General features: G+C 27.6%; 51 protein-coding genes and 1 pseudogene (2 of these 52 running past the window's edge). 35 read left to right on the top strand and 17 right to left on the bottom strand.

Annotation, left to right across the window (positions count from 1 at the left end):
- The 5 genes from BHYOB78_RS12080 to BHYOB78_RS12100 all read left to right on the top strand — a co-directional run.
- Window positions 1–661: the 3' portion of an ABC transporter ATP-binding protein gene (locus BHYOB78_RS12080; RefSeq protein WP_012671065.1), read on the top strand. The gene continues 869 nt to the left of window position 1, outside the view; only the last 661 of its 1530 coding nucleotides appear in the window; its start codon lies beyond the left edge, outside the window; it ends in the stop codon at window positions 659–661.
- A gap of 57 nt (window positions 662–718) precedes the next feature.
- A complete protein-coding gene (locus BHYOB78_RS12085; protein WP_012671066.1) occupies window positions 719–1579 on the top strand; it encodes an Rpn family recombination-promoting nuclease/putative transposase in 861 nt (286 codons plus the stop codon).
- A gap of 138 nt (window positions 1580–1717) precedes the next feature.
- Window positions 1718–2833, top strand: a complete 1116-nt coding sequence (locus tag BHYOB78_RS12090; protein WP_012671067.1) for an ABC transporter permease — start codon at window positions 1718–1720, stop codon at window positions 2831–2833.
- A 31-nt stretch (window positions 2834–2864) separates the two neighbouring features.
- Window positions 2865–3818, top strand: a complete 954-nt coding sequence (locus BHYOB78_RS12095; RefSeq protein WP_020064725.1) for an ABC transporter permease — start codon at window positions 2865–2867, stop codon at window positions 3816–3818.
- Window positions 3819–4135: 317 nt separating this feature from the next.
- Window positions 4136–4408 (top strand): hypothetical protein, encoded by a 273-nt coding sequence (locus BHYOB78_RS12100; protein WP_012671069.1) that lies wholly within the window; start codon window positions 4136–4138, stop codon window positions 4406–4408.
- A 2-nt stretch (window positions 4409–4410) separates the two neighbouring features.
- Here the strand turns inward: BHYOB78_RS12100 and BHYOB78_RS12105 are convergent, their stop codons facing one another.
- Both BHYOB78_RS12105 and BHYOB78_RS12110 read right to left on the bottom strand, forming a co-directional pair.
- Window positions 4411–6204 carry a glycosyltransferase family 2 protein gene (locus BHYOB78_RS12105; protein WP_012671070.1) on the bottom strand — a complete coding sequence of 598 codons (1794 nt, stop codon included), beginning with the start codon at window positions 6202–6204 and terminating at the stop codon, window positions 4411–4413.
- A gap of 101 nt (window positions 6205–6305) precedes the next feature.
- On the bottom strand, window positions 6306–6818 hold the full coding sequence (locus tag BHYOB78_RS12110; protein ID WP_012671071.1) for a PaaI family thioesterase: 513 nt from the start codon (window positions 6816–6818) through the stop codon (window positions 6306–6308).
- Between the two features lie 254 nt (window positions 6819–7072).
- Here BHYOB78_RS12110 and BHYOB78_RS12115 point away from each other — a divergent pair, with 254 nt between their 5' ends.
- Genes BHYOB78_RS12115 through BHYOB78_RS12130 form a run of 4 tightly spaced genes read left to right on the top strand, consistent with a single transcriptional unit; the run spans window position 7073 to window position 9766 of the window.
- Window positions 7073–7339: a YtxH domain-containing protein gene (locus tag BHYOB78_RS12115; protein WP_012671072.1), complete on the top strand. Its 267-nt coding sequence runs from the start codon at window positions 7073–7075 to the stop codon at window positions 7337–7339.
- A gap of 8 nt (window positions 7340–7347) precedes the next feature.
- On the top strand, window positions 7348–7755 hold the full coding sequence (locus BHYOB78_RS12120) for a DUF948 domain-containing protein (protein WP_012671073.1): 408 nt from the start codon (window positions 7348–7350) through the stop codon (window positions 7753–7755).
- Window positions 7756–7779: 24 nt separating this feature from the next.
- The gene (locus BHYOB78_RS12125) at window positions 7780–8850 is read left to right on the top strand and encodes a hypothetical protein (protein ID WP_012671074.1); all 1071 of its coding nucleotides are present in this window, start codon (window positions 7780–7782) and stop codon (window positions 8848–8850) included.
- Window positions 8851–8872: 22 nt separating this feature from the next.
- Complete coding sequence (locus BHYOB78_RS12130; RefSeq protein ID WP_012671075.1) at window positions 8873–9766, top strand: hypothetical protein; 894 nt, start codon at window positions 8873–8875, stop codon at window positions 9764–9766.
- A 3-nt stretch (window positions 9767–9769) separates the two neighbouring features.
- Here the strand turns inward: BHYOB78_RS12130 and BHYOB78_RS12135 are convergent, their stop codons facing one another.
- The 4 genes from BHYOB78_RS12135 to BHYOB78_RS12150 all read right to left on the bottom strand — a co-directional run bounded on the left by BHYOB78_RS12135 (window position 9770) and on the right by BHYOB78_RS12150 (window position 13001).
- A complete protein-coding gene (locus tag BHYOB78_RS12135) occupies window positions 9770–10507 on the bottom strand; it encodes a site-2 protease family protein (protein WP_012671076.1) in 738 nt (245 codons plus the stop codon).
- 224 nt (window positions 10508–10731) lie between these two features.
- Window positions 10732–11460, bottom strand: coding sequence for an amino acid ABC transporter ATP-binding protein (locus BHYOB78_RS12140; RefSeq protein ID WP_020064724.1), 729 nt, complete (start codon window positions 11458–11460; stop codon window positions 10732–10734).
- Window positions 11453–12166: an amino acid ABC transporter permease gene (locus BHYOB78_RS12145; protein ID WP_012671078.1), complete on the bottom strand. Its 714-nt coding sequence runs from the start codon at window positions 12164–12166 to the stop codon at window positions 11453–11455. Before BHYOB78_RS12145 ends, BHYOB78_RS12140 begins: the two co-directional genes overlap by 8 nt.
- Window positions 12167–12248: 82 nt before the next feature.
- Complete coding sequence (locus tag BHYOB78_RS12150; RefSeq protein ID WP_020064723.1) at window positions 12249–13001, bottom strand: basic amino acid ABC transporter substrate-binding protein; 753 nt, start codon at window positions 12999–13001, stop codon at window positions 12249–12251.
- Between the two features lie 208 nt (window positions 13002–13209).
- Here BHYOB78_RS12150 and BHYOB78_RS12155 point away from each other — a divergent pair, with 208 nt between their 5' ends.
- From BHYOB78_RS12155 to BHYOB78_RS12185, 7 genes are all read left to right on the top strand, one after another.
- On the top strand, window positions 13210–13818 hold the full coding sequence (locus BHYOB78_RS12155; RefSeq protein WP_012671080.1) for a LemA family protein: 609 nt from the start codon (window positions 13210–13212) through the stop codon (window positions 13816–13818).
- A gap of 87 nt (window positions 13819–13905) precedes the next feature.
- Window positions 13906–14943, top strand: a complete 1038-nt coding sequence (locus BHYOB78_RS12160) for a substrate-binding domain-containing protein (RefSeq protein WP_012671081.1) — start codon at window positions 13906–13908, stop codon at window positions 14941–14943.
- A gap of 157 nt (window positions 14944–15100) precedes the next feature.
- Window positions 15101–15538, top strand: coding sequence for a 50S ribosomal protein L19 (gene rplS, locus BHYOB78_RS12165; RefSeq protein ID WP_012671082.1), 438 nt, complete (start codon window positions 15101–15103; stop codon window positions 15536–15538).
- A 37-nt stretch (window positions 15539–15575) separates the two neighbouring features.
- A complete protein-coding gene (locus tag BHYOB78_RS12170; protein WP_012671083.1) occupies window positions 15576–16403 on the top strand; it encodes a sulfide/dihydroorotate dehydrogenase-like FAD/NAD-binding protein in 828 nt (275 codons plus the stop codon).
- Between the two features lie 72 nt (window positions 16404–16475).
- Complete coding sequence (locus BHYOB78_RS12175) at window positions 16476–16889, top strand: hypothetical protein (RefSeq protein WP_012671084.1); 414 nt, start codon at window positions 16476–16478, stop codon at window positions 16887–16889.
- A 70-nt stretch (window positions 16890–16959) separates the two neighbouring features.
- Window positions 16960–17451, top strand: a complete 492-nt coding sequence (locus BHYOB78_RS12180) for an LEA type 2 family protein (protein WP_020064722.1) — start codon at window positions 16960–16962, stop codon at window positions 17449–17451.
- A gap of 45 nt (window positions 17452–17496) precedes the next feature.
- Complete coding sequence (locus BHYOB78_RS12185; RefSeq protein WP_012671086.1) at window positions 17497–17985, top strand: hypothetical protein; 489 nt, start codon at window positions 17497–17499, stop codon at window positions 17983–17985.
- On the opposite strand, the gene BHYOB78_RS12190 is transcribed toward BHYOB78_RS12185, so the two are convergent.
- The 5 genes from BHYOB78_RS12190 to BHYOB78_RS12210 form a co-directional block, all read right to left on the bottom strand.
- Window positions 17986–18993: a guanido phosphotransferase gene (locus BHYOB78_RS12190; protein ID WP_012671087.1), complete on the bottom strand. Its 1008-nt coding sequence runs from the start codon at window positions 18991–18993 to the stop codon at window positions 17986–17988. It abuts the gene before it with no gap.
- On the bottom strand, window positions 18983–19531 hold the full coding sequence (locus BHYOB78_RS12195) for an excinuclease ABC subunit B (protein WP_020064721.1): 549 nt from the start codon (window positions 19529–19531) through the stop codon (window positions 18983–18985). The genes BHYOB78_RS12190 and BHYOB78_RS12195 overlap by 11 nt, the downstream gene beginning before the upstream one ends.
- A 74-nt stretch (window positions 19532–19605) precedes the next feature.
- Entirely contained in the window at window positions 19606–20316 is a 711-nt protein-coding gene (locus BHYOB78_RS12200; protein ID WP_020064720.1) for an IspD/TarI family cytidylyltransferase, read from the bottom strand.
- 14 nt (window positions 20317–20330) lie between these two features.
- Window positions 20331–22178 (bottom strand): MATE family efflux transporter, encoded by a 1848-nt coding sequence (locus BHYOB78_RS12205; protein ID WP_020064719.1) that lies wholly within the window; start codon window positions 22176–22178, stop codon window positions 20331–20333.
- 237 nt (window positions 22179–22415) lie between these two features.
- Complete coding sequence (locus BHYOB78_RS12210; protein ID WP_012671091.1) at window positions 22416–24788, bottom strand: transglycosylase domain-containing protein; 2373 nt, start codon at window positions 24786–24788, stop codon at window positions 22416–22418.
- A 176-nt stretch (window positions 24789–24964) separates the two neighbouring features.
- Here BHYOB78_RS12210 and BHYOB78_RS12215 point away from each other — a divergent pair, with 176 nt between their 5' ends.
- The 3 genes from BHYOB78_RS12215 to BHYOB78_RS12225 all read left to right on the top strand — a co-directional run bounded on the left by BHYOB78_RS12215 (window position 24965) and on the right by BHYOB78_RS12225 (window position 28017).
- The gene (locus BHYOB78_RS12215) at window positions 24965–25357 is read left to right on the top strand and encodes a DUF4234 domain-containing protein (RefSeq protein WP_020064718.1); all 393 of its coding nucleotides are present in this window, start codon (window positions 24965–24967) and stop codon (window positions 25355–25357) included.
- Window positions 25358–25906: 549 nt separating this feature from the next.
- On the top strand, window positions 25907–26287 hold the full coding sequence (locus BHYOB78_RS12220; protein WP_012671093.1) for a PepSY-like domain-containing protein: 381 nt from the start codon (window positions 25907–25909) through the stop codon (window positions 26285–26287).
- Window positions 26288–26778: 491 nt separating this feature from the next.
- Complete coding sequence (locus BHYOB78_RS12225; protein WP_012671094.1) at window positions 26779–28017, top strand: M14 family metallopeptidase; 1239 nt, start codon at window positions 26779–26781, stop codon at window positions 28015–28017.
- Between the two features lie 1131 nt (window positions 28018–29148).
- Here BHYOB78_RS12225 and BHYOB78_RS12230 read toward each other — a convergent pair.
- Complete coding sequence (locus tag BHYOB78_RS12230; RefSeq protein WP_012671095.1) at window positions 29149–30993, bottom strand: methyl-accepting chemotaxis protein; 1845 nt, start codon at window positions 30991–30993, stop codon at window positions 29149–29151.
- Between the two features lie 343 nt (window positions 30994–31336).
- Between BHYOB78_RS12230 and BHYOB78_RS12235 the strand changes: the two genes are divergently transcribed.
- The 4 genes from BHYOB78_RS12235 to BHYOB78_RS12250 all read left to right on the top strand — a co-directional run bounded on the left by BHYOB78_RS12235 (window position 31337) and on the right by BHYOB78_RS12250 (window position 36380).
- Window positions 31337–32035 carry a M48 family metallopeptidase gene (locus BHYOB78_RS12235; protein WP_012671096.1) on the top strand — a complete coding sequence of 233 codons (699 nt, stop codon included), beginning with the start codon at window positions 31337–31339 and terminating at the stop codon, window positions 32033–32035.
- 96 nt (window positions 32036–32131) lie between these two features.
- On the top strand, window positions 32132–33652 hold the full coding sequence (locus BHYOB78_RS12240) for a DUF4026 domain-containing protein (RefSeq protein WP_020064910.1): 1521 nt from the start codon (window positions 32132–32134) through the stop codon (window positions 33650–33652).
- A gap of 261 nt (window positions 33653–33913) precedes the next feature.
- Window positions 33914–34882 (top strand): beta-ketoacyl-ACP synthase III, encoded by a 969-nt coding sequence (locus BHYOB78_RS12245; RefSeq protein WP_012671098.1) that lies wholly within the window; start codon window positions 33914–33916, stop codon window positions 34880–34882.
- A gap of 214 nt (window positions 34883–35096) precedes the next feature.
- Complete coding sequence (locus BHYOB78_RS12250) at window positions 35097–36380, top strand: dicarboxylate/amino acid:cation symporter (RefSeq protein ID WP_012671099.1); 1284 nt, start codon at window positions 35097–35099, stop codon at window positions 36378–36380.
- A gap of 200 nt (window positions 36381–36580) precedes the next feature.
- On the opposite strand, the gene BHYOB78_RS12255 is transcribed toward BHYOB78_RS12250, so the two are convergent.
- On the bottom strand, window positions 36581–37345 hold the full coding sequence (locus BHYOB78_RS12255) for a cell division protein FtsQ/DivIB (RefSeq protein ID WP_012671100.1): 765 nt from the start codon (window positions 37343–37345) through the stop codon (window positions 36581–36583).
- A gap of 36 nt (window positions 37346–37381) precedes the next feature.
- On the bottom strand, window positions 37382–39337 hold the full coding sequence (gene metG, locus BHYOB78_RS12260) for a methionine--tRNA ligase (RefSeq protein WP_020064911.1): 1956 nt from the start codon (window positions 39335–39337) through the stop codon (window positions 37382–37384).
- Window positions 39338–39687: 350 nt separating this feature from the next.
- On the opposite strand from metG, the gene BHYOB78_RS12265 reads away from it, so the two are divergent.
- A complete protein-coding gene (locus BHYOB78_RS12265) occupies window positions 39688–41529 on the top strand; it encodes a methyl-accepting chemotaxis protein (protein ID WP_020064912.1) in 1842 nt (613 codons plus the stop codon).
- A 572-nt stretch (window positions 41530–42101) separates the two neighbouring features.
- On the opposite strand, the gene BHYOB78_RS12275 is transcribed toward BHYOB78_RS12265, so the two are convergent.
- Window positions 42102–42986 (bottom strand): MBL fold metallo-hydrolase, encoded by an 885-nt coding sequence (locus BHYOB78_RS12275; RefSeq protein ID WP_020064914.1) that lies wholly within the window; start codon window positions 42984–42986, stop codon window positions 42102–42104.
- 199 nt (window positions 42987–43185) lie between these two features.
- Here BHYOB78_RS12275 and xth point away from each other — a divergent pair, with 199 nt between their 5' ends.
- From xth to BHYOB78_RS12300, 5 genes are all read left to right on the top strand, one after another.
- On the top strand, window positions 43186–43971 hold the full coding sequence (gene xth, locus BHYOB78_RS12280; protein ID WP_012671104.1) for an exodeoxyribonuclease III: 786 nt from the start codon (window positions 43186–43188) through the stop codon (window positions 43969–43971).
- A 96-nt stretch (window positions 43972–44067) separates the two neighbouring features.
- Window positions 44068–44400 (top strand): STAS domain-containing protein, encoded by a 333-nt coding sequence (locus tag BHYOB78_RS12285; protein ID WP_012671105.1) that lies wholly within the window; start codon window positions 44068–44070, stop codon window positions 44398–44400.
- Window positions 44401–44414: 14 nt separating this feature from the next.
- The gene (locus BHYOB78_RS12290) at window positions 44415–44735 is read left to right on the top strand and encodes a YggT family protein (protein WP_012671106.1); all 321 of its coding nucleotides are present in this window, start codon (window positions 44415–44417) and stop codon (window positions 44733–44735) included.
- Between the two features lie 8 nt (window positions 44736–44743).
- Complete coding sequence (locus BHYOB78_RS12295; protein WP_020064915.1) at window positions 44744–46882, top strand: sel1 repeat family protein; 2139 nt, start codon at window positions 44744–44746, stop codon at window positions 46880–46882.
- Window positions 46883–46939: 57 nt separating this feature from the next.
- A complete protein-coding gene (locus BHYOB78_RS12300) occupies window positions 46940–47149 on the top strand; it encodes a DUF1858 domain-containing protein (RefSeq protein WP_012671108.1) in 210 nt (69 codons plus the stop codon).
- 62 nt (window positions 47150–47211) lie between these two features.
- On the opposite strand, the pseudogene BHYOB78_RS12305 reads toward BHYOB78_RS12300, so the two are convergent.
- Window positions 47212–47947: pseudogene (locus tag BHYOB78_RS12305) on the bottom strand (DUF3108 domain-containing protein).
- Between the two features lie 531 nt (window positions 47948–48478).
- Between BHYOB78_RS12305 and BHYOB78_RS12310 the strand changes: the two are divergent.
- The 6 genes from BHYOB78_RS12310 (at window position 48479) to BHYOB78_RS12335 (ending at window position 56526) form a co-directional block, all read left to right on the top strand.
- Complete coding sequence (locus tag BHYOB78_RS12310; RefSeq protein ID WP_012671110.1) at window positions 48479–49348, top strand: DMT family transporter; 870 nt, start codon at window positions 48479–48481, stop codon at window positions 49346–49348.
- A gap of 30 nt (window positions 49349–49378) precedes the next feature.
- Entirely contained in the window at window positions 49379–50497 is a 1119-nt protein-coding gene (locus BHYOB78_RS12315; protein WP_012671111.1) for an ATP-binding protein, read from the top strand.
- A 330-nt stretch (window positions 50498–50827) separates the two neighbouring features.
- Complete coding sequence (locus BHYOB78_RS12320) at window positions 50828–51988, top strand: variable surface family protein (protein ID WP_012671112.1); 1161 nt, start codon at window positions 50828–50830, stop codon at window positions 51986–51988.
- Between the two features lie 370 nt (window positions 51989–52358).
- Window positions 52359–53537 (top strand): variable surface family protein, encoded by a 1179-nt coding sequence (locus tag BHYOB78_RS12325; protein ID WP_065203229.1) that lies wholly within the window; start codon window positions 52359–52361, stop codon window positions 53535–53537.
- 204 nt (window positions 53538–53741) lie between these two features.
- Window positions 53742–54827, top strand: a complete 1086-nt coding sequence (locus BHYOB78_RS12330) for a variable surface family protein (protein WP_020065017.1) — start codon at window positions 53742–53744, stop codon at window positions 54825–54827.
- Between the two features lie 532 nt (window positions 54828–55359).
- Complete coding sequence (locus tag BHYOB78_RS12335) at window positions 55360–56526, top strand: variable surface family protein (protein WP_065203228.1); 1167 nt, start codon at window positions 55360–55362, stop codon at window positions 56524–56526.
- Window positions 56527–56703: 177 nt separating this feature from the next.
- Here the strand turns inward: BHYOB78_RS12335 and recJ are convergent, their stop codons facing one another.
- Window positions 56704–57671 carry the 3' end of a single-stranded-DNA-specific exonuclease RecJ gene (recJ, locus tag BHYOB78_RS12340; RefSeq protein ID WP_020064894.1) on the bottom strand. The gene runs 1192 nt beyond the window's last position, so 968 of the gene's 2160 nt are visible here — the last part of the coding sequence; the start codon falls outside the window, past its right edge; its stop codon occupies window positions 56704–56706.

Here is a 57671-nt window from a genome sequence, read left to right on the forward strand (position 1 = left end):
ATGTATTGCTGGTATTGACGGAAACGGACAAAGCGAACTTATATATGCACTCACAGGTTTGATTGATATGTCAAGCGGAAGCATTCATTTAAATGGCAAAGACATTACTAACCTATCTATAAGAAATAAAACTCTAAGCGGAATAGGTCATATTCCAGAAGACAGACATAAACATGGACTTGTACTTGATTATACTCTTGGAGAAAATACAATACTTCAAACTTATTTCACAGAAAGATTTCAAAATAAAGGCTTCTTAAAATTCAAAGAAATAGAAAATTATGCTAATGAACTTATAAAAAGATTTGATATAAGAAGTGCTGAAGGAGCTAAAACTATAGCCAGAAGTATGTCAGGAGGTAATCAGCAAAAGGCTATCATAGCAAGAGAAATAGACAGAAATCCGGATTTACTTATAGCAGTTCAGCCTACAAGGGGATTAGATGTTGGGGCTATAGAATATATACATAAAGAATTAATAAGACAACGTGATAATGGAAAGGCGGTTTTACTTGTTTCTTTGGAGCTTGACGAAGTTATGAATTTAAGCGACAGAATACTTGTTATATATGAAGGTGAGATTGTAGCTAATGTTAACAATAAAGATTTAACTATTAATGAATTAGGTCTTTACATGGCAGGCTCTAAAAGAAGTGCATAAGATTTTGGTTTATAGCATTATAATTGTTTTTATTATATTCTTTGGTTAATAGTTGTTATGAGAAATATAAATAGAATGAATGATTACTTTGTGCGTTACCTTCTAGGCTCTATTGGTAATGAAGATATACTTGAAAATATAGTCAATTGTGTGCTTATAGATTCAGGTTTTGAAGAAGTTCATAATTTAGAAATAATTAATCCTCATAATTTACCTGAAAATATTAATCTAAAAGAATCAGTACTTGATGTTAAGGCTATTACTAAAGATAATAAAAAAATTATTATAGAAATACAATTATCAGGGAATATAGATTTTGTTAAAAGAATATATTATTATATATCAAAAAATATAGTAAGCGAATTAAATGAAAATGAATCTTATGATATTATTAGCCAGGTTATAAGCATTAATTTTGTAAATTTCAATATGGACTTTAATGATGAAGGTAAGGAACATAGATGCTTTAAATTAATAGACACTCAAAATCATAATGTATCATTAGATATTATTCAAATGCATATAATAGAAATTCCAAGATTTACAAAAATATTAAATAATTCTAGTATAGATGATATTAAAAAAAATAAAATATTATCTTGGATTGAATTTTTTACAGTTAAAGATTTAGATAAAGTTAAAGAAAAATTAAAGGAGCTTAATAATATTATGCCAAAAGTAATAGATAAATATGAGAGATTTATATCAAGTGAAGAAGAGATGGAAGTTTATAATGCCAGAGATGCATTTTTATACGGACAAACCATAATGCTTAAAAGAGAAAGAGAAGAAGGTATAAAAGAAGGCATAGAAAAAGAAAAATATTCATTAGTAAGAAATATGAAAAAGAAAAATATGGATATAAATCTTATTAGTGAATTAACAGGTTTGAGTATAGAAGAAATAGAAAAACTATAATAAAAAATTATGAGTCTATTTTAAGTTTACTTAAAATAGACTAAAAGCGAATAATTTTTTTATAAAGGATATAATAAATAAAAATAAAAAATACTAGATAAAATTATTAATAATGTATTGTTATAAAAGGAGTGCTTAATGGATTTAAAAAACAAATTGGCTGGTATTTTGGAGAAAGAAGGATTTGTTAATATATTTTCTTCTTTTCTCGCTATTATTATAGGGCTGCTTCTGGGTCTTATAATACTTCTTATAAGTAATGTTCATGATGCTTTTCCCGCTTTTATGACAATACTTTCAGGAGGATTTTCTGGAGGCTCTAGAGGAATGGGACAGGTTATATACACTGCCACACCTTTAATACTCACAGGGCTTTCGGTTGGATTCGCTTTTAAAAACGGACTCTTTAATATAGGAGCTCCCGGACAATTTATAGTAGGTGCTTATGCTGCTGTATTAGTAGCAGTAAAATGCACATTCCTTCCGCCTGCTCTACATTGGTTTGTAGCTTTAATAGTTTCTTTTATAGCCGGAGGACTTTGGGCTTATTTACCTGGTTTTTTAAAGGCTCATTTCAATGTTAATGAAGTTATTTCAAGCATTATGATGAATTATATTGGTATGTATTTAGTTAATTATCTTGTTACGCTTACAGTTTATGATATGCTTAAAAACCAATCTCAAAATATTCCTCCTTCTTCTATGATTCCTACTATGGGACTTAATGTTATATTCAGAGGTTCAAGTGCTAACGGAGGATTCTTCATTGCTGTAATAGTAGTAATAATAGTATATATAATACTTTCAAAAACTACATTCGGTTTCGAGCTTAAAGCATGCGGACTCAATAAAGATGCAAGTAAATATGCAGGTATTAACGAAAAAAGAAATATTATTCTTTCTATGGTTATAGCAGGTGCTTTGGCAGGACTTGGCGGCGGACTTTTATATCTTTCTGGAGTTGGAAAACATATAGAAGTTGTTGATATACTTGCTGAAGAAGGTTTTATGGGTATCCCTATTGCATTACTCGGACTATCTCACCCTATAGGAATATTAATCGCCGGACTTTTTATTGCTCATATAACAGTAGGCGGTTTTTATATGCAGATATATGATTTTACTCCTGAAATTATAGAGATGATTATATCTTCTATAATATATTTCAGTGCTTTTGCTTTACTTTTTAAATCTATTGTTGGATTTATATCCAAAAAGCTAGTCAAAAAAGAAGAAAAAAATGCTAATGAGTAAAGAATAGAAAATATAAAAGGAGATTTTTTTAATGGAAACAATTTATTTTTTAGTACAGCAGACTATGTTTTTTTCTATTCCGCTTTTACTTGTAGCATTAGGCGGAATGTTTTCTGAAAGAAGCGGAGTAGTTAATATTGCTCTTGAAGGTATAATGATAATTGGGGCTTTTGCAGGAATATTTTTTATAAGCAGATTAGGAGCTAATTTCCCTCCTATGATAACATTATTTTTAGCGATGATTATATCAGCTTTATCAGGTCTTATATTTTCTCTTCTTCATGCTTATGCTGCTATTAGTATGAGTGCTGATCAGGTTATAAGCGGTACAGCTTTAAATATATTTGCTCCTGCTTTTGCTATATATGTTACAAGAGCTATTCAAACAGTTCAGCAAATAAGTTTCGTTAATAATTTTAGAATAGAATCAGTACCTATACTTGGAAGCATTCCTATAATAGGAGGATTATTCTTCAAAAACACATACATAACAACATATATAGGATTCATAATATTAGCTCTATCTTGGTTCATTCTTTATAAAACCAGATTCGGACTTAGACTAAGAAGCTGCGGAGAGCATCCTCAAGCTGCAGATTCTGTAGGTATTAATGTTTATAAGATGCGTTATATTGGTGTTGCTATATCAGGAGCATTGGGAGGTTTAGGAGGACTAGTATTTGTTATTCCTACTTCTACAAACTTTAATGCTACTGTTGCAGGTTACGGATTCTTGGCTTTAGCAGTACTTATATTCGGACAATGGAAGCCTATGAAAATACTTTATGCTGCTTTCTTCTTCGGACTTATGAAAACATTAGCTTCTGCTTATTCCGGAATACCTATACTTGCAAGTCTTCCTATATCAAACAATATATACAAAATGATTCCTTATATAACAACTATAATAGTACTTGCATTTACTTCTAAAAATTCACAGGCTCCTAAGGCATCAGGCATTCCTTATGATAAGAGTGTAAGATAATTTATAAATAAAGCTGAGGGTTTTACAGCTCTCAGCTTTTTTATTATTTATTGTTAATATGCTTTATATAATAAAATTCTATTAATTCAAAATCATATATTTATAATTTTATTATTAATGCTGTAAATAAGCAATCATAGCTTAAAAAGATAATTATATACAAACTATTTATAATATATCACATTTTCTAAATAGTTGTTTATTTTTTGTTAGCATGACAATATATTTTGTTTCATCATATTAAAAAAATATTGACTTTACATTTTATTTAAATATACTATATAATTATGTATAATTTTTATAAATAGGTATAGAATATGGCTAATTGTGAAGAATTAAATATATTAATCGAAAATATAGATCATCAAATATTATTCGATAATGCTTTAAAAATAAATGAATTATTAGAAGATGATATATTATTAGATGATATAATGAGTGAAAATTTATTTGTTTACTCTTTTGAATTATTGGACATGATAAAATCAGATCCTGAATCTTATAAAATATCAGATATAAATAATGATGAAAAAATCAATGCAATATCTAGTATTATAAGAAAAATGGAATTATCTTTTATAGAATTCTAATCTTATTTTTTTATAAATCCAGTTATAAAACCTTTTATAAAAAATACTCCATAAGTAAGATGCGACAAAAATATACCTATAGCCTTACAAAAACCCTTTATAGGAGATAATGTACTAGCCCAGCTTCCAAGCAAACATAATGCATAAAAACTATGAGGAAATAATAATAAAGCTAAGAATATATTTTTATTAATAGCTGGAATATAATTATTTAAAATTTGAGGCAAATTAAAGTATAAAGCAAAAGGCACAAAAATTGTATAAAGTAAGAATATTGAAGGAATGAAATACGATAAACTTAAAGAATTGCCGCCAAATCTTTTAACAAAATATCCCCTATGCCAAGCATAACCTTTTAACTGTTTAAAATGCCCAAAAAATAAATCTCTCCTATGATGATATACCAATGCTTCAGGAGTATATAATATTTTTTCATTTTCTTTCATTATGTTATTGCAAAGAATAGTATCTTCACCAGGCCAATACTCACTGTCAAAACCTCCTACCCTATCATAAAGCTCCCTAGTAATAATAAAATTGCAGCTTGGATAATCATTAACATACTGAACTTTATCCGGTATATATCTAGCTTTATGTTTTCCGCTCATAAGTGTAGAACTGTAAATAAGTCCGCTTATCTGCTTTGAAAAATTGTCCTTAGGCGTATTAATAGCAGGTCCTCCCAAAGCTGAAACTTTAGTACTTTCCATAGCCCTCAATGCATTATGAAGCCAATCTTTTTCAGGGTATGTATCATCATCTAAAAATGCTAATATACTTCCATTAGATTTTTTTACTCCCATTGCTCTTTTTAAAGCCGGAGGAATTTCACCTGTTTCTATTATTTTAATCCTATTATCTTTGAATAATTCTATATTAACCTCATCATCTGTATATTTATCTGGAAGTATTATCACTTCAAAATTTGTATGTATCTGTTCAAGTAAATATTCTGTTTCTTCTTTTATATAATCATTAATTTTTTTTAAAGGGATTATAATACTTACAAGAGGCTTTTCTTTTAACTCGCAAAATAAATCTTTATAAAAATTAACAATATTAAGCCTATAAAATATTGCCAATGTATCAATAAATGTTCTCCAAAGTATAGGAAATCTAATAAATCCGAAATGCCTATTAGGATTAACTATAACAGGAGCAGATACTATTTTTTTTCCATTGGAATTGCAAGCCACCAATACTTCTAAATCATAAGCAAAAGCTTTAACTAATATTCTAGGGAAAATATTTATAATGGCATCTCTTTTAAAAAGTTTTAATCCTGTTTGCGTATCCTGTATAGGAAGATGAAAGAATATTTTTACAAACATAAAATATATAAAAGATATTAACTTTCTTATATTAGAATAATTAACTATAGAATCTTTATGCCTCTTAGAACCTATAACAACATCAGCATTCTCTTTTTGCATAATCACAAAAAAATTTTCTAATTGAGAAGGATCTATTTCCATGTCCCCGTCGCAAAATATTATATATTCACCGCTTGACATTTCGCATGCTCTTTTTAAAGCATGTCCTTTGCCTTGATTTTCTCTTGCATAAATACCTATTATATTTTTTAAATTTTTATTTGTATTATTATTTTGAAAGTTAGTACATATTTTTTTTATTTCTTCTCTTGAATTATCACTGCTTCCATCATCAGAAATAATTATTTCAAAATTCATAAAAAAAGGAGAAACTTTTTCTATAAGTATATTAATATTTTTTTCTATTGTTTTTTCTATATTATATACAGGAACCAATATAGACACTAATTCATTTATTTTCATAATTTATTTTCAGTCAAAATTTTTTTATATTTTTTTATACTTAAGAATTAAAGATTATTATACAAAAAGTATTAATCAAAGTCAACATAACACTTTATAAATTAAGGTATATTTATAGTTTTAGGATCTGTTTCTTTTTTTTCTACAGACCAATCTTCCTCATTATTAGGATCCATCTCAGCTATTTTTTCAAGTCCCATACATATATATGTACCTTTAGCAGTTACAGCTACTTTATCATCATTAAGAAGTATATATCCTTCTCCTTCAAATATTCTGCCGTCTCCGGAAGTGATTTTTCCTATTATTCTTATTTCTTCATTAATAGGCACAGGTTTTTTATACTTTGTTGTAAGAGTCATAGTAACTCCCCATTTATCTTCACCTGTATAAGGCATCATAGCTCTGCCTATAGTCTCATCTAAAATAGCAGCAAGTATTCCTCCATGAACTCTTGAAGGATAGCCTTGATGCACATCTTTAAAAGTTACCAAAGCACATAATGATTTATCTTCCAACTCATAAAACTCAGCTTTTAAACTCAAATCATTTTTAAATCCGCATACAAGACACATTCTAGAATTATTTTGCTTATTCAAAACTTTCAATTCCATAATAACTCCTACGATAAATTTTACAGAATCAGTTATAATTATTGTACAATACCTGCATAACAATAAACTAAAAATTATAATATTTTTAATAACTATTATATGCATAATATATTAAAGCTTTTTATATAAAAAAACAATATTACTTATTAGTTTATTTATAGTTTTTATAACATAAAAGCATTTTTGATTAGTTGACAAAAATGTAAATTAAATTTAATATTAAAGCTAAGTTATGTAACTAGGAGGATATTATTATGTCTAGAGAAGTATCAGGTATGTTTTCATTTTTATTAGGTTTATCAGCTGGTTTAGCATTGGGCGTACTATTTGCTCCAAAAGCAGGTGAAGAAACAAGAGAAGATATCAAAGAAACTATGGACAATATCAAATATAAAGTAGATGATATTTATCATAGAAGTGTATTAAAAACTTCAGAATTAGTTGAAAAAGGAAAAGAAAAAACTAATGATTTCTTTGAAAAAAGAAAAAAGAAATCTTCTGAAGAAACAGTTGAAGAATAATAATTAATATGCAAGATATTACATTTCAAATTAATGTTATAGCTATATCTTTAGCTTTCATTGCTATTTCTATATTAATATTAGTATTAGCTATATTTTTTGTTTTACTTGCAGGTTATTTTAGATTTACTAATAGATTCGATAGAATACTTGAAAATATCGAATCTATTAGTGAAAAAATAGGAAGCATTGCCGACACAGTAAATGATGAAACTAATAAAGTAAAAGTAACATTAGATAGTATACATGAATCTTTTAACAGTTTATCTAATAGCATTAATAATTTTAGCTCTATAACTACAGATATATCTAATAATTTTAGTATTATTAATATATTTAAATCTATATTTGCCTTATTTACTGGTAAAAATAGAAAAAAAGATGATTTCACAGAAAATGATGATGAGGATTTTTGATTTAAATTTAGGAATTATTTAGTTATGATAAAAAAAATATTTTTTTCAATTTTTTGTATAGTTTTATTTTCTTCTTTTTTATATTCACAAGATACAAATTGGGTTATTAGAATAAGAGACGGAGAAGGAAATATAAAAAAGCTTATCACTGCTGAAGAATGTTTATCTGAAATATCTAATCTTACTGTTTTAAGAGGAGCTCCTGAAGAGGCTATTAATGCTCTTCTTACTAATGAGTTTCAATTATGGCAGTTTGCTTCACAAATCATAGAACAGGAAGTGGTGTACTTAAAAGCTGTTGAAGAAGGATATGATAAAGACGAAGAAATATTAAAATTAATATCTAAAGAAAGAGATAATCAATTATCACAAATTTATATGCAAAGTAAAGTGTCTGATAATTTTGCTATAGTGACAGACGCTGAAAAAAGAAAATTCTTTAATGATAATATATCCAGAATAAGAGCAGCTGTAGGTCCTAATGTAAGATATGAACAAGTTGCTATGGAAATAGAAACAACAATTCTTCAAGAGCGTATGAGAAATGAATATGACAAAATTATAGAAATTGGAAAAAGTAAATATAATTTGAAATATTCGCTTGATACTGATCCTTGCATTACTATAGAAGATCAAACTGTACCTTTGTCAGAATTTAATGATATGTTTAATGAATCTATAAAACAGGCAGGAGCTAATATACCGGCAGCTTTGAGATTACAGGCAAAAGAAGGAATGTTTAAAGCTTTCGTTGCTAGAGAAATTATGATGTATGAAGCTAAAAAGGAAGGTTTTTATGATACTCCTCAGGCTAAAGCTATAGAAAATTTCTTGACTAGAAGTGCCGTTACTTCGCATTATATAGATAAAACTATAAGATCAACTATACCCACTCCTACAGAAGAAGAAATTAATCTTGCTTATGAAAGATATGGTAAAATGTATAATATAGATTCTTTGCCTTATGCAGATGCTCAAAAAGCATTGGCTAGTTTAGTAGTTGAAGCTAAAACTCAGCAAAAATATCAAATATTAGTTACAGATCTAAGATACAGATACAATATAGAAAAAAATATTGATTTATTAAAAAAGTGAAAAGTGATTATTAACTAATATTATGAAAAATAGATTATTAATTATATACTTTATATTTTTTATATTATTCTGTTTTTCTCAAATATCTTTTGCCAGAAGAAACGATTTTGAATTGGATGTAACTCCTCTTATAGAAAAAAATAAAATGTTTTCTGTAGGTATAGGAGGAATATTTTCTGAATATAATGGCTGGTTTAGTGACGGAAAACTAAATATTTTAGACCCTTATAACCCTAATATAAGCAGAAGAGACTTATATTTCACATTTATGCCTTATTTCAAAGTAAGACCTATTAAATATTTGGAATTAGGAGTATCAACAAGTTTCACATATCAAAGACAAGATTGGAGAAACGATATAACAAGTGAAACTAATATGACTGATACTTTTAATTTTGATTCTATAAATGCCACTATGAAAGCCACTCTTTTAGATTGGTATTTATCTATAGGTGTTAAAGTAGGATTAAGCTACAGCTTTATGAAAAATACTCATATATATGCTGATATAAAAGACCCTTTTAATATATATACAACTATAATGATTGCTGGTATTCCTAAAGTAATACCGCTTAATTTTTTCTTCTGCTACACTTTCGATACAAGAGATAATTTATTAAAAGATATTCTTAATACAGGCGAAATATCCGGCGGAATAGAGGTTATCACTTCTCCATTTATAACTTTATATACAGGGGTTAATTATATATTTCCGTATACAAAAGAATCAGCTCTATCCTATTTAGATATATTTGTAAAATTCAAAGCTACAATATCTGATTTTCTATATATGACTGTATCATATCAAAAAACAGTATTAGGCTCAGGAAATGCACCAAACAGCTCAACATTTAATTTTGGTATTGAATATATGTTCTATACTCCTCAATGGGATTGGTGGAGTTTAAAAAGATAAACATTATATAGAAAATATAATATTAATACTCTTTCCTAATAAATGCTGTGATATAGTCTGTATGAATGCCAATATAGTTCTTAATATTCCAAAGAAAAGCAATGCATAAAGTATTAAAAATCCATAAGGATATATTTTATCATAAGTATCTTTACCTTTTGGAGAGAGGAAAAATCTTAATATCCAGCCTCCGTCCAATGGAGGAAAAGGCAATAAATTAAAAAACATAAGCATTATATTAATCATATAAAACATAAACAACATTGTTAATATTATAGGCAAAGCATTGATCATAAAATTTGATAAGCCATTATTATTCTGTTCTAAAAACATTATTATTTTATATATTATAAAAGTGCCGTCTGTAGTAAATGTTAATATTTTCATTATGATAAATGATACAGTTGCTATCATAAGATTAGCAAAAGGACCGGCAAATGATACTAAAGCCTGATCTCTTTCAAAATTATTAAAATTATTAGGATTAACAGGAACTGCCTTCATCCAGCCTATAACCGGAATACCTGTAACTGCTGCAATTATTGGAAGAACTACACTTCCTAATATATCAATATGTGCTAAAGGATTGAGAGTAAGTCTGCCCTCTCTCATAGCTGTTCTATCGCCGAACATAAATGCGGTTTTTGCATGAGAATATTCATGTGTGCTTGCTGATATTATAAATACAACATAAGATATGATGCCTATTGAAAGTTTGTTAGAAAATATTTCATAAACCATTATTTGTTTCCTTAAAATATATGTATTTAAATATAAAAAACTTTTATTATTATTCAGTATAAAAATTATTTTTTATTTTAAATAAAAAAATATCAATTTAAGGTTAAAACATATAAAACTGTTATATGATAAAATAATTATTTATTATTGCAATAAAAATTGTGAGACTCTAGTAAAATTTAAAGAGGCTCACAATTTTTATAATTACTTTATAGTATTTATAATTAATGATTCAATACCTTATACAAGAAGTCTTTAACTCTATCATGCTTAGGATTAGAGAAGAACTCATCAGGTTTTTCATCTTCAAGTATCTTTCCGTCATTCATAAAGAGTATTCTAGTAGCAACATTCTTAGCAAAACCCATTTCATGAGTAACAATTATCATAGTCATGCCTTCTCTTGCAAGCTCTATCATAACATCTAAAACCTCTTTAATCATCTCAGGATCCAATGCAGAAGTAGGCTCATCAAAAAGCATAATATCAGGCTCCATAGCCAAAGCTCTTGCTATAGCTATTCTCTGCTTCTGTCCCCCTGAAAGCTTGCTAGGATAAACATCTTTTTTATCAACCAATCCTACTTTATTAAGAAGTTCTATAGCTTTTTTCTCAGCATTTTCTTTTGAAACCTTTTTTACTTTCATAGGGGCTAAAGTGATATTTTGCATAACTGTTTTATGAGGAAACAAATTGAAATGCTGAAACACCATTCCAAGTTCCTGCCTCATTAAATTAATATCAGTACCCTTATCCATGATATTTTTACCATTAATAATAATATCACCCTGAGAAGGTTCTTCAAGTCTGTTTAGGCATCTTAAAAATGTTGATTTACCGCTTCCTGAAGGTCCTATTACAGCGATAATTTCTCCTTTTGCAATATCAACATCTATACCTTTAAGTACTTCCAATTTTCCGAATTGTTTATGTAAATTTCTAACCTTAATCACTTTCTCTCAAACCCTCCTCTACTTTCTTCATAATCATAGCAAATACAGAAGTAAGTATAAAATATATTATACCAACAGCAATTAAAGGCTCAACTCCTCTATATGTTTGGCTTGTAATGATATTGGCAGATCTAAGCAAATCAACTCCGCCTATAAATCCGACAACAGAAGTCTCTTTAAGCAATGCTATAAACTCGCTTACAAGAGGAGGAAGTATTTTTTTTATGGCCTGAGGTATTATGATTTCTTTCATAGACATAGAATAATTCATACCCAAAGCCCTTGCAGCTTCCATTTGTCCTTTATCCAAACTTTGTATACCAGCCCTTATAATCTCAGCTACATAAGCTCCGGAGTTTATTCCAAAGGCAATAGCTGCTATAATGAGTATAGGAGTATCTCTTAAATTATCAACGAAAATGACATTAGCCCATATCATAAGCTGTACTACAACAGGAGTACCTCTTAAAATATTTACATACCAAAATGCTAACTTTGACAAAGGATTGAAATCTCTTAATTTTTTAGAGTTTTTAAATGGATAGAATTCTGAAAGCTGAAGTAATGCAACTAATATACCTAATATAATACCTATCACTGTAGCACAAGCTGTTGTTCCTACAGAAAATAATAATCCTTTTATGACATAAATGTATCGCTCATTTGATATGAATATTAACTTTAGAAGTTCTAAATATTCAAGCATATATATAACCTTTATAGAAAATATATCTTCTTCTTATTATAATACCTAAAAAGGAAAATAAGAAGAAGATACAAAATATATATTATTCCCCAAAATACTTGCTTATTAAAGCATCATAAGTACCGTTTTCTTTAAGTGTTTTTAAAGCCTCATTCATTTGAGCAAGAAGTTCTGTATCTTCTTTTCTCATAGCAATGGCGTACTCTTCACTGCTTACTTCATCTGTAAGGCTAATAACTAATTTTAAATCATTATTTTGATTAAAATATTGTTTAGCAGGTTCAGAATCTAAAACTACAGCATCTACTTTTTGGCTTTTCAAAGCTATTACAGCTTCTGATGTAGCACTATATCTCTGAACATTTACATTAGACATCTCGCTTACAATTAAATCACCTGTATAACCTAATACAACACCAACATTTTTACCTTCTAAACTATCAAATCCATAAATATCTTTATTATCACTATGAACTAATATAGTTTGTTTAGATTCATAATAAGGATCTGTGAAATTAACAAATTTTTTTCTCTCTTCAGTAGCTGTCATACCAGCAGCAATGATATCTATTTTTTTAGCTTCTAAAGCAGGAAGAAGTCCGTCGAATTGCATATCTACTATTTCTATTTCTTTACCTATTAATTTAGCTGCTTCTGCTATTAAATCCATATCAAAACCAACGATTTTATCACCTTCTCTATATTCAAAAGGTACAAATTCAGCATTAGTGCCTACATATAGTTTGTTTTTTTCTTCTTTCTTTTGACAGCTTATAAATAGAACTAAAACTATTGATAAAGCTGCAAGTATTTTTACAATATTATTCTTAAACATAGTTAAATCCTCTAATTTTTTTACATTTTCCAAATTATTCTATATAATAATGTAAAAAAGTCAAGGTAAAATATATGCTTTTCAAATACTAATTTATCACATAAATATGGCATTAACTGTTTTATAAAAATAAATAAATTTGAATTAATAAAATATATAATATATAATTTCTAATCTGAATATATAAAAATAATGGAGATAAAAATATATGAGAGGTTCTGCGGTAGCAGTAATATTTATTATAGTGAATATAATAGCTATCAGCATATTTATGATAGTATCCACTACTTCAATAAAAGAATCTATATTAACAGAAGAAAAATTATCTAGAGAATCATTAGACTCTATAATAGATACTTATTATAAAAAAAATATAGCCTCAGAAAATTATTATAATGCAGTATCTGTAATACCAAAAATAGATATATATGTTTTGCATTCTCTAAGTAATTATATAGAAAGAATAAAATCAATAGAAGCGGATTCTACTTTGATAGAAAAACCATTGACATTTCAAGAATATCAATATGTACAGGCAAGAATAACTGAAAATATAAATAAAATTAATTATACAGCTAGAAATTATCCGGTATTAAGGACAAATCTTAATTATATATCTGCTGTAAATGAAATGCGTCCTATAATAGAAGATGAAAAAAAATATATATCTGCTTATAATGATCATGTATTAGAATATAATAGGCTTACAACAACTCCGCCTTCAAGCATAGTGGCAGGCATAATGGGTAAATTTCCATTCTTAAAATTTGAAACAGGTACTAATATTATAGCACAAACTTCACATATGTTTCAATAAATAAAAATATATCATTAATATATTTGCAAAAATTATAACTTTTACTATAATATAATAAACTAAAAATTCGGATTAATATAAAATATCATGAACGATAACGTAAAAGAATTAAAAAGCCTCAAAAGAGTAACACAAAAAGAAATAGCCAAAAGACTTGGAATAAGCAGAACAACTGTAGCAAGAGCAATAAACGGAAGCGAATTTATTAAAGAAGAAACGAAATCTAAAATATTAGAATTAGCATCTGAATTAAATTATGAAAAAAACTATATAGGAAGCTCTTTAGCAAATCAAAAAGAAAAGGTAGTGTATTGCCTTATAGCTGATTCTTTTAATGAATTTTATACAAAAGAAATAATACGAGGACTTAATACCGTTCAAAAAGAATATTCTGTATATAACTATAATCTAAAAATCATTCCTACAGAAATACATTCTCCTGATAAACAGGTAGAAACTTTAAAAAATATCTTAAAAGAAGATAATATAGATGGATTAATAATAACTCCGTTAAACAGAGATATAATACACAATATACTAAAACCTTATTTTGGTAAAATTAATATAATTTCTATAGGAACAAGATTGTCTGAAAATATACCGCATGTAGGTCCTAATCATATAAAACAAGGCTCCATAGTAGCAGGAATAGTTTCTAATCTTTTAAGAGATAATGAAAAACTTCTTATTATAGATAATGGAGATGATAATATTTCTTCAGGAATGTATTTAGAAGGTTTCTTGCAAAGAATAAAAGACACTAATATAGATACTATAGGCCCTATTTACTGCGGAAATATAGAAGACAGCATACATACTATAAAAAAAATATGCCATAAAGAAGATATTAAAGGAATTTATATTAATAGATATGCTCAGGAAATTTACGATATGATAGATAAAAACATATTAAAAGGCAAGAAAATAGTTACTCATGGTATGGCAGAAAGCATAAAAAACTTAATAAAATCAGGCATAATATCATTTACTGTTATGGAAGGCGTATTTATGGAAGGTTATAATGCCGGAAAAATAATGTTTGAAATGATATACAAAAAAAATGTGAGTGTTAATTGGGAGGTATCAGATTCTAAAATAATATTTTTAGAGAATTTACAAAATTAATATTATTGAAATTTATTTTGGAATTTTACTTGATAAAATTAACATATTATGATAGAATATTGCAACTATATTCTATAATGTTATATTTGTTTATTTTAGATTCTTACGGAAATTAAATAACATTAATATAAATAAAATTAATTAGGAGATATTACAAATGGATCAACAGATAAGATTAGTAGAAGCAAAATATAAAAAAGAAGCCATATTACCTTTTGAAATAGGTGATACAGTAAAAGTTTGGGTAAAAATTATCGAAGGCGATAGAGAAAGATTACAGGCCTATGAAGGTACTGTTATTTCTATTCGCGGAAAAGGAATTAATAAAAGTTTCATTGTTAGAAAAATATCTTACGGTGTAGGTGTTGAAAGAATATTCTTATTGAATTCTCCTAGAATAGATCATGTTGATATCATAAGAAAAGCTAAAGTAAGAAGAGCTAAACTTTACTATCTTAGAAATAAAGTTGGTAAAAAAGCTCGCTTAGTAGAAAGATTAGGCGTAAAAATACCAAAACATTCAGATTTAATTAAAAATACTACTGAAGAAAATGCTTCAGCAGCAGAAGAAAATAATTCTTCTTCAGCAGAATAATATTTTTGAAATTTTGTTATTTTAAGGAGAATTTTTTATGGGATATAAAATTGTTGCCAGAGAACAATGGTCAGAAAAAGTTTTTATGATGAAAGTAGTAGCTCCTGATATTGCTAAACATCGTAAAGCCGGCAATTTTATCATATTCAGATTAGATGAGAAAGGTGAAAGAGTACCTCTAACTATAGCTGATGCTGATCCAGAAGCTGGTACTATTACTATAGTTACTCAAAGTATAGGATATTCAACTACTAAGCTTATGGGACTTAAAGTAGGAGATGAAATAATGGACATTATAGGACCATTAGGTCAGCCTACTCATATAGAAAAAAAAGATGGAATAGTTTTAGGTGTAGGCGGTGGCGTAGGTATTGCTCCTTTACATCCTATAGTAGAAGCTCATCATAAAGCTGGAAATAAAGTTATATCTATATTGGGTGCTAGAGATAAATCACTTATCATTATGGAAGATATGATGAAAAAAATATCTGATGAAGTTCTTATCTGTACTGATAATGGAAGTTACGGAGAAAAAGGTCTCGTAACTGATATGATTACTAGAATATATGAAAGAGGCGAAAAAATTTCTGAAGTTATAGCTATAGGTCCTGCTATTATGATGAAATTTGTTGCTTTACTTACAAAAAAATATAATCTTCCTACAGTTGTTAGCTTAAACCCTATTATGATAGATGGTACAGGTATGTGCGGATGCTGCAGAGTAAAAGTAGGAGATCAAACTAAATTCGCTTGTGTTGAAGGCCCTGAATTTGACGGACATTTAATTGACTTCGATCTTCTTATGAAAAGACAGGCTATGTACAAAAAAGAAGAACATGAATGTAATTTGAAATTAGCTAACTAATATTTTGATTATAAAAAAGTTACAGTCTAATATAGATTGTAACTTTTTTTGTTTCTATATAAACATAAAATAATGAAATTACATATTGATGCTAGTATAAAAAACATAAATCTACAAAAATTTGAATGGGAAAATACGTACTTTCAAATAACATTAAATATAAAAAATAATTATCCCATAAAAATAAAATTAAATGATATAAAATTCAATCTTATTAATTCTCTAAATGAAAAATTCCTCTATGGAGAATGTGATTATTTATCAATAAAGTCAAAAGAAAATAAAGATATTACTTTTGATCTAATTTTAAACAATAAAGAATTTGCAAATCTGATAAATAACTTTATCAATTTTAAAAAATCTATATTTAAAATACATATAATAAATGGTAAAGCAAATTTATTTTCCGTAATTCCATTTAATTTAAAAAATTATGAGCATAATATTGATATACTTAATATTATAAATTATTTATACAGATCCTAAAATTATTATATATTACTATTTTTAGTTATATTTGTTATATTAAATAGATTAAAATAAAAAGGTATGATTTATGATTAAGAAAATAACTGTTATAATTTCTATATTGTCAATGCTATTTGTATTGTCTTCATGCGAAACACTTCAATCATCAGCAAGAGAAATAACAAGAAGCTACATAGAAGAACATAAACCTGATATAAAAGCAAAAAGTGCTAAAATATCAAGTGTAACATTACAAGATATCACCCTAACTACTCTTTTTGAAATAAAGAATAATTTAGATTTTGAAGTTCCTATAGATAAAGTTAAAATAGACCTTATTAATACTTCAGGAAAAACTTTTGCAACAGCTACTTCTGTAGAAACATTAAAAATACCTGCAAATCAGGCAAGAGATATTAATTTAGATTTCAAAGCAAAATATTTAGATGTATTTACAACAGCTTTCGATGCTATAAAATCAAAATCTTTTAAATGTGATGCTAAAATAACTTTAACATTCACTGTATATGGAATGAAATTTGAATTCCCTTATACTAAAGAATTGACATTTACAGAATAAATAAAAATTACTGTAATACTTTTATAGTTAAAGTAATAGAATATTATGAAATTAATTAAAATATCTGCTTTTTTAATGCTTATAATTATATCATGCTCTAGGGTAAAATCTGAGGCAGATAAAATTACAAGGGAATATATAGAGAAATATAAACCTGATATAACAGTAAAATCTGCCTCTATAAATAATATTACTTTAACAGATATTACATTAAATACATTGCTTGAAATAAAAAATAATTTACCATTTGAGCTTCCAATAGAAAAACTTGAAATAAATCTAATTAATTCTTCAGGAGATATATTTGCTAATTCAATATCATCTGAAGAATCAAATATTATAAAAATACCCGCAAATGATTCAAGAGAAATGAATATGAAATCTAAAGCAAAATATATAGATTTATTTCAAACAGCTCTAGATGCCATAAAAATGGAAGCTTTTAAATGTAATGCTGATATAATTTTAACTTTTAATGTTTATGGTATGAATTTTAATTTTAAATACAATGTAGAAATAAACTTTATGAAATAGCTATTTTTTTAATATGTCTCTTATAACATTAGCCCTTATTTCTTCAATATTTCTATAATAATTGCTTTTTTCGTACATCTGTTTTAAATGAGCATTTTTACCTACAAATCCCATATAATATATAGTATCTAAATTTATATTATCAATTATATCATAATAAAGTCCTAATCTAAGCCATAAACTATAATTGATAAGTTCTCTATATTTTAAAGTTCTTGCAGATAATAATATAGCATTGCTTCTGTAAATTCTATCTTCAGCCTTAACCCTATCAAGTTTTTTTATTCTATTTCTTATTTTCTTTTCTTTTTCAGATATTTCTTTAACCTTTTCTATAATAGTATCAAGTATAAATTTCTCAGTAACACCTATCATAATATTATTACTTAATACAAGTAATCCGTTTTGTAAATTAACTTCCAATCCCTTTTTATTGCATTCTCCAATAATATAATCTATATTATCAGGGGTTTTCCAAGTAAGACAAGGCACCGCAATACAAACTTCAGCTCTCATAGCAGTACCAATTATATTTGGAGAGCTGGTAAGAAATCCGAACTTTTTATCATAAGCAAAATCTACTTTCTGATCTAAAGCACTTTCTATTTCATATGCCTTATTAAAACAATTCTCTAATTCTAATCCTCTAGCTATAACCTGTATCTCTAAATGCTCATTTGAATTGATTAATAAAGATATATCCTCATCTTCATCTGTAAATAATGATGCATGAACTATATTCTTATTGCTTGGTATAGTAAGATTTTCTATAAGCATTCTAATATTAATTGAAGGCAAATCAATAAGTTTTTGATATGATAAATTGAGATTTAATTCTTCTATGCTGGATTTTAAAATATTTTCTGTATTTTTAAAATCTTCTTTATCCATATTGTGAAAGAATCTAATATCATCTAAATTCCTATAAATTGAAATTTTAGAATATAATACTATATTATCATCTTCACCTTTTTTGTATATCCAATTTGCTGTATTATTAACGGACATCTTTTTTTTCGCTCTTAGTTTTTTTAGATATTAAATCTTTTTTCAAATGTTCTAATTTATCTCTTATCAAAGCAGCTTCTTCATATTTTTCTATTTTTATAAGCAGCTCTATTTCTTCTCTATATTTATTAATTTTAGATTCTATATCTTTATTAGTTAAATTCTTACTTGATATTTTTCCTATATGCCTATTTTCTCTATGAATTTTTTTTATATGCTTATTGAGTTCAGATTTAAAATACTCATAGCATTTAGGACAAGATACTACATTTGTTTTTAGGAAATCATCTAAAGAATATCCGCAAACTTTGCATATTTTATTAGAATGAGGAGTTTTTTTCTTTTTCTTTTTTGATGGTAATGATTTATAATTAGGAAATATAGTATCAATATTATTAAACTCTAATTCCAAACATTTTTCTATAATATTGCCGTTTACTTCACATTCTTTGCATATATTAATTTGTCTACGCTCATTACCTATTATTTCTTGAATATATAATACAGCTTTTTCTTTGCCACAGATATTGCACTTCAAAATGATTGCCCCTAATAACTTATTATTAAAATTTTATCATTTAATAAAAAAAAAAGCAAATCATTAATATAATTTTATCTTAATTTTATAAAAATATCTAAATCTTCTCTATTTGTAATCTTGATATTATCAGAGGAACATTCAGATATTTTTACATTTCCGAAATATTTACTGTATATTTCAGCATCATCAGTAACTAAATCAGCATTTTTATCATTGATATACTTTTCAATAGCCGACATATAATTATCAAATTTAAAACCTTGAGGAGTAGCAGCCCTATAAAGATATGTTCTGTCTATTGTTTCTATTATATTATTATTTTCATCAACTTTTTTAACAGTATCAACTACTTTAGAAGCCAATATAGCAGCATCATATTTTAAAACTGTTTCATATAATAATGCAATCTCTTTTTTCTTTACTAAAGGTCTAACACCATCATGAATAAATACATAATCTGTCTTAATATCTTCTTTATGCTCATTTAAAAAACTCATAGCATTATATACAGAATATACTCTTTCACTGCCGCCTTTTATATAATGAATATTCTTCTTTATTTTTTCTTTAATAAACTCTTCTTTTTCTATATATTTTTTTATATTCTTTATCTCTTCTTCTGCACTAACCAAAACAACATTATTAAAATTAAATTTAAGCATATTTATAAGAGTATGAATAAATATAGGCTTATTATCAACCTTTATAAACTGCTTTTTTACCTTGCCTGCAAATCTTCTTGAACTTCCTGCTATTAATATTACTAAAGTTGTATTATTCATAAATATTTATTCTCTCAATTATTTTTATCATTATTATTTTTATTTCTTAAATTCATTCTTTCTTCTCTGCGTTTTTGGCTTTCTATTTTTTTCTCTTCTCTTAATCTATGTCTTGCCTCTCTTCTAGATTGAACTTCCTGCTTCATCTGTAATTTTTTAGCCTCTTTTTCTTTTTTCCTATTTTCATTATACTCTTTACGTTCTTGATTTTTCTTCTCTCTCAATTCTTTCATCTCTTCAAGCTGCATTCTCCATTCTGCTCTTTCTAATTTTCTCCTCTCTTCTTTTTGTCTTTCTCTCTCTTCCCTCTTTTGCATTTTTTCTATCTTTTCAAGTTCCTTTTCTCTAAATAAAACAAGCTTAACAGGATCTTTTATTTTACTTAATTTATCTCTCATTTTCTGAACATAATCTTTTCTCTTTCCTATATTTTTAGGAAATAATTTAGCCCCCAAAGAGTCTACAAACAATCTAGTCCTTAAAACAAGACTGTTCTGTGTTTTCAAATTAATAACAGATACCCAAGGCACTCTTAATATTATAACAAATGCTATGATTCCAGCCATAGTATTTGAAAATAAATTACCCCAGAATACTGACCAATATGATAAATACTTGCTTGTTAAAAGAATAAATATAAATCTCAAAAACCATATCCTAAGCAAGCTTATTATAAGAGGTATCCTAGTTCTTCCAAGACCAATTAAAGCCCCCTGAGAAACCATAGCAACACCAAAACCTAATACACCAAAAGCAAATATAGGAAGTGATTTATTAGCTACATATAAGTCCTCAGCCTCCCTGGTAAATAATATAGTAAGATGAGGAGTAAGAGGTATAATAATAGCTATAAGAACAACAGCCGTAATAACGGACATTATAATTCCTGTATAACAAGACTTTCTGGCTTTATCATTATACTTAGCACCTATATTCATACTAACCATTGTAGTAACAGCAGATCCGAAAGCAGCAGTAAAATTGAAACATATATTAACTATATTATTGGATATACCTTGACCATTTAATACTGAAGCTCCATATTTTTCAACTTCTGTATTGATAAGGAAAAATCCCAAATTGGTTAAAAATGTATTAAGCATAGAAGGAACACCTATAATCATAAGTTCTTTCAATACAGTAGAATCAAATTTAAACTCTTTTAAAGATAATTGATCATCTCCTTTCTTTATAAATAAATCATAATACATCCAAACTGTTACTATAGAATAAGTTGAAAATGAAGCTAGTACACTTCCTACTACACCTAAATGAAGTAAATAAACATATATAAAATTAAATAATACTTTTAAAAGCAGTAATATTATACTTCTTATAAGAGTAGCTTCCGGTTTACCATTAGCATTTTTTATACCATTATATAAAGCAGCTAAAAATGTCATAGGCATAACAAAGCTGTATAAGGATAAATATGTAAATACATTCTCTTTAATATTAGGAAGAAGATTCATTGATACTAATATGCTCACAACATATAGTGTAGGCCCCATAGCAATTCCAAACATTACACCTATAACAACTATTTGTGTGGATATTCTTTTGGCATTTTTAAAGTCACCTAGTCCATTATACTGACCAACTATTGCCATAGCAGCAACACCCAAACCTTGAGATAATGCTGTCATCATATTTATTATAGGTTCTGCAAAATGTACGCTGCTTGCTATAACAGTACCTGCAACATTATTAAGAAAAAGGCCGTCCATTAATGGTATCATAGACTGAACTATACTCATTATAAGAGTAGGAATAGATAACATTATTAATGTATTAGTAATAGGACCATGAAGTATTAAATCACGTCTTGCTTCTGTAGATTGACTTTTAAAAAAACTAATCATACTTATCCTTTCAAATTTCTCATATAAATAATATAACCGATTATTATATATTATATTTTATATTAAATAAAAAATTTTGCATAAATAAAACAAAAAAATTAATGTTTTTTGCTTATTATACAAGCAGATAATTATATCAATAATAATAATTTTTTAAATATATTTTTATCATTTTATATAAAGTGTGAAAAACTCAGAATATTTTTAAGGGAGCCTATTAAAGCTCCCTTCTTTATTTTAACTTCTTATATTTCCTAAACTAGGATCTTCTATATTATCTTCAGGCAGTAGATATATATTATTATCATTGTTATTATTTTGGATATTATCATTTTGATTACTATCATAGCTGTTACTATTTTCATCTAAAGGAGTATAATAAAAATCTCCCTCATCTTCCATCATAGCATCATTAGTTGCTTCATTTCTAGGGGTAGCTGTTCTAAGGTGATCTATAGGACATTGAGTAGATAAATCAACATTTCCTCCTACTGTAAGCGGCGATACATTTACACAAGTATGATTTCTAGGAAGTCCTGAATCCTGACAAATTTCCACTATTAATACATCATTAGGAACAGGCCAATTAAATTCTCTTTTAGATGATGGAGTTATAGAATCAAGATATTGAAATGTAGCCAAAGCAGTAGTAGCTCCTCCTGTAACATTATTTGGAAGCAAATCATTTCTATCGCTTCCTATCCAAGTAATAGTAACTATTTCATCATTATATGCAGCAAACCAGTTATCTCTATGCTCACTTGTTGTACCTGTTTTAGCTGAATATGAAGGATATTTAAATCCATAAGTACTAGCACTTCTATATGCAGTTCCGCCTGGTGCTATTACTTTCTGTAAAGTAGAATTTAAAAAATAATAAGATGATGGGGAAGTTGCACTTATTTTGTGAGGAGTTCTATCGACTAAAGCTGTAACACTAAGTTCATTACCATCTATATCAATAATTTTATCTACTATATAAGGCTCATATTTAATACCGCCATTAGCCAATGCACTATATGCTGAAGCTAAATCAAGCGGACTCATTTCCATAGTTCCTAAACCTATAGATAAAGCATTTGGTATATAAGCATTTTCTCCAAAAAATTCCCTTGAATGTTCTATAAAATAAGAAAGTCCTATATCATTTAATAATTTAACAGCTATAGTATTAATTGATTTTGATAATGCTGTTTCTAAAGTTATTTCGCCTCTATACCTTCTGTCAAAATTTCTAGGTGAATATGCAGGTTTTCCGGCTCCTTGAGGATAGCTGTAATTTGTATCAAGCATAGTAGAAAAAGGCTGCGCACCGCCTTCGAATGCATATAAATAAATAAAAGGTTTAATTACACTCCCTATTTGTCTTTTTGCCTGAACTGCTCTGTTAAACTGATTTTGCAATGTGTATCCGTCTCCACCTATCATAACAAGTATTCCACCTGTTTTTGGATCTATTGATACCATTGCACCTTGATAACTTCTATTTGAAGAACTAGACTGTAATTTTCTTATATTTTCTTTCATTACAGAATCAGCTATTCTATAATATCTTTCATTTACTGTTGTATATATTTTAAGGCCGGATAATGCAAGCTCATCTTTATTAAAATAATTTAATAATTCTTGTCTTACATACTCATTAACATAAGGTGTTCTGTTCACAGTCATCTTCCATTGAGCACCTTTAACCTGCTTATTGATATTAGTATATTCTTTATCAAATAAATCAAGCTCAGCTTCCATTGTCTGTTTATCTATAATATTATTTTTTACAAGTCTTGATAATATCTGCTCTACTTTTTTTCTGCTGTTATCCGGATTATTAACTATAGAGTAATATGTAGGGTTTGGAAGCATGCCAACCAATATAGCATACTCTAATAATCTGCATTGTCTTAAAGGCTTATTAAAATAATGATTAGCAGCGGCTTCAAATCCGTAGTTTCCATCACCAAGATAAACAGTATTAAAATACATAGCCAAAATTTCTTTCTTAGTATATTTCTGTTCTATCTCTCTTGCTGCAAACATTTCAAAAAGTTTTCTTTCTATAGTCCTTTCGCTTTTAGTAAATAGAAGTTTAGCTAACTGCTGAGTAAGTGTAGAACCGCCGCCTACTATTTTTCTAGTTAAAATTGTTTGTATGCCTAGATAAGCTGTTCTAAAATAATTTATACCTTTATGAGAATAGAATTTCTGATCCTCCATCAAAAGCAAAGTCTGCTCTAAAAGAGGGTTAATATCATCAACATTAACAACCTCATAAGCAGGAGGCATATACTCACCTATTAATATATTATTTCTATCATATATTTTTGTAGGTGGAGAATCTCCGAAAGGATTTAAAGGATTGAAATATCTTATCCTTTTTTCATTACCTCTTATAACTATTATATCATAATATTCCTCAAGCATAGCCATACTTTGATCTCTTCTGGCAACCCAATCTTTATATACTCCTCCAACGAAATATATACCTATTATACCTACTGTAACGGATATGAATAAACATACTATAAAAATAGTTAATATAAATTTCTTTAACTTTGATTTTTTCTTCTTTACTACATTGTTATTACTATTATCTTTAATTTTTTTCTTAAACATTTATCACCATATTAACATAATTATATTATACTATATGATACTATAATATATATAACATTGCAAGCGGAATTTATTTATTAACAATAAAAATCATTAACTTTACATATTAAAAAATTATAATTGACTTATTCTATTTATATATTAAACTAATTAAAACATCTTTTAAGTAAATATTTATGAATAATTTTCAGCCTAAATCATTATTAATTGTAGCAATTTTATCTGTATCAACATTCGGAATATATTTTATTTATTGGATTTATGCTACAACAAATGATATTAATAATTATATGGAACAAGAATACATTAATCCTACATTAGCTCTTGTTTTATCAATAATAACATGCGGATTATTCAGCGTATATTGGTTCTATAAATATGGAATGATAGTATTTAATGATATGAGTAAAAAGGCTGAATTAGACAGTTATGGAGAAAATGCTGCTGTTTTAGCTATATTACTATTTATACCATTCGGATATGTTTATTCTATTATAGTCCTTCAATCTAAGCTTAATATTATCTTCACTAAATATTCAAATAATGATTCAGAGAGTAATATACAATAAAAATTTTTCCTTATCTTATAACCTTCATACCGCACGGTGAATAAATTTACAAATATAATACGATTCTCAATTATTAATACAAATCATAAATAAAGTTAAGTCAATCGTGCGTTAAATAGATTTTTAAAATTAAATAAAGCTTGGGTGGGTGCTATATTTTCTAATAGCATAAAAAACAGAATAAAGTAAAAATTTCATAATAATGCCTTAAAGAATAAAGGGCGGGGTATGTAAATAATTTTTTTTAATTTATTTTTATTATATACTCTAAAAAATAATAGATTTTAATAAAAATTTCAAACTTTATTCTAATTTTCATATTAAAATATCATATTTACAGCAAATTTCAAAGTATTTGTAAATATATTTTACATTAATCCTATTTATATTTCTTATTTATGTATAATATGTATTATTATAGTATGATTTTACTTTAGTTTTGTAAATTTATTGTAAATTATTTGTAAATAAATATTGCTTAATTTTTACATTATGCTATAATTATAAATGTAAAGAGATTTTACAATATAAACTGTAAGGAGATACAATATGACTAATTCATTAAACCTTTTTATTAAAATTACACCTAGCCAATTACCTGAGAATATTAGAAGATTTATAGCTTCTAATTACAGCAAAGCTAAAATCGTTTATATTGATAAAGTGAAAGATCAATATGAAATCAAATTAAGTAACGGTATTTATATCAACTTTGACAAAAACGGTTCTTGGAACTATATAAGCAGCGATGACAAATTATCTGAAAATATACTTCCAAAAACTATAGCTAGCAAAATTAAAAACATAATGAAAAAATATAATAATGCTTATGTTTTTGAAATCAGCAAAAGAATAGAATTTTACAAAGTAAGATTAACTAATTCTTTAGAAATACGCATAAGAAATAACGGACAATTAATAATGGCATAACTTTTATCATTTTGTATCTCTTAAAGTAATTAATATATATGGCTTGAGTCTTTAATTAGATTCAAGCCTTTTATTTTTATCAGCATAATTTTTTTCAAAAAATAATAAAAAAAGAACAAATAAATTTACAACTTTATTATATTTATTATAGGTTTATTATTTAGTAAACATTACTATGTAAAAACAATTTACAAGCTGAATAATAATAAAAAATAAAGTATATATATTAAATACAATGTATATAAATTAAATTTTATATTTATAGATTATAATCATAAACTTTATAAGTATGAAGAGATGGCAGAGTACAGGCAGTATACAATAAAAAAGTAAAAGAATATCTTTAGGTGATCTCTTATTACAAAAGAAAATTGATTCATTATTTTGATACCATAAATTTATATAGATGCTTTAAATAAATTTTTTATTTAAAGCATTTTTATTTTTAAACGACAATTAAAACGATATTTTTTATTTAATGGTTGTTTATAATGAATAAATATATAATAATACTTGCTATAATGATTAGTTCTGTATTATCAGCTAATAGTTTCAAAGTGATATCAAGACAAGGGGAAGCCTCTGTAATTGTAAACGAAGAACATGCTGATATGGACATAAAAAAAAGTTTTCCAGATGATTATTTCTCTATATCTACAAAAGAAGAATCATATTTAGTAATAGATAATGGCGAAAAATCAATAATACTTATGCCAAGTTCAAAACTCACTTATGAAAATAATAAATTCACTTTAGATTCAGGATATATTTATATAAAAAGCAAACATAATGATGATATTCAAATGACTTTAACAAAAGATGGAAAAGGATATAATTTTAAAGGAAAATCATTCGCTGTTGTATCCTATGATGATGAAGTATCTGTTATAACATATAATAATGCCGTAAAAATCACTCCTGAAGCATCTTTGGGAGTAAGTTATTTTTTGGAGCCAAATCATAAAACATCTATAATACCAATGCTTAATGGTCCTTATAGAACTACAGAAAATGAAAAATCTTTAATTGAAAATGTATCAAGACAATTAGAAAATGAAGTAGCAAGCCATCTAAATCAAGATATAGACAGATATAATTTTAAAATAATGGAAGGTACAAAAAACGAAAATACTATATATAGAGTAGTTCATCCAGAAAAAGGTCCTAATATATTTTTAATAGTACCTCATGGAAGCGAAAGAGTTGGTACTGATGTGGCAATGGAAAGAATCAATATGCCTATAAAAAAAGGAAGTCTTACTATAGTACCTATTGCAGTGCCTGAAGCATACAGAAAAAATACTAGAGCTATAGAAGGACAAGATATTAATAATAGATTCTTTGATAAAAAAATAAGCAGAACAGATACCGATAAATTAGCTAGAGAATACATGAAAATGCTTGATGAGTATAATATTGATGTTGTACTTACTCTTCATGAAGGAAACGGATTTAAAGAATTCTTTGGAGATTCTATAATATATGACAGCAGAAAATTAGACGATAAAGTTATAAAAGTATTGGAGAATATAAATTCTAGAATAGAACCTATGAAATTTAAATTTAGACAAATGTATTATCCTATGCCTACAACTATCACATATTATGCTGCTAAAAAAAATATAGAATCTTTTGGAATAGAGCTTACAAGAAATTTAGATTATGATAAAAAAAGAATAATTATGCATACTATATTAAGTGAGTTCTTAAAAATATATGGGCTTGAATAAAATATAAAATATATTTAGTTTTAAATTTTATTCACATACCCCGCCCTTTATTTTTTATTACTATAATCTGCAATTTTTAATTTCTTTATATTTAAAGTCGATTCAGAAAATAAGAAATCCACCCAAGATGTGATTATGTTGAAAAATTTATTTAACGCACGGTTAGATAATTTTTATATATAATATAATTGTTATAATGAACCGGCTCATATTTATAATTTTACTCTGCGTGCGTTTATGAAGTAATAAATTAAAAAATCTCTAGGGTGGGAGCTATAAATTCTTTATAAGCAATAAGAAAGAAAAAAATTAACATTGAAGAATAAATTAATAAGAATATAGGGCGGGGAATGAGAATTTAGTTTTAAATATTTTTATTATAAAAATTGACAGCCTGAAAGACTATGATAATAGATTATCAGACGCTGTCAATTTTTTATTAAAAACTTCAATAATTATTTTTCAAGCTTAAAGAATCGCATTGCTTCTTCTAGCTCTCTAGCTTTTATTATTATAAAAATTGACAGCCTAAAAGACTCTGATAATAAATTATCAGACGGCTGTCAATTTTTTATTAAAAACTTCAATTAATTATTTTTCAAGCTTAAAGAATCGCATTGCTTCTTCAGCTCTCTAGCTTTTATTATTATAAAAATTGACAGCCTAAAAGGCTCTGATAATAAATTATCAGACGGCTGTCAATTTTTTATTAAAAACTTCAATAATTATTTTTCAAGCTTAAAGAATCGCATTGCTTCTTCTAGCTCTCTAGCTTTTATTATTATAAAAATTGACAGCCTAAAAGGCTCTGATAATAAATTATCAGACGGCTGTCAATTTTTTATTAAAAACTTCAATAATTATTTTTCAAGCTTAAAGAATCGCATTGCTTCTTCTAGCTCTCTAGCTTTTATTATTATAAAAATTGACAGCCTAAAAGGCTCTGATAATAAATTATCAGACGGCTGTCAATTTTTTATTAAAAACTTCAATAATTATTTTTCAAGCTTAAAGAATCGCATTGCTTCTTCTAGCTCTCTAGCTTTTATTATTATAAAAATTGACAGCCTAAAAGGCTCTGATAATAAATTATCAGACGGCTGTCAATTTTTTATTAAAAACTTCAATTAATTATTTTTCAAGCTTAAAGAATCGCATTGCTTCTTCTAGCTCTCTAGCTTCATTTAACAGAGAAGCAGCAGCCGATGCAGATTGTTCTACCAAACCGGCATTCTGCTGTGTTACACTGTCCATCTGAGAAACTGCAGTATTTACCTGATCAACTCCTGCCTGCTGTTCTATAGCTGTTTCACTTATATCCCTCATTATATTTGAAGTTTCTTCTATTTTTTTCTCCAAATCCTCAAATATTTTCTCTGACTCTTTTGCTTTCTCTACAGATCTGCTAATCTTTTCATATATAACACTAATTAAAGAAGTAATATCCTTAGCAGAAGACTGTGAATTCTGAGCCAAATTTCTAACTTCACTCGCTACAACAGCAAATCCTTTACCTTGTTCTCCGGCACGTGCCGCCTCTACAGCAGCATTAAGAGCTAATATATTAGTTTGAAAAGCAATATCCTCTATTACCTTTGTTATATTCTTTATTTTTTCACTATCCTCATTAACTTCTTCTATACTTTTAGTAGTTTCTAGAATTATAGCTCCGGCATCTTTAATAGAATTCATAGATTCCTTCATCATATTATTACCTTCTATAGAGTGGGAAGTAGATGATTTAATTGTAGAAGCCATCTCCTCCATAGAACTAGCAGTTTCCTCAAGACTTGCTGCCTGAGCCTCTGTTCTTCTTGATAAATCAGAATTACCATTAGCTAATTCCTGAGCTGCATTAGTAATCTTAATAGAAGAATCATTAACCTGAGATATTATCTCTGTTAATTTTTTACGCATTCCGCTGAAAGATTCAAATAATATACCAAGCTCATCTTTTCTCTTATGCTCATTTGAAACATAAGTTAAATTTCCTGTTTCTATCTCTTTGGCCTCTCTTATAATACTGTTTATATGCCCCATTATTCTCTTTATAAATAAGGCAACAAATATAGATAATAATAAAATAGCGACTAAACCTACTAATGAACTTATCAAAATTAATTCCCTATTTGTAGCATATACTTCGCTATCAAACATAGTCATAGCAATTATCCAATTCATTGATTTCATTTTGCAGTAAGAACCTGTTCTTTTTTTATTCATATAAACATATGATAAAGTACCCTGTGTCAAATTATTATCAAATACCGTTTTATAAGCCTGAACTACACTGGAACCTATTTGCTCATAAATATTATCCATTATATCTATCAAATTAGAATCGATAGCAAGTATTCTTCCTGTTTCTCCCAAGTTTATATCTGAAAAATAATTATCATGTATTAGCTTCCAATCTATTACAACAAGTATTGCCCCCAATAAATTTCCGTCTAAACTTTTTATAGCACCGCCTAATATCAATGATTTATTTCCAGTATCTACAGAATCTATTATTTCCTCATCAAATGTATATTCAAAATTCTTAGCCTCTAATATATTCCAAAAATTAGGTCTTGTATCAGCAATATTATTACCTATAGAATTCCCCAAAGCATCAGCTATAATATCACCATTCAAATCTATTACAGCTATATTTATAGAATATTCATTAGCCCCATTAAATAATTCTAAAGCCTTTAATGCATCGGCTTCTGTCTGTTCATTTCTATTTAAAAGTGAATTCATTATGGCCGGAGCAACCGAATAAGTCTTAGCTAAAGAAACCTGGTCTATCAATATAGCATCAAATAATTTAGCATATGATTGTGCTGTATTGGCGAATCCTTCAAATCTGCTTTTGCTTATGCCTTTACTAGCAAAAGTTACTGCTATGCTTAATATAATGAATATTATTAATATGGATATTACTGATATTATAGCAGGAACTTTGAAAGATAAACTATGTATCCTTTTCATATAAAAACTCCAATTTATATATAAGTCAATCCTTTAATTTATTTACTACATGAGCAAATATGATTTTTATTTATAATAGTAAAATAATATACTTTATAGTTAATCGTTATTTTTGTTTAATTTTATAACTTTTTTAAGATAAAAACATATTTTTTATAAAAAAAATAAATAAAAATTCTATTTTTTTTACACTTTTTAAAAAAGTTTTATATATTATTAGTATAACAAAGTTGATTTGTATCTAATTTTATAAATTTTTTCTTCATAATTTACCTTAATAGCGGATATAGTTTTATATCCGCTTAATTTTCCCGATTTATTTTTGATAAAAATGTATTACAAAATGAATGAAATAATAATAGAATACAAAAAAATTAAAAATATCTATATAAGAGTAAAACCAGATTTAAATATATATGTTACAGCACCTAAAAGAGTTACTAAAAAATACATATACGAACTTATAGAAAAAAGAAAAGAATGGATAGAAGAGAGAAAAGAGGCCATAAAAAAGAAAAATAGCTTCGATTTAAGTAAAAAAGAACTAGCAAGCGGAAATGAAATATATTATCTAGGCAAAAGCTATATACTTAAAGTTTTAAAATGCCAAAAAGAAAATATAATTCTTGCAGGCAAAATGATGTATATGTATGTTAATATAAAAGATAAAGAAGAATTCAAAAACAGTGATATAAGAAAAAAACATATACTGCTTGATACTTGGTATAAAAAAGAAGCATTAAAACTATTCGATTCGCTTATAAAAAAATACACTTCTATAATGAACTTAGAAATTAATACATTCACGGTAAAAAAATTAAAAAGTAAATGGGGTTCATGCGATATAAATAAAAAACATCTCACATTCAATTTAGAGCTTATGAAATATCCAATTTCTTCTATAGAATATATTGTAATTCATGAATTAGCCCATCTTCTGCAGGCTAATCATAGTAAAAAATTCTATAATATAGTAAGTTTATATATGCCTGAATGGAAAAAAGAAAAGAAGATTTTGGATACTTTTTTTAATAATTTATAAATTAAAAAAGTTGAAAAAAATATAAATTACTCTATACTAAAAAAGTTCTTTAATGCTTTATAATACAAATTTAATAATATAATAGAGGTAAAAATAATGGATTATAATGAAAAGTTATATAATGTATTTTCCAGCGGAGAGCAGAGATTGGAATCATGGATGGCTGCTGTATTCACTAAAGAATATGATCATAATATGACAATTGATGAATTCAGAGATATATTATCAGAATCTGATGAATATATGGTATTAGAATTTAATGAAATAGAAGAATCTAATTTTATAAGAGATAAATCTAAATGGGAAGCATCTATTAAACTGCAGTATTTGCCTATGGTTATGGATGAAGATGATCATTCCTGCGGATGCGGACATGATGAAGGCGGATGCTGTCAAGATGATGAAGAACATTCTTGCGGCTGCGGACATAACCATGACGATGAAGAACATTCCTGCGGATGCGGTCATAACCATGACGATGAAGAACATTCTTGCGGATGCGGTCATAATCATGATGAAGAAGAAAATAATGATGAACTTAGTTTTTATGTAGCATTAGTTGATGCTTCAAGCGTTACTGAGAATGTTCCTGAAATATTCTCTGTAAATACCGTAAGAGAAGATGACTATAAAGAGGCATGCCAATGTAAATATGCTGTACATGTATCTACAATATTTGATAATCATCCTCTTACCGACTATCAAAGACAATTAAAGTTATTAGACAGTTTAGTTCCTGAATGTTCTATATTTTTAGATATGTCTTGCTATACAGCACATTCCGGAGATTGGCTTTCTTATACATCAACTTTTGCTTTGCCTCCTTCTTTGGATTATCTATACACTATTCATGCGGTTTATGATGATGATAAAGACCCTAATAAAGTAGAATATTGGTTCCATACCCATGGGCTTTACAGAGTAGGATCTATAGAATTAGAAATAGTAGGAGTTGAAGATTCAAATGCTGCTTATGGGGCATTGCTTAATACTTGTGCTAAAATGTTTATAGAGAGAGGAGTTCCTGAGGCTGGATTCAAATTTAATCCTGCATATAATACTTATGTATGCTGGTTCCCTTGGCAGGAGGCTTTGAAGAAATTAAATATTGCTGATGATGTTACAGGAAGTGCCAAAGACAGAAATGATGGAGTACATAACACTCCTTCCGGTATCTTGCTTGCTGTAGATGCTGATGGTAATTATCATTCACTTGACTATTATAAAAATGAGCTTACAGACAATCCTATGTTTATGATGAGCTATTTTGAAACTTCTCTTATGAGAGAGGCTGCTTTTGAAAAATTAGAATATTTCTTAGAATTATTAAATAAAAATAAAGGTGATGAAAAAACTTCTTTCTTAGTAAAATTAGGATACGGAGAAACAGAAGAAAATCCTAATGATTTAGAGCATTTATGGTTTGATGTTCATGGCTTTACTAATGAAGGATATTTCGATGCTACTTTAATAAATGAACCTTATAAAGATTTAGGTATGCATGAAGGCGATAGAGGAATGCATAGCATAGAAAGACTTACTGATTGGGAAATATATACAGAAGAAAATAACTATAATTCAAGAAATATATATCTATTATTTCAAGAAGAAGAATAATTTATTATTGCTAGGATAATAAAGAATAATAATTGTGAGTGTCTTATAGATGCTCACAATTTTTTATATATTATATCTTTATTAATCCACATAATCACTGTTTTATCATAATTTCATATAAAAATACCATAAATAATCACTATTACTATAACTAAATTCAAAAAAATAGTTATTATTAGCTATATCTTTTTTATATTTTTACTTAAACTTTTACAATAAGAATTCTATCTTAAGTACATTACATTAATAACGGAGAGAAGTATGGAAAGAGCATATATAAAAAACATAGCTTACTATGTACCTGAAAAAATATTAGATAATAAATATTTTGAAAGCATATTGGACACTAATAATGAATGGATAATAACTCGTACAGGAATAGAAACAAGACATATGGCTAGAGCAGACGAAACTATTTTTGAAATGGGGCTTAATGCTGTTAGAAACTTAGAAAAAAAAGGGGTAGATTTAAAAGAAGTTGATGCTATATTGGTACCTACCGTAACAAAAGATTATATATTTCCTTCTATGGCAGGACAATTACAAAAAGCATTAGGATTAAAACATTGTTTTGCTTTGGATTTATCTGCTGCTTGCTCTGGTTATATATATACATTAAACACTGCTACTGCATTAATAGAAAGCGGACAATGTAAAAATGTACTTATAGTATCATGTGAAAAACTTACTAAAGACATCAACTGGAAAGACAGAGGAACTGCTATTTTATTCGGAGATGCTGCTACTGCTTCATTAATAACAGCAAGAAATGACGGCAAAGGTATAATAGGAATGCATATGCAAAGCGAACCTGATATGAGTATTGTACTTAATGGCGGAAGTGTTTGTCCTATAAGAGCCGATGATATAGAAGCTCCTGAGTTTAAAATACATATGGACGGATCAGAAACTTTTAAAAGAGCTGTTACAGAGTTTTCTAATAGTATAGATAAAGTTTTAGAAACTTCAGGAAAACAATTATCTGATGTTAAATACTTTGTACCGCATCAGGCTAATCTAAGAATTATGCAGGCTGTTGCTAAAAGAATAGGACTTCCTATGGAAAAAGTTAGTGTTGTATTAAATAAATTCGGCAACTGCTCTTCTGCAAGTATAGGTTTAGCTCTAACTGATGCTTTAGATAATAATAAAATAAATGACGGTGATTTAGTTCTTCTTACAGGATTCGGAGGCGGATTTACTTGGGGATCTACTCTGATGGTTTGGTAAAAATAAAACTTTAATGAATTGTTTTTTTTAGGGATAGTATTTTTATATGCTATCCTTTTTATTTGCAAGTAAGAATATATTCAAATATTTTATAATATATAAACATCATTTCTGTTTTAATGGGCATTATTTAGCTATATATTTAATTATAAATAATTGAATTATTACAATTTTTTGATAAATTATCATTATAAAAATATGATTGGAGTTACATATGTTAAAAGATATAAGAAGTAAACTGCTTATTATAATATTAATAAGTTTAGTTATTGGTGCTATACTCGGTATAATAGTTTCATCTTCAGCATCAGAAGAAACAACAGCAAAATTAATATCTATAGCTGACCCTATTGGTAATTTGTTTGTAAGATTATTAAAAATGATAGTTATGCCTGTAATTATTTTTACACTCATAAGCGGTGTTGCAAGCATATCGCCTAAACATTTAGGAGTTGTAGGAATAGCAATATTGGCATTTTATATGCTGACTTCTGTATTTGCCTCTATATTAGGTTTAGCAGTAGGAAATATTCTTAATCCTGGAATGGGATTAGATTTGAATAATGCTACCGCTGTTACAAAAGAATTCGTAAAGCCTAATTTAATTGATACACTTTTATCAATAGTGCCTACAAACCCTTTTGCTTCATTTGCTAAAGGAGACGGAGATGTTTTACCTACTATATTATTTTCAATTTTCTTCGGAATCTCATTAGCTTTTTGCCGAGATAATGAAAAAACAAGAGAAAGTGCTGATATAGTATATAAGTTCTTTGAAGGATGTACACAAATTATTATAAAAATCGTAGGCTGGATAATGTTCTATGCTCCTATAGGTGTTTTGGCTTTAATATTTTCTGTATTTGCTAAAAATGGATCTCAGGCATTCGGACAATTATTAAAAGTTACATCTACTGTTTATATAGGATTAATATTACAATTACTTTTGGTATATACTATAATAAATATATTATTCAAATTAAATCCTATAAAATTCCTCAAAGATATTTCAGAGGCTTGCTTTACAGCATTTGTTACTCGTTCTTCAAGCGGTACATTGCCTATATCTATGAAGATTGCTGATGAAAAAATGGGAATACAAAAAGGTGTTTATAGTTTTACATTACCTTTAGGCGCTACTATTAATATGGACGGTACAACAATATATTTAGGTATTTGTGCTATATTTATCGCTAATGCCACAGGAAACTTTTTAAATTTCTCTTCTGAAATAACAATAATAACAGTATCTGTATTAGCATCTATAGGAACTGCCGGAGTACCTGGAGCCGGTTCTATAATGCTTTTAATGGTTCTCAATTCTATAGGACTTGATATTAACAGCGATCCTAATATTGCAGCAGCATATGGTATGATACTTGGAATAGATGCTTTATTAGATATGGGAAGAACTGCATTAAATATATCAGGCGATTTATGCGGTACAGCTGTTGTTGCAAAACTTACAAATCAAATGGATATGAGTAAGTGGAGATAAGTTTAATATATAAAAATTAGATAACTTTATAAAATATAATCAGATTAACACTACAGATGGCAGCGAGTATAATTAAATTTTAAAACTTAATTATATATCCTGCCCTTCACTTTTTATAATTATATTTCATAAATAAAAATTGCTGCGCAAAAAATATATAAATATGCTACGCAATTTTTATTGAGTGCTTAAATTAAAGATTAATTGACTATAGCTTCTTTGAATCTGAAATCTATTCTGTGAGTTTTATTCTCATGGTTTTGCAATGTCTTCAGTATGGCTGCCAAATCCACAAACTTTTCTGTTTTTACATACTTTTCTAATATAACCTGTACCTGATAACCTCTTGGGTAAAGTATCAAATCATCACCATAAGCATTAATCTCTGATATAAGATTATATATTTCATTATGATTAGTTTTCAAATCGTATATAACTGATGAAAGATATTTAGAATAATCATTTTCTACCATTTTGTTTGTAGGATTGATAGTTAATCCTGTTATATAAGGTACATCATAATTATGAATAATATTATCTTTTATGATATAGCCGTCATCTGTAATTTCATATATTCCGCTGCTTGACTCTAATAAAAATAATGTGCCTCTTTCTACTACATTGATAATAAGCAGATCAGGAAAAGAAGTTTTTATACTTTCTACTTGAAGTCTAGGATTATTTTCTATGTCCGACTTTATCTCTTTTTTAGGTATATTAAACATGCTTATGTTATTATACTTTGATAATCCGGCTTCTTCCATTATATCTATAGCATTTAAAACTTCTAATCCTCGTATTTCTACTCTTAATATCCTAGCTTTATTTATAACAACAACAAAACACAATATTATAATGGCCGAAGCAAAAAAGATAATTATTTTTTTTATTATATTTTTCTGCTTATCGCTAAGTTTATTTTTTTTAAGCTTTTTTCTAAGTTTATTATCTTTAAAATCTTTCATTATAATATCAGCTTTTTAAAGTTTAATTACAAATTATTAATTAACAGCACAGCCGGCATCAAAACCTTTTTCTGTAGTCATAAGAGAAAGAGTTTTGCCGTTATCAGCTAAAAGAAGCATACCATGAGAAGTAACGCCTCTGAATTTTTTAGGCTTCAAATTAGCTAAATAAAGAACAGTTTTTCCAACCATCTCTTCAGGTTTATAATATTCTGCTATAGAAGAAACAACAACTCTCTGCTCTCCTTCCCCTATATCAAGTACAAATTTAAGAAGTTTATCAGCATTTTCTACCTTTTCAGCAACTAATATTTTAGCAGTTAATAATTCTAATTTATCAAAATCTTCTTTTTCTATATTAGGCTTATGCTTATCTTCTTTAGGAGGATTAACCTGCTTTTTATTCTCTTCAGTACTTGCTCCTATTTCTTTTTCTATATCATATCTATTGAATAAAGGCTCACCCTTTTCGATTTTTATTCCAGCCTTTAAAGAACCCCATTGCTTAGCAGTATCTAAAGAAACACTGTCTCCAAGTCCTAATCTATTAAATACTTTTTTAGGTGTATCAATGAAGAATATTTGTAAATATGCAGTTACTATATAGTATACTTGGAAAGAAATATACATTACATTAGCTAAATGATCCTTTTTGGTTTCATCTTTAGCCAAATTCCAAGGAGCACTTTCTTCTACATATTTATTAGTCATTCTTATAACTTCCCAAATATATGATAATGCCTCATGGAATTTATAACTATCCAAAGCAGATTCAACATTAGCATCAAGAGTAAGAACCATTTTTTTAAGCTCTTTTTCTCTATCTCCGTAAACGCTTTCAACCTCATCAGGAAGAATATTATTAAAATATTTTCCAAGCATAGTAGTTATTCTATGCCATAAGTTGCCGTAATCATTAGCTAAGTCGCTGTTTATTCTCTTTAAGAAAAGCTCCTGAGAATAATAACCGTCAGAACCGAAATTAATCTCTCTCATAAGGAAATATCTTAAAGCATCAACGCCATACTTATCAATCAAAGTATTAGGATCAACAACATTTCCCCTACTCTTACTCATCTTTTTACCATCATCAAAAAGCACCCAGCCATGTCCGTATACTTTCTTAGGAAGAGGTATATCAAGCATTTTAAGCATTATAGGCCATATAATAGCATGGAAGCGAACTATCTCTTTTCCCACAAAATGCACATCAGCAGGCCAATATTTTTTATATAATTCATCTTGCCCATCTTCAGGATATCCTAAAGCTGTTATATAATTAGCTAAAGCATCAATCCATACATATATACTATGCTCACTATCAACAGGACAAGGTATACCCCATTGCAAACCCTTACGGCTAACTGCTAAATCCTCTAAACCAGGAAGCAAGAAATTTTTAAGCATTTCATTTTGTCTTTCTTTAGGCTCTAAAAACTCAGGATGTTCTTTGTAATAATCTATTAACCATTGTCCGTATTCTGAAAGCTTAAGATAATAACATTCTTCTTCTTTATATTCTAATTCTTTTTCGCAGTCTGGGCAGTAGAATTTACCGTCATCTTTTTTTACTACCTGACTTTCAGTGAAAAATGCCTCATCGCTTACACAATAAAGTCCTTTATACGAACCTTTATAAATATATCCCTTATCATAAAGAATTTTAAATATTTTCTGTACTCTTCTTTCATGATAATCATCAGTTGTTCTTATATAATGACTATAATCAATATGAAGTCTTTTCCATAACTCTTTTGTGGCATTAACTATATTATCAACATAAGCTTTTGGAGTAGTTCCTGCTGCTTCTGCTTTTCTTGCTATCTTTTCACCATGCTCATCAGTACCAGTTAGAAAATAAACATCATATCCCATTATCTTTTTATATCTAGCCATAGTGTCTGTAGCTATAGTGCAGTAACAATGTCCGATATGTAAATAATCTGAAGGATAATATATTGGAGTTGTAATATAAAACTTTTTATCTGTCATCTGTATGCCTCCATTTCGTTATGAAAAAATTATATTTAAAAACAGAATCATTATACTAAAATTAGTCATTTTTGTAAAGTTAAAAAATTTATGATTATTACTTATAATAAGTTATTTATTTTTTATACTTGCTTTACAATTGTTAAGTAAATATGAATATAATATTTACAATTGAGCTATATATATGCAGTTTATGTAAACTAATAATAACATTTTTTTACACATATAAAAAATTATATAATAATTATAATTAAATAATATTACCAAATACTTTTTTTAATAGTTTATTATCTATAATAAACATATTATATTTTATAATAGAGTACAAAAAGTTACGGAGCGATTATTTTATGAAAAGAAGACATTCCATAAGATTTAAAATGCCATTGACTATAAGCATAATAACTACAATATTTTTAATTATTACTATCATTATATTATCATACAGATCATTTGTCGGAGTAAGCAAAACAACATTTTCAGGTTTTTCAAGCACAATAGAAGGATATAAGTCAATGATGGATTCTTGGCTTTTTGAAAATAAAACACTTATAAAAACTTATGCTATCACTCCTGCTGTAATTAATTATTTATTAAACAGCTACAGTACTAATGCAAATATACAATTAAATGAAACTTTAAATAAATTTGAATCTATAAACAATTTCTCTTTAGATATAGGACTAACAGATACAAATGGTTATATATTAGATAATGCTAAACATGTTGAAATAGGAAAAAACATACAGGAATTAAGACCTGGTATATGGGATAATTTCAAACAAAGCAATTATGATGTAGCCTATGGAACTAAAATATTAAAATCAAGTGCTGATAATAAATGGTCATTAGCTTTAATATCAGGGGTTAGAGATGCAAATAATAACTTAATAGGAACAATTTATATGATTATAAATTGGGAAGAGTTTGTAAATGCATTAAAAAAATTAAAGTTAGATGAAACAGGAAGATTATTTGTTTTGGATAATGATGGAATTATAGTAGCAGATACTTATGATTATATAAATGAAAATGGTAAAGCATATTTCAATTTAATAAAAAAAGATAATAAACCAAATGGAATAATAACATATAAACTAAACAACAATACTTCAAGAACAGCAGTATATTCAAAGATGGAGCAGCTGCCTTGGACTTTGACTATGGCTATGGATAATAAAATCATATACAAAGAAAATATAAGAATGATTAGAATAGCCATAATAGTATGTATATTATCTATAATTTGTATAAATACATTCCTAATTTCGTATATAAAGAAAACTATGTCTCCTTTAGACAGTATAATGAAACAGGCTCAAAATATATCAGAAGGCTATATAAATGTTAAAGAAATAAAAAAAGAGAGAAAAGATGAATTTGGAAAACTAGAAAAAACATTTAATATAATGAGCGAAAAATTATCTGAAGTTATAAATGAAGTAAATGAAGCATCCAAAGAAATATTATCATCATCTCAAAATATGTTGGAAAGCAGCAGCGAATTATCATCAAGAACAGAATCTCAAGCCTCTAGTTTAGAAGAAACAGCAGCAAGCATAGAGGAAATAGTTTCTACTATACAATCATCTACAGAAAATGCAGTTAATGGTAAGGATATGATGAATGAATCTATAAACTATATAGGAGAAGCCGCTGAAATAATCACTGAAACATCTGCAAATATAGAAGAAGTTTATAAATCAAGTGAAAAAATAAAAGATATAACAAAAATAATAGAAGATATAGCATTTCAAACTAATATACTTGCACTTAATGCATCAGTAGAGGCTGCAAGGGCTGGAGATCAAGGCAAAGGTTTCGCTGTTGTAGCAAGCGAAGTAAGAAACCTAGCACAAACTACACAGGCTTCTGTAAAAGATATAACCAATTTAGTTGATAATACAGCACAGCAAATTAATGATGCCACACAAACTGCAAGAAAATCTCAAGAATTATTTGAAGAACTTCAAAATAAAGTTAGAGAAACTTCTAATTTGATGGAAAGCATATCTCATACAGCATTAGAACAGCAGGCAGGAGTTAATCAAATAAGCACAGCAATAAATAGTATGGAAAGTGCCACAACTCAGAATGCATCTTTAGCTGTAGACTCTAATAATTTATCTAAAAATCTTTTCGGCAGAGTAGAAAAACTTCAGCAAAGCATTTCATTTTTCAAATTATCTTAAATTAGGAATATAATAAAAAAGCAATGGGCATTATAAATGTCTATTGCTTTTTATATACATAAAAGATTTTTATATATTTCATAATACAAATTTCAATATATTAGAAAATTTATATTTTTAATAATTTTAACATATTCAAATAAGAATAAAGAAATAAAATTTTTAAGTTTGTCAACTGATTTACTTTATATGGAATTATCTACTTTTTTGCCGCACACGCTCTGCGGGCTTCGCCAAAGCAGCAAAAAACGCAATTGCTAGAACTTTATATTAAATATATACTTATTAAATATAGGATATAACCTAAATTTAGACTATAAATGCAGTTCTTCGCGAAGCGTATCCGAGCCTGTCGAGGATATAGGTTCTCGCCTGCCGTAGGCACACTTCGTGAGGCGGACTGTGCCTTATACCAATACCGAAAGGTACCTTGCCTACGGCACGCAGAGCGTCGGTAAAAGAACTGGGGGTATGGCACGACTGTGTGCTTCGAGCAAAGCCACCATAAACAATAAAATTGAAAAAATAAAATTGACCAAATATAGTTATTTAGGTATGATTAAAACATTAATTTATATATTAATATAAGAACCTTCTTTAGCAAAGGCAAGCTGTAAATCAATTTCTTCTTTTTTAAGGAAAGCCATTAGTTTACTATGTATTAAATCTATTTGGGCATCTGTTCTTTCCTGATTATGATGATGAAGTATTACATAAGGCACATCAGCATCTAGTCCCACCTGTATAGCATCATTTAAAGTAGAATGTCCCCAGCCTACATGTCCGTTATAATATTCGCTTTTTGTATATTCGCCTTCTATTATAAGAACATTAGCTCCCCTTACAAAGTCTATAAGTCTTGCATGAAGCAAATCAGCATTATGATTATAATGTGAAAGCGAAGGATGCTGTGCATGAAGACGCTTTTTATAAGGCTCATGATCTGTAAGATATATAACAGTTTTATTACCTGAAGTTATTTTATATGAAAGAGTATGGCAAGGATGATTAACCCATATACTTTCTATAGTCATATTTCCAAATGTTATCTTTTTGCCTTCATAAAATGCTTCAAATTTAAGATTAGCTGCAAACTGCTCCAAATTTACAGGGAAATAATCTTTAGCAAGTATATTATTTATAGTATCATACATTTCTGTAGAAGAATCTTTCGGACCATATATCGTAAAGCTATATTTATCCGAAAAGAAAGGAGCAAAAAAAGGTATTCCTATTATATGGTCCCAATGGAAATGAGTTAATAATATTATACTTTCAGTTTTTTCTGATTTTAAAGCATAATAACTTGCATTCTTTAATCCGCTTCCGGCATCTAATATTATATAAGTACCGTCATCATCTATTACTTGAATGCAAGATGTATTTCCGCCGTATTCACTAAAACTGTTACCTGGGGTTGGTATAGATCCTCTGCTTCCAAGAAATCTTACTTTCACAAATACACCTTAAATTATATTTATATTATATATCATAATACAATAATAAAAAAAAATCAATCTTATTTAGATTTTATTATATTAATAATACATTTTATAAATTTATTTTTAATAATAACTATATAATTTTTATATACTTGTATTATTACGGCATAAAGTTTATAATATTAGTATAATTATATAAAAGGCATTAAAAATAATGAGTATATTAAAAATAATATCTTGGAATGTAAACGGAATAAGAGCGGCATACAAAAAAGGTTTGGTAGATTTCATAAAAAAAGAAAATCCGGATATAATATGTCTTCAGGAAACTAAAGCTTTTGAAGAACAGCTGCCTGAAGATTTAAGAAATATAGAAGGCTATGAACTTTTTATTAATCCAGCAGATCCTGAAGTAAAAAAAGGATACAGCGGAGTGGCAATCTATACAAAATTAAAGCCGAACAAAGAAATAAAAAATAAATTAGGAAGCAAATTCTCAGACAGAGAAGGAAGAATATTATCATTGGAATTTGATGATTTTACTATATTTAATGTATATTTCCCTAACGGCGGAAAATCTGAAGAACATTTTCAATATAAACTTTCTTTCTATGATGAAATAACAAAACATCTAAGTAAATTAAAAAAGAATACTAATGTAATATTATGCGGGGATATGAATATCGCTCATGAAGCTATAGATTTGGCAAGACCTAAAGAAAATGAAAAAAGCATAGGTTTTCTTCCTGAAGAAAGAGAAAAAATAACAGAATTTTTAAATAAAGGTTTTACAGATACATTCAGAATGTTTGTAAAAGAAGGCGGACATTACAGCTGGTGGGATATGAAAACAAGATCAAGAGAAAAAAATGTGGGCTGGAGAATAGATTATTTCTTCGTTAATAATGAAATGGCTCCTAATATAAAAAGAGCTGATATATTAACGGATGTTATGGGAAGCGATCACTGCCCTATACTTATTGAATGGGATAAACAATAAGGCTATAAATAAAAAACTGCTTGATTTTTTAAAGTTTTATAATATATTAAAAATTGTTAAATATGGTTCTATTTTCATCTTATTAAAGGAGTTTGCATGGTTCGTACAATCATTGAGGATAAAACGGCTATAATTAATATAGAAAAAAATATAATATCTGAAAATGTAGATATATTAGAAGAAAAATTAAATTACATAAAAAATGCAGGTGTTTTAAACTTGATATTTGACTTTCATAATATAGAATATATGTGTTCATCAGCTTTGGGACTTATCGCATCAGCTTTGAGAATATCTGGTGAAAATGGCGGAGTCGTTTATTTTTGTTCTTTAAGCAAACAGTTAAAATCATTATTTGAAGCCACTAAATTTCTAAGCATTGTAAATACTGCTAATAATATAGACGAGGCTCTTAAAAATATTAAATAATATACAGGAAATATATGTTAATAGAAACTATTAGATTTATATACTATTTATTAATGCAGACTTTAAGACTTTATTCTTTTATATGGTTTGTATGGATTATATTAAGCTGGCTTCAGGCTTTCGGAGCTATGCATTTAGATTATTATAATCCTATAATAAACTTTTTCTATAAAATAACTGACGGAGTAATAGATAAAATATTCGGAGGAAGAAGACTTATTGTAGGAATTCTCGATTTATCTCCATTAGTGTTTCTTTTAGTTCTTCAGTTAGTTGTTCCTATGATACTTAGAATAGTATTTCAATTTTTATTAAACATAATTGCTAGGGTATAGAGTATATTATGAGTTCTTTAGATGAAATAAGCAAATATATTGATGACGGTGATTACAGAAAAGCCATAGAAGAATTAGATCTTATTATATCAAGAGAACCGGATAATGCAAGAGCTTTTTATATGAGAGGCAAATCTGCATTTATAGAACTTCAAAATGAAGAATTCGATAAAAATAAATATGATGCCAGAATAGCTTTGATTTATTCTACTATAGAATATGATCTTAATAAATCAATAGATATAGATCCTAATATAACAGATGCATACAGAGGATTAATGTATCTTAATCGTGATTTAAAAAATGTAGACAAAGAAAGAGAGTATGCTCAAATACTTTTTGAAAAAGATAACACAGCTTATGATGCTCTGCTAATACTTGCAAGCAGCTATTTAAATAATGGAGAAAATGAAGCAGATTTCCATCAGGCTATAGGATATTATGATGATTTTATTAAAAATGTGAAGCCTGAAAACAGCAAAGTTGCAAGATTTGAAAGAGGTCTTTGTTATTATAATCTTAATATACTTACTAAAGCTGATATAGAAGCTAATAAACTTATTTATGATTTTCCTTTCTATGATGATGCATATTTTCTTAAAGGTATAATACTTGCTAAAAATGGAACAAAATCTGAATTTTATGATGATGCTATATTCTTTTTGGATAGAGCTGTAGAATTAAATGCATCTAATTATAATGCAATATATGAAAGAGGCGAATGGTATTTTAATAAAGAAAATTACAGAAAAGCTATAGAAAATTATAATGAACTTTTAAAACATAATAATAAATATAGATTAAATGCTCTGCTTGGAAAGATTCAGGCATTACATGATTTGATTATAGAAAATGAAAATGAAAATTATCCGGACAGTCAGGAAGAAGGAAAAGATTTAGCAGAAGTTTTTTATTTGCTGGATAAAGTTATAGATGTAATAGGTATAAAAAGCCTTCAATACAGATATTATAGAGGAAACTTATATGCTTATCAGGGTGAAATAAAAAAAGCTATAGCAGAATTCAAAAAGATACTAAATGAAAATAAAGAATCATGGATTTATGAAAAAATTGCAGAATTATATCATAATTATGCTAAAAATGATGATGATTATAGAGAGGCTTTGAAATATTTATCTCATATAGATAAAATAGAATACAAATATTCTACATATTATTTATCAATATTTTCTAATTATGAAATAAAAAATTATGAGGCAGCAGCCCAATTATGCAGAGAATTCTTTGAATATGTAAATGATGATGATGATGAAGTTTATTATATAAGATTTATATATGCTCATTCTCTACAAATGATAGGATCTAATGATTATAAATTAATATTGGATAATTTTAAGATATGTTTGAACAGTAATCTTGATAAAGCTCCTATATACAGATCTATTGCCAAAATAATGCTTTATAATATGCCGAATGAATATGTTAATGAAGGCATTTATATGTTAAAAAAAGCTTTAGAATTAAATGATGCTATATCATACCATATATATGCTAAAGAATTATTTTACGGAGATATTATTACTCCTTATCCTGAGTTAGCTATTTCTATGGCAAATATAGCTTTTGATATAGATAATACTTTGGAATGTGCTTTGACCGTTATTGGAAAGGCTTATGAATTAGGACGAGGAATAGAACAAGATGATTTTAAAGCTTTTGAAATATATAGTAAAGCTATGACAATATGTAAAAATAGTAATTCAAAATGCTCCTGCTCTAATGGACTTACAGCTCATTGCTATTATAAAGGAATAGGTGTAGAAAAGAATGAAGAAATGGCTTATGATATAATAAAAAAAACTGTTGATGCTTTGGGAAACAACTCACATGATTATGTGGCATTATTATATTCATATTTTGCTTTAAATAATGTAGAAGGATTTGATTTAGTTACTTCTTTAACTTTATTTGAAAATATAGAAAATTATTCTCATAATATATATATCATAATGACATTAAAAAGAATATACAAAAAATTAGGAAAATATAATGATGTGAGAAGAATGGCAAAAATGGAGAAAAAGGCATTAGAAAATACTGGTGAATTAAATTTAAATTATATAAGAAAATATATTAAAAATTTCAATAATTTTTACCCTATTTTAAATAGGGATTTTACACTTTGACAAAAAAATATATTAATAGTATTATAAACATATAAAAATAAAAAAGAGGTAATAAATATGATAAACAAAACTATGAGTATAGGTGAAATAATACAAATTTTTCCAGATTCTGTAGAAATAATGATGGGAAGAGGTCTTCATTGTGTAGGATGTCATGTTGCAAGTTGGGAAAGTTTAGAAGAAGGATGCCGCGGACATGGAATGAGCGATGAGCTTATAGACAGTTTAGTTAAAGAAATAAATGATAAATTGGAAGCAAGTAAATAATTTTATTTTAAAAAAAGAGATAGTATTTATACTATCTCTTTTTAATATGCTAATATTAAATATTATTTTCCATCTTTATATTCTCTAATAATACCTCTAACCCTTATTGTATTTCTGCTCTGCTATAATAACATCTAGAGGAACCTGATTATATTTATCTTTAGCAATTAAAGCATCAGTTCCATATTTTTCCTTCTCATAAATTCTTACAGTAGATAATTTATTTCTTTCTAATTTTGTTTTTAACTCTTCACCATTTTCTATAGTAAATCTTATATCTTTCTTTACATTTTTACCTTCAAGCCAATTAATTTTGAATGTTCCAATATTTTTATCAACAAAACGCATAAAGAATACAAGTGATAAAGCATCAAAAGCCATGCCTTCAAACTCTATTTTTTCATCAACTGTTCTTTTATCATTGAATAAATAATAATTACCATGAAAAGCTAAAGATTCTTTATTAGTCCAATCTCCCTCTGTGGTATCTTTTTTTAATAGTATAGGCTTAAAATCATTAGTACTTACCCAAGCTTCAAATATATCACTTACTTTATAAAGTAAATTAGCTGCCCCTGTAGTGTAAACATGAGCATATAAATGATAAGCAGGTATTCCGTTAACATTACTTATAGCTAGAACTTCTGCTTCAAGCATACCAACCTTTCCGCTTATATTAAATTCAGGAACCTGTGCTAAAACATCATACTTTATATACTCCCCTACTTTAAATGTCTGATTGTATCCAAAGACAATATTTGAAATCAATGCCATTATTATAAAAATGTACTTCTTCATAATACAAATAATCTCCTTATATTAAATTCTTACATATTATATATACTGAAAAATTGAACTTTTGTCAAAGAGTTTTTACATTTTTTTATTGCATTTACAAATATAAATTTACTTACATCTGCCCACCCTTTAGACTTATTATTTTATTTTGAAATTTCTAATTTTCTTTTCTTCAATAATCTAATTAGAAATCAAAGCACCCACCCAAGTTTTTTTTAAATTTGCTGCTTTACTACACGCACGCAAAACAAAATTTTAAATATAAGATGATTTTGAATTATAATTTAAACAATAAATAAAAGTCCGTTCACCGTGCGCTAAAGATATTAAAAATCTAATCAAAGCTTGGGCGGGCATTGCTTTTTTTAATGAAGTAAAAATATAAATAAATATGTAATTGAAAATGAATTCGTAAAACCTAAAGGACGGGATTCAGAGTAAAATATTTAAATTAACAAGTTTAAAAGTTTTTATCTTGCAATAGTATTTTTTTAATATATTATATTGTAATTAATTTAAGGTTTAATTTTTATGGCTATATTTTTATTGATAGGAGTGATGGCATTATCTGCTTCGGCAATATTTGTTAAGCTTGCTAATGCTCCTTCATCTATAATAGCATTTTACAGAATATTTATATCATTTTGTTTTATAACTGTAATAACTATATCAAAGAAATCTTCAAGAGAAGAACTTTTATCTATTAGTAAGAAGGAAATAATACTTTCTGTAATATCAGGACTTTCTCTGGCACTTCATTACTTTTTATGGTTTCAATCATTAAGCCTTACATCTGTTGCAAGCTCTACTGTTATAGTAACGCTTCAGCCATTATTTGCATTCGTAGCAGGACATTTCTTTTTTAAAGAACAGTATTCTAAATTAGCTATTCTTGGATTTGTTATAGCAGTTACGGGTTCTGTTATAATAGGATGGGGAGATTTTCAAATAAGCTCAAGAGCATTATTAGGAGATTTTATAGCATTTATATCAGCAGGACTTATAAGTGCATATTTTATAATAGGGCAATATACTAGAAAAAGACTTTCAGCTTTGACTTGGATTAGCTTAACTTATTTTAGTGCCTTTATATTCTTAGGAATTTTATCATATATAATGAAGATCCCTTTTATAGGATATTCATTAAATACTTGGATTAATATATTAGGCATTACATTCATATCTACAATGCTAGGACAGGTAATATTTACTTGGCTTTTAAAATATTTCTCAGCAACTATAATATCTATGACTATATTAGGTGAAGCTGTAGGAACTTGCATATTAGGATATTTTATATTGCATGAAAGTATCAGTTTTAAGCAATTTATAGGAATATCTGTTATATTAATAGGAATAGGTTTATTTTTATGGGAAAAGAGAAAAACTATTTCCCAATAATTTTTTATAAATAATGGAGTTTTTACTGCAATGAAAAAAGATAATATTAATAATAATGAAGAAAAAATACATCAGAAACCTTTGATGGAAGAACTTTATAAAGAAGAACTTGAAGCTCTAAAAAAAGAAGATAAAAATAATAAACCTAAGAATTGGAATTTATCACCTCAGGCTGTTAGAGATTTTATATTAGGTAAAAAATTAAAAAGCGGTGTAGAAATAAAAAGAAAATTCTACGGAGATGATTCCCTAGTAGAAAGAGCAATAATAACATTAGCAGGAAATAGAGGATTAATGCTTGTAGGAGAGCCTGGAACTGCTAAAACCATGCTAAGCGAATTATTATCAGCAGCCATAAGCGGAAACAGTACAGTAACTATACAGGGAACAGCAGGAACTAATGAAGATAATATAAAATACTCTTGGAATTATGCCATGCTATTTGCAAAAGGACCTGTAGAAGAAGCTCTTATCCCTTCCCCTGTTTATACCGGAATGAATGAAGGAATAATAACAAGATTTGAAGAGATTACAAGATGTCCTCTTGAAATACAGGACTCGCTTATAAGTATATTGAGCGATAAAATTATGAATATACCAGAGCAAAACAGAGTATTATTTGCAAATGCCGGTTTTAATATAATAGCTACTGCCAATACAAGAGATAAAGGTATCAATGAAATGAGCAGCGCCTTAAAAAGAAGATTTAATTTCGAAACTGTTGAGCCTATAAAAAATCCTAAACTTGAAGGCGAGATCATAACTAATCAATGCCAAACATTATTAGAGCTTGCTGATATAGATATTGATATTGAGTATGATGTTGTTGATATACTTGCAACTACATTCAATGAGCTTAGAAGCGGAAAAAGCTTTGAAAATGCTAAGATACAGGAATTAAATTCTGTCATGAGTACTGCTGAAGCTGTATCTGTTTATTATCAGTCAGCACTTCATTCTTATTATTATGGCGATAAAAATATAAAAATGGAAACTATAGTCGGAAACTTAATAGGAAGCGTTGCCAAAGAAAATAAAGATGATATACCAAAATTAAAGAACTATTTTAATAATTCTGTAAAAATAAAAGCTGAGAAATTTGGTAAAAAATGGAAAGACTATTATGAAAGCAGAAATCTTATTAAATAATTTTAATTTATAATATATTACCGATAAAAACAGCATTAATGTTTTTTATAATACTGTATTTCACAAAAATATAGCATTATGTATTAAATAAACTTTAATATATCTTTATATTTTATACTTTTGACTGTAATATTAAATTATCATTTATATAACTATACCTAAATAGATATATTACTATAATTGTATCACAAATTAGATATAAACCATCATATTTAACATAAGAAAAAATATATTATTATTAAAATATAAAAATTTTTGTATTTTTTATAGAATTTTAAAAAAATTTTTATATAATAATATTCATATATAAAAATTTAGGAGAAAATAAAAATGAAAAAGTTTTTATTAACAGTGCTGGCTATTTTAACAATAGCTAGCGGATCAGTGTTTGGTATGTATGGTGCAGACAACACATGGCTTTTCTTCCTCATACATGGCAACCAATTCAGAGCTAGAATGAACCAATTAGGTTTCACTCTAGGTAACGGCACTATTAAAGGTACTTTCGGTTTCAAAGCTAATACGCTTATTAACGGAAGCATCTTAAATACAGGCAATAAAGAAAACCAAAATCCATTAGAAGCTACTATTTCTGCTGGTATAGGTTACACAGGTGATGGTTTTGGTGTTGGTGTTGGTTATAACTATACTTATACTGCTGCAAATACTATTCAAACCAAAGCTGCTAAAGGAATAAATACTCATACACCTGTTATTACATTCAATGCTGTTAATAACAATTTAAGAGTAGCTATACCTGTAAGTATAGCTGTAGAAAAAGATATAGGTAAATTAGGTAATATGGATAGAAAAGATTATTTAGGTTTAAGCATACCTGCTCAAATAAGATATTATACAGGAATAGATGCTTTCAACTATATAAGATTTGAATTCAATTACGGATTAAATAAATATAATGGTGTTGAAAACAATACAACTACAGAATATCAAGCACAGACTATAAGCTTCCAATTAAGACTTCATTTCTTAAATACAGTTCTTGGAAATAATGTAACTGTAAACCCATTCTTAAGAGTTGATTTTGCTTCTACTGTAGGTGCTAAAGGAAAAGGAAATGTAGTATTCCCAGCAGCTACAGCTTTTGATGGAAGACTTACAGCTTGGGCTGCAAATGCTTGGGCAGATGATCCAAACAGCATTTATGACAGAGAACTTTATGACTTGAAAATCATACCTAGCGTATCTTTAAGTGTTAATACAGACTATGTTAATTTAATATTTGAACCTGGTTTAGGATACAGAGTACAAGATGATGGTGTAAAAGGAAGCAAACTTACTCATACATTATACTGGCAGGCTTACGGAGAAATATATATCAGACCTGTTCAGGATCTTGAATGGTATTTCGAAATGGATGTTAATAACGGAGTACCTAAACTTCAAGGAAATCCTATTGCTTCAGGAAATTCAATGCCTGTTGTATTCGGAGCTAATACTGGTATAACTTGGTATTTACCTGCTTTACAATAATAAATAACAGTGAATAATCAGAAATAACTGATTTTTAATACAAGGGGAGCTTCATTAAAAAGCTCCTCTTTTTTATGAGAAAAACAAATATAAAGCTTGTTCATAATTATCAATTTAATCAAAACATACTAAGCAAATTCAAAATTTCATAAAAAATAATTATTCAATAAAAATTCATAATTTTTTATTAAAAAAATATGTAAATATGTATTTGAATGACTATTTTTTTATATAATTCCTTTTATATGTATTGACATTTTATAACTTTTTCCTATAATGAAAGTAGAGGATATTTAGGTGTCTATTGAGTTTTTAAGCAATCTCTCAATAGACACTGTCAAAAGATTATAAAAAAATTAGGAGAAAAACAATGAAAAAAGTTTTATTGACAGCTATGGCATTATTGACTATAGCTAGTGCATCTGCTTTCGGTATGTATGGTGACAGAGATTCTTGGATCGACTTCTTAGTACATGGTAACCAATTAAGAGCTAGAATGGACCAATTAGGTTTCGTTTTAGGTAACGGTACTATTAAAGGTACTTTCGGTTTCAGATCTCAATCTGCTGTAACAAAAATAGGTAACATACTTTCAGGTAATACAGGAAATGTAGATTTACAAACTACTATTTCTGCTGGTATAGGTTATACTTCTGAGCCTTTCGGTATTGGCGTAGGTTATAACTACACTTATGTAAATCCTAGATTAGGTGTTCATACTCCTGTACTTATGATCAATGCTTTAAACAACAACTTAAGAATAGCAGTTCCTGTTCAAATAGCTGTAAGTCATGATCCTTTCAATGATTCTGCTAAATTCCCTTATTCATCATCTACAAAAGATTATATGGGTATAAGCACTGATATACAATTAAGATACTATACTGGTATAGATGCTTTCAATGCTATAAGAGTATACTTCAAATACGGACAAGCTGGATATAAAACAGCTAACGGAGCTAATGAGTATGCTAATGAGTATTTTGCTCAGTCATTAGGTTTTGAAGCTAGATTCTATTTCTTGAATACTCCTGTTGGAAACGTAACTATCAATCCTTTCATCAAAGTTGCTTATAACACAGCTTTAAAAGGTGTAAGCAGAACTGTAAGAGCTGGAGAAGCTGTACAAAATACTGTTTCTGGTTATCATCCTTCTCATCCTAATTATAAATTAGATGCATTTGCTGGTAGATACATTGGTAAAGATTTCAAATGGGATTCAAATCCTTATGATGTAAAAGCTCAGGCTGTATTAGGTATCACTGCTAACAGCGATGTAGTATCTCTTTATGTTGAGCCTTCTTTAGGTTATCAAGCTACATATTTAGGAAAAAACATATCTGAAAATCCATATTTAAATATAGATTCTAAAGTACAACATAGCTTAGCTTGGGGTGCTTATGCAGAACTTTATGTAAGACCTGTTCAAGATCTTGAATGGTACTTCGAGATGGATGTTAATAATGGCGGTACAAGACAAGAATCTGGTATCCCTGTATACTTTAAATCTACTACAGGTATAACTTGGTATTTACCTGCTTTCAATTAATTAGAAGTTAATTAATAGAAATTAATGAGGCTGGCCTTTAATAGGTTGGCCTCTTTTTTATTAATTTTCATATTGCAAAATAGTTTATTCATTATTATATAAGTTTACATTTTATTGTTTTGCAATATAATATTTTTATCTATAATCTACCTATATAAATTATATAATAGAAGAAAATATTTTATGTTTAGGAGAACAGATAAAATGAAAAAAATTATGCTGGCAGCTATTGCTATATTAACTATATTTAGTGCATCTGCTTTAGGAATGTATGGAGATCAAGATGACTGGATTGATTTTCTTACAGATGGAAATCAATTAAGAGCCAGAATGGATCAATTAGGATTTGTACTTGGAAACAATACTATTAAAGGTACTTTCGGACTTAGAACTCAAGATGCCGTAACATCATTGGGAAGTATAATTTCAGGTAAAACAGATAATTTAGGATTAGATGCTACTGTTTCTATGGGAATAGGATACACTTCTGATATTTTCGGCATTGGCTTAGGATATAATTTTACATATTATAACAGCACTTTAGGCGTTCATACTCCTGTACTTATGGTCAATGCTTTAAATAATAATTTAAGAATAGCAATACCTATACAAATAGCTGCATCAAAAGATCCTTTCGGAAAATATACTATCAGTCAATATAAAGACTATTTAGGAATAAGCACAGATATACAAATAAGATACTATACAGAAATAGATGTATTCAATCAAGTAAGATTATACATCAAATATGGACAGTCAGGTTATAAAAATGTTAAAAATAATTTTGATATGTTTGCTCAATCATTTGGTTTTGAAACTAGACTATATTTCTTAAACCGCACAATTGGAAATGTAAATATTAATCCTTTTATTAAAGTTTCATATAATACAGCTTTAGCCAGCAGTGATGTAATGGTTAGAGCAGGAGAATCTCTTGTAAATACTACTTATAGTAAAAAAGAAAATAAATGGGAAAAAAATCCTTATAATGTAACTGCTGCTGCTGTATTAGGATTAACTGCTAACAGTGATATGCTATCTCTTTATGTTGAACCTTCTTTAGGATACAATGCCGTTTATAAAGGAAAATATAAAACTGATAGTAAATATTATAAAGTACAGCATAATTTATATTGGGGAGCTTATGCAGAACTTTATATTACTCCCGTTCAAGATATTGAATGGTATTTTGAAATGGACATTAATAATGGTAATTCAAGACAGACTTCTTCTATACCTATATACTTTGAATCTACTACAGGGATAACTTGGTATTTGCCTGAATTATAATAAAAATATTATTTTGTATAATTTAAACATTTATTGAATAAAAAAAATAAAAAATTAATAATTCTATAAAAAATTTAAATTAATACTTTACATATTTAAATAAATAGCTGTTTTTATTAAATCTAAGTATTATTTTAAAAAAAATAATAATTTTATTTATATTAGTGTTGACTTTTTTATGTAAATTCATTAGAATAAAAGTGTTGGTAAGATATAGACATTAAAAAAAGATTGCTTATAATGTCTATAACCAATATTAGGAACAATAAAGATCCTCTAAATCCTTATTATTCCAATTGACACATTAGTAAAAACAGCATAATTTTTCCATTTAAATATCTGTTTTTACGGAGAATAAAGATCCTCTAAATCTTATTATTCTCACTGATTTTTTATAATCCGTTAGAATTATATAGATGTTCTAACTCATCTGGAAACAATAAAGATCCTCTGTCTTTGTTGTTTCCTAAAATTATTTTGGAGTTACTACTTACAATGAGTATTAACTATATAAAATTTTAGGAGAAAAACAATGAAAAAAGTTTTATTGACAGCTATGGCATTATTGACTATAGCTAGTGCATCTGCTTTCGGTATGTATGGCGACAGAGATTCTTGGATCGACTTCCTTACTCATGGTAATCAGTTCAGAGCTAGAATGGATCAATTAGGTTTCGTTTTAGGTAACGGTACTATTAAAGGTACTTTCGGTTTTAGATCTCAAGCTATTGGAACAGCATTAGGTAATATCATTTCAGGTAATACTGGAAATGTAGATTTACAAACTACTATTTCTGCTGGTATAGGTTATACTTCTGAGCCTTTCGGTATTGGCGTAGGTTATAACTACACTTATGTAAATCCTAGATTAGGCGTTCATACTCCTGTACTTATGATCAATGCTTTAAACAACAACTTAAGAATAGCAGTTCCTGTTCAAATAGCTGTAAGTCATGATCCTTTCAATGATTCTGCTAAATTCCCTTATTCATCATCTACAAAAGATTATATGGGTATAAGCACTGATATACAATTAAGATACTATACTGGTATAGATGCTTTCAATGCTATAAGATTATACTTCAAATACGGACAAGCTGGATTTAAAACAGCTAACGGAGCTAGTGAGTATTTTGCTCAGTCATTAGGTTTTGAAGCTAGATTCTATTTCTTGAATACTCCTGTTGGAAACGTAACTATCAATCCTTTCATCAAAGTTGTTTATAACACAGCTTTAAAAGGTGTAAGCAGAACTGTAAGAGCTGGAGAAGCTGTACAAAATACTGTTTCTGGTTATAATCCTTCTCATCCTAATTATAAATTAGATGCATTTGCTGGTAGATACATTGGTAAAGATTTCAAATGGGATTCAAATCCTTATGATGTAAAAGCTCAGGCTGTATTAGGTATCACTGCTAACAGCGATGTAGTATCTCTTTATGTTGAGCCTTCTTTAGGTTATCAAGCTACATATTTAGGAAAACACATATCTGAAGATCCATCTTTAAATATAGATTCTAAAGTACAACATAGCTTAGCTTGGGGTGCTTATGCAGAACTTTATGTAAGACCTGTTCAAGATCTTGAATGGTACTTCGAGATGGATGTTAATAATGGCGGTACAAGACAACCATCTAATATCCCTGTATACTTTGAAACTACTACAGGTATAACTTGGTATTTACCTGCTTTCAATTAATTAGAAGTTAATTAATACAGATCAATGAGAGGCTGGCTTTAATAAAGTCAGTCTCTTTTTTATTAATTTAGTATTCATTAAAAATATTTGTTTAATATAAATGGGAATCCAAACTATAAAAAATATTATGATATACTTTTATAAAGTCTAATTACACTAAATATCATGTGTAAAAAACTAGAATATTTTATAGCTTTCTACATATATTCTAGCATCTTCGCTTCCATTAAAACGATTAACCTTTAATTTATAAATAATATCTATATAATTAGAAGACAGTAATTTTTGAGCTTCTTCATCACTTTTATCCCACATAATGGCATTGACTTTTTTATTATCCTGCAATAACTCAAGTCTTAAATGTGTCTTATTATTTTTTTTCATTTTATTTATGCTGTTCACTTTTACATTTTTAGACATAAATAAAGGCTCCTCATTACCGAATCCGTAAGGCTCAAACATTTCCAATAATCTTGCAAACTTTATATCTATATCTTTAAAACTAATTTCCAAATCAAATACATCATCTTTTTTTTCAGTTTGGAAATTCTGACTCGATGCATACTTTATTATCTTACTTTGAAACTTATCAAAATTATCAGTATTTAAAGTAAATCCGGCAGCATTCTTATGTCCTCCGAATTTAGTTAAATAAATATTGGCATACTCAAGCATATCTCTGGCATTATCATCTCCCCTACTCCTTATACTGCCTATGCAAATACCGTCTTCGCTCTCATGCATAATTACAGCTGTTTTACCATATTCGCTTAATACCTTTCCTGCAATGAGTCCTGTAAGCCCCTGCTCTATCTTTTTGCTTTTTACAACTATAATAGGAAATTCTAAACAACCATTATTTTTTATATATTCATTTACAATACTAAAATTGGACTCCGTCAAAGATTTTCTAGTCTCATTCATATTATAAACTTCATTTGATAGACTCAAAGCTTCCTCTTTTATCTCGCATGTAAGAAGTTTTAAAGCAGTTTCAGGGCTTCCCATTCTTCCTGCAGCATTTATAAAAGGGGCAAGTCTCCAGCTTATAGCCTGAGTATCTATCTTTGTATTTAATAAATTGATTCTCTCTAGTATTATATTGTATCTTATATGACTAGGCTTTTCTAATTCCTTCAAAGCAC

The sequence above is a fragment of the Brachyspira hyodysenteriae ATCC 27164 genome, assembly GCF_001676785.2.
GTDB lineage: Bacteria > Spirochaetota > Brachyspiria > Brachyspirales > Brachyspiraceae > Brachyspira > Brachyspira hyodysenteriae.

Bases quoted from the DNA above. Each gene is read 5' to 3' on its own strand.
- BHYOB78_RS12085 (WP_012671066.1), top strand. From the start codon at position 719: ATGAGAAATATAAATAGAATGAATGATTACTTTGTGCGTTACCTTCTA.
- BHYOB78_RS12090 (WP_012671067.1), top strand. From the start codon at position 1,718: ATGGATTTAAAAAACAAATTGGCTGGTATTTTGGAGAAAGAAGGATTT.
- BHYOB78_RS12095 (WP_020064725.1), top strand. From the start codon at position 2,865: ATGGAAACAATTTATTTTTTAGTACAGCAGACTATGTTTTTTTCTATT.
- BHYOB78_RS12100 (WP_012671069.1), top strand. From the start codon at position 4,136: ATGGCTAATTGTGAAGAATTAAATATATTAATCGAAAATATAGATCAT.
- BHYOB78_RS12105 (WP_012671070.1), bottom strand. From the start codon at position 6,204: ATGAAAATAAATGAATTAGTGTCTATATTGGTTCCTGTATATAATATA.
- BHYOB78_RS12110 (WP_012671071.1), bottom strand. From the start codon at position 6,818: ATGGAATTGAAAGTTTTGAATAAGCAAAATAATTCTAGAATGTGTCTT.
- BHYOB78_RS12115 (WP_012671072.1), top strand. From the start codon at position 7,073: ATGTCTAGAGAAGTATCAGGTATGTTTTCATTTTTATTAGGTTTATCA.
- BHYOB78_RS12120 (WP_012671073.1), top strand. From the start codon at position 7,348: ATGCAAGATATTACATTTCAAATTAATGTTATAGCTATATCTTTAGCT.
- BHYOB78_RS12125 (WP_012671074.1), top strand. From the start codon at position 7,780: ATGATAAAAAAAATATTTTTTTCAATTTTTTGTATAGTTTTATTTTCT.
- BHYOB78_RS12130 (WP_012671075.1), top strand. From the start codon at position 8,873: ATGAAAAATAGATTATTAATTATATACTTTATATTTTTTATATTATTC.
- BHYOB78_RS12135 (WP_012671076.1), bottom strand. From the start codon at position 10,507: ATGGTTTATGAAATATTTTCTAACAAACTTTCAATAGGCATCATATCT.
- BHYOB78_RS12145 (WP_012671078.1), bottom strand. From the start codon at position 12,166: ATGCTTGAATATTTAGAACTTCTAAAGTTAATATTCATATCAAATGAG.
- BHYOB78_RS12150 (WP_020064723.1), bottom strand. From the start codon at position 13,001: ATGTTTAAGAATAATATTGTAAAAATACTTGCAGCTTTATCAATAGTT.
- BHYOB78_RS12155 (WP_012671080.1), top strand. From the start codon at position 13,210: ATGAGAGGTTCTGCGGTAGCAGTAATATTTATTATAGTGAATATAATA.
- BHYOB78_RS12160 (WP_012671081.1), top strand. From the start codon at position 13,906: ATGAACGATAACGTAAAAGAATTAAAAAGCCTCAAAAGAGTAACACAA.
- rplS (WP_012671082.1), top strand. From the start codon at position 15,101: ATGGATCAACAGATAAGATTAGTAGAAGCAAAATATAAAAAAGAAGCC.
- BHYOB78_RS12170 (WP_012671083.1), top strand. From the start codon at position 15,576: ATGGGATATAAAATTGTTGCCAGAGAACAATGGTCAGAAAAAGTTTTT.
- BHYOB78_RS12175 (WP_012671084.1), top strand. From the start codon at position 16,476: ATGAAATTACATATTGATGCTAGTATAAAAAACATAAATCTACAAAAA.
- BHYOB78_RS12180 (WP_020064722.1), top strand. From the start codon at position 16,960: ATGATTAAGAAAATAACTGTTATAATTTCTATATTGTCAATGCTATTT.
- BHYOB78_RS12185 (WP_012671086.1), top strand. From the start codon at position 17,497: ATGAAATTAATTAAAATATCTGCTTTTTTAATGCTTATAATTATATCA.
- BHYOB78_RS12190 (WP_012671087.1), bottom strand. From the start codon at position 18,993: ATGTCCGTTAATAATACAGCAAATTGGATATACAAAAAAGGTGAAGAT.
- BHYOB78_RS12200 (WP_020064720.1), bottom strand. From the start codon at position 20,316: ATGAATAATACAACTTTAGTAATATTAATAGCAGGAAGTTCAAGAAGA.
- BHYOB78_RS12205 (WP_020064719.1), bottom strand. From the start codon at position 22,178: ATGATTAGTTTTTTTAAAAGTCAATCTACAGAAGCAAGACGTGATTTA.
- BHYOB78_RS12210 (WP_012671091.1), bottom strand. From the start codon at position 24,788: ATGTTTAAGAAAAAAATTAAAGATAATAGTAATAACAATGTAGTAAAG.
- BHYOB78_RS12215 (WP_020064718.1), top strand. From the start codon at position 24,965: ATGAATAATTTTCAGCCTAAATCATTATTAATTGTAGCAATTTTATCT.
- BHYOB78_RS12220 (WP_012671093.1), top strand. From the start codon at position 25,907: ATGACTAATTCATTAAACCTTTTTATTAAAATTACACCTAGCCAATTA.
- BHYOB78_RS12225 (WP_012671094.1), top strand. From the start codon at position 26,779: ATGAATAAATATATAATAATACTTGCTATAATGATTAGTTCTGTATTA.
- BHYOB78_RS12230 (WP_012671095.1), bottom strand. From the start codon at position 30,993: ATGAAAAGGATACATAGTTTATCTTTCAAAGTTCCTGCTATAATATCA.
- BHYOB78_RS12235 (WP_012671096.1), top strand. From the start codon at position 31,337: ATGAATGAAATAATAATAGAATACAAAAAAATTAAAAATATCTATATA.
- BHYOB78_RS12240 (WP_020064910.1), top strand. From the start codon at position 32,132: ATGGATTATAATGAAAAGTTATATAATGTATTTTCCAGCGGAGAGCAG.
- BHYOB78_RS12245 (WP_012671098.1), top strand. From the start codon at position 33,914: ATGGAAAGAGCATATATAAAAAACATAGCTTACTATGTACCTGAAAAA.
- BHYOB78_RS12250 (WP_012671099.1), top strand. From the start codon at position 35,097: ATGTTAAAAGATATAAGAAGTAAACTGCTTATTATAATATTAATAAGT.
- BHYOB78_RS12255 (WP_012671100.1), bottom strand. From the start codon at position 37,345: ATGAAAGATTTTAAAGATAATAAACTTAGAAAAAAGCTTAAAAAAAAT.
- metG (WP_020064911.1), bottom strand. From the start codon at position 39,337: ATGACAGATAAAAAGTTTTATATTACAACTCCAATATATTATCCTTCA.
- BHYOB78_RS12265 (WP_020064912.1), top strand. From the start codon at position 39,688: ATGAAAAGAAGACATTCCATAAGATTTAAAATGCCATTGACTATAAGC.
- xth (WP_012671104.1), top strand. From the start codon at position 43,186: ATGAGTATATTAAAAATAATATCTTGGAATGTAAACGGAATAAGAGCG.
- BHYOB78_RS12285 (WP_012671105.1), top strand. From the start codon at position 44,068: ATGGTTCGTACAATCATTGAGGATAAAACGGCTATAATTAATATAGAA.
- BHYOB78_RS12290 (WP_012671106.1), top strand. From the start codon at position 44,415: ATGTTAATAGAAACTATTAGATTTATATACTATTTATTAATGCAGACT.
- BHYOB78_RS12295 (WP_020064915.1), top strand. From the start codon at position 44,744: ATGAGTTCTTTAGATGAAATAAGCAAATATATTGATGACGGTGATTAC.
- BHYOB78_RS12300 (WP_012671108.1), top strand. From the start codon at position 46,940: ATGATAAACAAAACTATGAGTATAGGTGAAATAATACAAATTTTTCCA.
- BHYOB78_RS12310 (WP_012671110.1), top strand. From the start codon at position 48,479: ATGGCTATATTTTTATTGATAGGAGTGATGGCATTATCTGCTTCGGCA.
- BHYOB78_RS12315 (WP_012671111.1), top strand. From the start codon at position 49,379: ATGAAAAAAGATAATATTAATAATAATGAAGAAAAAATACATCAGAAA.
- BHYOB78_RS12320 (WP_012671112.1), top strand. From the start codon at position 50,828: ATGAAAAAGTTTTTATTAACAGTGCTGGCTATTTTAACAATAGCTAGC.
- BHYOB78_RS12325 (WP_065203229.1), top strand. From the start codon at position 52,359: ATGAAAAAAGTTTTATTGACAGCTATGGCATTATTGACTATAGCTAGT.
- BHYOB78_RS12330 (WP_020065017.1), top strand. From the start codon at position 53,742: ATGAAAAAAATTATGCTGGCAGCTATTGCTATATTAACTATATTTAGT.
- BHYOB78_RS12335 (WP_065203228.1), top strand. From the start codon at position 55,360: ATGAAAAAAGTTTTATTGACAGCTATGGCATTATTGACTATAGCTAGT.